At 70.5% G+C, this 57,671-nt stretch carries 44 protein-coding genes (2 of these 44 only partly in view); 30 read left to right on the plus strand and 14 right to left on the minus strand.

Annotation, left to right across the window (positions count from 1 at the left end):
• Positions 1 to 888 carry the end of a beta-L-arabinofuranosidase domain-containing protein gene (locus tag AB0M48_RS02865; protein ID WP_363835580.1) on the plus strand. 1,425 nt of this gene lie to the left of the window's left edge, so only the last 888 of its 2,313 coding nucleotides appear in the window; the start codon falls outside the window, past its left edge; the stop codon is at positions 886 to 888.
• Between the two features lie 54 nt (positions 889 to 942).
• Here the strand turns inward: AB0M48_RS02865 and AB0M48_RS02870 are convergent, their stop codons facing one another.
• On the minus strand, positions 943 to 1,605 hold the full coding sequence (locus AB0M48_RS02870; protein WP_363835581.1) for a lytic polysaccharide monooxygenase: 663 nt from the start codon (positions 1,603 to 1,605) through the stop codon (positions 943 to 945).
• Between the two features lie 188 nt (positions 1,606 to 1,793).
• Here AB0M48_RS02870 and AB0M48_RS02875 point away from each other — a divergent pair, with 188 nt between their 5' ends.
• Positions 1,794 to 3,119 (plus strand): TIGR01777 family oxidoreductase, encoded by a 1,326-nt coding sequence (locus tag AB0M48_RS02875; RefSeq protein ID WP_363835582.1) that lies wholly within the window; start codon positions 1,794 to 1,796, stop codon positions 3,117 to 3,119.
• Between the two features lie 6 nt (positions 3,120 to 3,125).
• On the opposite strand, the gene AB0M48_RS02880 is transcribed toward AB0M48_RS02875, so the two are convergent.
• Together AB0M48_RS02880 and AB0M48_RS02885 are read right to left on the minus strand one after the other, a co-directional pair.
• Complete coding sequence (locus AB0M48_RS02880; RefSeq protein WP_363835583.1) at positions 3,126 to 3,506, minus strand: NAD(P)-binding protein; 381 nt, start codon at positions 3,504 to 3,506, stop codon at positions 3,126 to 3,128.
• Positions 3,503 to 3,829: a DUF3099 domain-containing protein gene (locus tag AB0M48_RS02885; RefSeq protein ID WP_363835584.1), complete on the minus strand. Its 327-nt coding sequence runs from the start codon at positions 3,827 to 3,829 to the stop codon at positions 3,503 to 3,505. Before AB0M48_RS02885 ends, AB0M48_RS02880 begins: the two co-directional genes overlap by 4 nt.
• Positions 3,830 to 3,910: 81 nt before the next feature.
• Here AB0M48_RS02885 and AB0M48_RS02890 point away from each other — a divergent pair, with 81 nt between their 5' ends.
• From AB0M48_RS02890 to AB0M48_RS02950, 13 genes are all read left to right on the plus strand, one after another.
• A complete protein-coding gene (locus tag AB0M48_RS02890) occupies positions 3,911 to 4,780 on the plus strand; it encodes an alpha/beta hydrolase (protein ID WP_363835585.1) in 870 nt (289 codons plus the stop codon).
• A gap of 36 nt (positions 4,781 to 4,816) precedes the next feature.
• Complete coding sequence (locus tag AB0M48_RS02895; protein WP_363835586.1) at positions 4,817 to 5,203, plus strand: hypothetical protein; 387 nt, start codon at positions 4,817 to 4,819, stop codon at positions 5,201 to 5,203.
• Between the two features lie 13 nt (positions 5,204 to 5,216).
• Positions 5,217 to 5,417 (plus strand): hypothetical protein, encoded by a 201-nt coding sequence (locus AB0M48_RS02900; RefSeq protein ID WP_363835587.1) that lies wholly within the window; start codon positions 5,217 to 5,219, stop codon positions 5,415 to 5,417.
• Between the two features lie 5 nt (positions 5,418 to 5,422).
• Positions 5,423 to 5,635: a hypothetical protein gene (locus AB0M48_RS02905; protein WP_363835588.1), complete on the plus strand. Its 213-nt coding sequence runs from the start codon at positions 5,423 to 5,425 to the stop codon at positions 5,633 to 5,635.
• A 41-nt stretch (positions 5,636 to 5,676) separates the two neighbouring features.
• Positions 5,677 to 6,732, plus strand: a complete 1,056-nt coding sequence (locus AB0M48_RS02910) for an iron ABC transporter permease (protein WP_363835902.1) — start codon at positions 5,677 to 5,679, stop codon at positions 6,730 to 6,732.
• A complete protein-coding gene (locus AB0M48_RS02915; RefSeq protein WP_363835589.1) occupies positions 6,729 to 7,793 on the plus strand; it encodes an iron chelate uptake ABC transporter family permease subunit in 1,065 nt (354 codons plus the stop codon). The genes AB0M48_RS02910 and AB0M48_RS02915 overlap by 4 nt, the downstream gene beginning before the upstream one ends.
• A 29-nt stretch (positions 7,794 to 7,822) precedes the next feature.
• The gene (locus tag AB0M48_RS02920) at positions 7,823 to 8,656 is read left to right on the plus strand and encodes an ABC transporter ATP-binding protein (RefSeq protein WP_363835590.1); all 834 of its coding nucleotides are present in this window, start codon (positions 7,823 to 7,825) and stop codon (positions 8,654 to 8,656) included.
• A 93-nt stretch (positions 8,657 to 8,749) separates the two neighbouring features.
• Positions 8,750 to 9,778 carry an iron-siderophore ABC transporter substrate-binding protein gene (locus tag AB0M48_RS02925; protein WP_363835591.1) on the plus strand — a complete coding sequence of 343 codons (1,029 nt, stop codon included), beginning with the start codon at positions 8,750 to 8,752 and terminating at the stop codon, positions 9,776 to 9,778.
• Between the two features lie 33 nt (positions 9,779 to 9,811).
• Positions 9,812 to 11,605, plus strand: a complete 1,794-nt coding sequence (locus tag AB0M48_RS02930; RefSeq protein ID WP_363835592.1) for an ABC transporter ATP-binding protein — start codon at positions 9,812 to 9,814, stop codon at positions 11,603 to 11,605.
• A gap of 29 nt (positions 11,606 to 11,634) precedes the next feature.
• Positions 11,635 to 22,449, plus strand: a complete 10,815-nt coding sequence (locus AB0M48_RS02935; RefSeq protein WP_363835593.1) for an amino acid adenylation domain-containing protein — start codon at positions 11,635 to 11,637, stop codon at positions 22,447 to 22,449.
• Positions 22,436 to 24,130: an ABC transporter ATP-binding protein gene (locus tag AB0M48_RS02940; protein ID WP_363835594.1), complete on the plus strand. Its 1,695-nt coding sequence runs from the start codon at positions 22,436 to 22,438 to the stop codon at positions 24,128 to 24,130. Before AB0M48_RS02935 ends, AB0M48_RS02940 begins: the two co-directional genes overlap by 14 nt.
• Positions 24,127 to 25,083, plus strand: a complete 957-nt coding sequence (locus AB0M48_RS02945) for an alpha/beta hydrolase-fold protein (protein ID WP_363835595.1) — start codon at positions 24,127 to 24,129, stop codon at positions 25,081 to 25,083. Before AB0M48_RS02940 ends, AB0M48_RS02945 begins: the two co-directional genes overlap by 4 nt.
• A gap of 51 nt (positions 25,084 to 25,134) precedes the next feature.
• Entirely contained in the window at positions 25,135 to 25,422 is a 288-nt protein-coding gene (locus AB0M48_RS02950; RefSeq protein ID WP_363835596.1) for a hypothetical protein, read from the plus strand.
• Positions 25,423 to 25,501: 79 nt separating this feature from the next.
• Here the strand turns inward: AB0M48_RS02950 and AB0M48_RS02955 are convergent, their stop codons facing one another.
• Entirely contained in the window at positions 25,502 to 25,639 is a 138-nt protein-coding gene (locus tag AB0M48_RS02955; protein ID WP_363835597.1) for a hypothetical protein, read from the minus strand.
• Between the two features lie 97 nt (positions 25,640 to 25,736).
• On the opposite strand from AB0M48_RS02955, the gene AB0M48_RS02960 reads away from it, so the two are divergent.
• The 13 genes from AB0M48_RS02960 to AB0M48_RS03020 all read left to right on the plus strand — a co-directional run bounded on the left by AB0M48_RS02960 (position 25,737) and on the right by AB0M48_RS03020 (position 44,522).
• Positions 25,737 to 26,810, plus strand: coding sequence for a hypothetical protein (locus tag AB0M48_RS02960; protein WP_363835598.1), 1,074 nt, complete (start codon positions 25,737 to 25,739; stop codon positions 26,808 to 26,810).
• A 1-nt stretch (position 26,811) separates the two neighbouring features.
• Positions 26,812 to 27,948, plus strand: a complete 1,137-nt coding sequence (locus AB0M48_RS02965; protein ID WP_363835599.1) for a toxic anion resistance protein — start codon at positions 26,812 to 26,814, stop codon at positions 27,946 to 27,948.
• Between the two features lie 50 nt (positions 27,949 to 27,998).
• A complete protein-coding gene (locus AB0M48_RS02970; protein ID WP_363835600.1) occupies positions 27,999 to 29,600 on the plus strand; it encodes a VWA domain-containing protein in 1,602 nt (533 codons plus the stop codon).
• Positions 29,587 to 30,153, plus strand: a complete 567-nt coding sequence (locus AB0M48_RS02975) for a hypothetical protein (RefSeq protein ID WP_363835601.1) — start codon at positions 29,587 to 29,589, stop codon at positions 30,151 to 30,153. Before AB0M48_RS02970 ends, AB0M48_RS02975 begins: the two co-directional genes overlap by 14 nt.
• A 121-nt stretch (positions 30,154 to 30,274) precedes the next feature.
• Complete coding sequence (locus tag AB0M48_RS02980) at positions 30,275 to 32,602, plus strand: glycoside hydrolase family 3 C-terminal domain-containing protein (protein ID WP_363835602.1); 2,328 nt, start codon at positions 30,275 to 30,277, stop codon at positions 32,600 to 32,602.
• Positions 32,603 to 32,611: 9 nt separating this feature from the next.
• The gene (locus tag AB0M48_RS02985; RefSeq protein ID WP_363835603.1) at positions 32,612 to 33,235 is read left to right on the plus strand and encodes a TetR/AcrR family transcriptional regulator; all 624 of its coding nucleotides are present in this window, start codon (positions 32,612 to 32,614) and stop codon (positions 33,233 to 33,235) included.
• Between the two features lie 308 nt (positions 33,236 to 33,543).
• Positions 33,544 to 36,228 (plus strand): BTAD domain-containing putative transcriptional regulator, encoded by a 2,685-nt coding sequence (locus tag AB0M48_RS02990; protein WP_363835604.1) that lies wholly within the window; start codon positions 33,544 to 33,546, stop codon positions 36,226 to 36,228.
• Positions 36,229 to 36,333: 105 nt separating this feature from the next.
• Positions 36,334 to 36,513 carry a thiazolylpeptide-type bacteriocin gene (locus tag AB0M48_RS02995; protein ID WP_266040363.1) on the plus strand — a complete coding sequence of 60 codons (180 nt, stop codon included), beginning with the start codon at positions 36,334 to 36,336 and terminating at the stop codon, positions 36,511 to 36,513.
• A complete protein-coding gene (locus tag AB0M48_RS03000) occupies positions 36,510 to 38,927 on the plus strand; it encodes a lantibiotic dehydratase (RefSeq protein ID WP_363835605.1) in 2,418 nt (805 codons plus the stop codon). The genes AB0M48_RS02995 and AB0M48_RS03000 overlap by 4 nt, the downstream gene beginning before the upstream one ends.
• On the plus strand, positions 38,924 to 40,003 hold the full coding sequence (locus AB0M48_RS03005) for a hypothetical protein (protein ID WP_363835606.1): 1,080 nt from the start codon (positions 38,924 to 38,926) through the stop codon (positions 40,001 to 40,003). The genes AB0M48_RS03000 and AB0M48_RS03005 overlap by 4 nt, the downstream gene beginning before the upstream one ends.
• 5 nt (positions 40,004 to 40,008) lie before the next feature.
• Entirely contained in the window at positions 40,009 to 41,493 is a 1,485-nt protein-coding gene (locus AB0M48_RS03010) for a hypothetical protein (protein ID WP_363835607.1), read from the plus strand.
• Positions 41,490 to 43,004 carry a YcaO-like family protein gene (locus AB0M48_RS03015; protein ID WP_363835608.1) on the plus strand — a complete coding sequence of 505 codons (1,515 nt, stop codon included), beginning with the start codon at positions 41,490 to 41,492 and terminating at the stop codon, positions 43,002 to 43,004. The genes AB0M48_RS03010 and AB0M48_RS03015 overlap by 4 nt, the downstream gene beginning before the upstream one ends.
• Positions 43,005 to 43,022: 18 nt before the next feature.
• The gene (locus AB0M48_RS03020) at positions 43,023 to 44,522 is read left to right on the plus strand and encodes a thiopeptide-type bacteriocin biosynthesis protein (RefSeq protein ID WP_363835609.1); all 1,500 of its coding nucleotides are present in this window, start codon (positions 43,023 to 43,025) and stop codon (positions 44,520 to 44,522) included.
• On the opposite strand, the gene AB0M48_RS03025 is transcribed toward AB0M48_RS03020, so the two are convergent.
• The 7 genes from AB0M48_RS03025 to AB0M48_RS03055 all read right to left on the minus strand — a co-directional run bounded on the left by AB0M48_RS03025 (position 44,508) and on the right by AB0M48_RS03055 (position 53,718).
• On the minus strand, positions 44,508 to 45,494 hold the full coding sequence (locus AB0M48_RS03025) for an acyl-CoA dehydrogenase family protein (protein ID WP_363835610.1): 987 nt from the start codon (positions 45,492 to 45,494) through the stop codon (positions 44,508 to 44,510). The genes AB0M48_RS03020 and AB0M48_RS03025 overlap by 15 nt on opposite strands.
• Positions 45,491 to 47,032, minus strand: a complete 1,542-nt coding sequence (locus tag AB0M48_RS03030) for an aldehyde dehydrogenase family protein (protein ID WP_363835611.1) — start codon at positions 47,030 to 47,032, stop codon at positions 45,491 to 45,493. The genes AB0M48_RS03025 and AB0M48_RS03030 overlap by 4 nt, the downstream gene beginning before the upstream one ends.
• A gap of 24 nt (positions 47,033 to 47,056) precedes the next feature.
• Positions 47,057 to 47,977 (minus strand): 2Fe-2S iron-sulfur cluster-binding protein, encoded by a 921-nt coding sequence (locus tag AB0M48_RS03035; RefSeq protein ID WP_363835612.1) that lies wholly within the window; start codon positions 47,975 to 47,977, stop codon positions 47,057 to 47,059.
• Complete coding sequence (locus AB0M48_RS03040) at positions 47,974 to 49,743, minus strand: NAD(P)H-dependent oxidoreductase subunit E (RefSeq protein ID WP_363835613.1); 1,770 nt, start codon at positions 49,741 to 49,743, stop codon at positions 47,974 to 47,976. Before AB0M48_RS03040 ends, AB0M48_RS03035 begins: the two co-directional genes overlap by 4 nt.
• Positions 49,744 to 51,669, minus strand: coding sequence for a molybdopterin-dependent oxidoreductase (locus AB0M48_RS03045; protein WP_363835614.1), 1,926 nt, complete (start codon positions 51,667 to 51,669; stop codon positions 49,744 to 49,746).
• A gap of 152 nt (positions 51,670 to 51,821) precedes the next feature.
• Entirely contained in the window at positions 51,822 to 52,739 is a 918-nt protein-coding gene (locus AB0M48_RS03050; protein ID WP_363835615.1) for a LysR substrate-binding domain-containing protein, read from the minus strand.
• A 1-nt stretch (position 52,740) separates the two neighbouring features.
• Positions 52,741 to 53,718, minus strand: a complete 978-nt coding sequence (locus tag AB0M48_RS03055; RefSeq protein WP_363835616.1) for a 2-dehydropantoate 2-reductase — start codon at positions 53,716 to 53,718, stop codon at positions 52,741 to 52,743.
• Between the two features lie 98 nt (positions 53,719 to 53,816).
• On the opposite strand from AB0M48_RS03055, the gene AB0M48_RS03060 reads away from it, so the two are divergent.
• Positions 53,817 to 54,542 carry a GntR family transcriptional regulator gene (locus tag AB0M48_RS03060; RefSeq protein WP_363835617.1) on the plus strand — a complete coding sequence of 242 codons (726 nt, stop codon included), beginning with the start codon at positions 53,817 to 53,819 and terminating at the stop codon, positions 54,540 to 54,542.
• A 266-nt stretch (positions 54,543 to 54,808) separates the two neighbouring features.
• On the plus strand, positions 54,809 to 54,994 hold the full coding sequence (locus tag AB0M48_RS03065) for a hypothetical protein (protein ID WP_363835618.1): 186 nt from the start codon (positions 54,809 to 54,811) through the stop codon (positions 54,992 to 54,994).
• Here AB0M48_RS03065 and AB0M48_RS03070 read toward each other — a convergent pair.
• The 3 genes in view from AB0M48_RS03070 to AB0M48_RS03080 are tightly spaced (at most 24 nt apart) and all read right to left on the minus strand, a layout consistent with a single transcriptional unit that may run on beyond the window.
• Positions 54,985 to 56,001 (minus strand): TerC family protein, encoded by a 1,017-nt coding sequence (locus AB0M48_RS03070; protein ID WP_363835903.1) that lies wholly within the window; start codon positions 55,999 to 56,001, stop codon positions 54,985 to 54,987. The genes AB0M48_RS03065 and AB0M48_RS03070 overlap by 10 nt on opposite strands.
• A gap of 24 nt (positions 56,002 to 56,025) precedes the next feature.
• On the minus strand, positions 56,026 to 56,472 hold the full coding sequence (locus tag AB0M48_RS03075; RefSeq protein ID WP_363835619.1) for a hypothetical protein: 447 nt from the start codon (positions 56,470 to 56,472) through the stop codon (positions 56,026 to 56,028).
• Between the two features lies 1 nt (position 56,473).
• Positions 56,474 to 57,671: the 3' portion of an Nramp family divalent metal transporter gene (locus AB0M48_RS03080; RefSeq protein WP_363835620.1), read on the minus strand. It continues 296 nt past the right edge of the window; 1,198 of the gene's 1,494 nt are visible here — the last part of the coding sequence; its start codon lies off the right edge, out of view; its stop codon occupies positions 56,474 to 56,476.

Consider the following 57,671-nt stretch of genomic DNA (forward strand, 5'->3'; position numbering starts at 1 on the left):
ACCACGAGCTACCCGGCGAGCGACACCACGACGCTCACCGTCACCGGCAACGCGGCCGGCTCGTGGACGATGCGGTTGCGCATCCCCGCCTGGACGACGGGCGCGACCATCAGCGTCAACGGGGTGGCGCAGAACGTCACCGCGACGCCCGGCACCTACGCGTCCCTGACGCGCTCGTGGACGTCCGGCGACGTGGTGGCGCTGCGGTTGCCGATGCGCGTGATCGCACAGCCCGCCAACGACAACGCCGGTGTCGTCGCGCTGACCTACGGCCCGGCGGTGCTCGCGGGCAACTACGGCAACACCACACCGTCCGGGTTGCCGTCGCTGGACGTCGGCTCCGTCACGCGCACCAGCACGACGTCCCTGGCGTTCACGGCGACGGCGAACGGGACGCGGGTGAACCTCGGGCCGTTCCACGACGCCCACGGCTTCAACTACAACGTCTACTGGAGCACCGGCGGCGCCACCTCGAGCCACCGGCTGGTCAACGCGGGCACCGGCATGGTGCTGGGCATCCAGAACATGTCCACCGCGGACGGTGGTCTGGCAGTGCAGTGGCACGACAGCGGAACGGCGGACCACAATTGGCAGATGATCACCGACGGGTCGGACGTGCGGCTGCGCAACGTCCACAGCGGCAAGGTCCTCGGCGTGGAGAACATGTCCACGGCCGACAACGCCCGCGTCCTGCAGTGGTCTGACAACGGGACCGCCGACCACAGGTGGACCCTCGTCGCCCAGGGCGACGGCACCTACAAGATCCGCAACGCGCACAGCGGAAAGCTGCTCGGCGTCCTCAACGGCTCCACCACCGCGGGTGCGCAAGTCGTGCAGGACTCGGACAACGGCAGCGCGGACAACCGCTGGCGCCTGGTCGCGAACTGAACGCGTGGTGCGTGTCCCCGGAGACCACCGGGGACACGCACCGCTCCGGCTGTGTCAGCCGAAGTTCACGTCACTGCACCACATGTACGTCTGGTCGAGGTGCGAGGCCTGCCAGATCGTGAACACCACGTGGTGACCGCGGTACGTGCCGTTGGTCTGGACGTTGAACCTGATGTCCTTGGCAGGAGCGAACCTGCCGGTCTGCGTGACGAGGTCCAGGTTGCCCCAACCCAGGCGCTGGGTGGTCGGGTCGAACCCGTTCTTGCTGACGTAGACGCGCAGGTAGTCAGCTCCGTGACTGGCCTGGTCGTGCAGGTGCATCGAGAAGGTGCTGCCCAGGCTGGTGGTCTTCCACCGGCCGGGCGTGTTCAGGGAGTTGTTGCGCGTCAGGGCGTTGCTGCAGAGCTGTCCGTCCGGAGTGGACCCCTGGAAGTTCCCGCGGAGGCCGTCCCGCAGCGCGCTCATCCAGTTCCACATGGTGTCGGGATTGGCCTGGAAGGCTTGGTAGCACATGGGGTCCTGTTGCTGCATGGCCGGATTCGTGTGCTGGCTTCCCCACGTCTGCCAGCACTGGTAGGCGCGGGTGGCCGGGCCGACGATCGTGCCGTGTGCCGACGCCGTGGGGGTCCACAGGAACGTGCAGACCAGCGCGCTGACGACGAGTGCGATGAAGCCCCGCCGTCTGGTGAGCGACCCGTAGGTGCTGCGCTTGCGCATGAATGAGCCTCCGATCTCCGATGATCGATGTTCAAACAGCAGCGGCGGATTGGGAGCGCTCCCAGAACATCAACCCTACAGATGACTCTCAGAGATCACAAGAGCACGTGGAGTGATCACGACATCCGCCCGAACCGCCCCGCGATCCATCAAGCGAACGCCCGCAGGCGCACCTAGCGTTTTGAGGCATGTCCCTGATCTTCTCCAGCGTTGTCAACGCTCCCCTCGACGAGGTGTTCGCCTGGCACGCACGGCCGGGGGCCATCCACCGGCTGTCGCCGCCGTGGCAGCCGGTGGGCGTCGTGAGCGAGGCGAGCACCCTCGACGGTGGTCGCGCGGTGCTGGGGTTGCCGCTCGGACTGCGCTGGGGTGCCCGGCACACCGGCTTCGAGCCGCCCCACCGGTTCGTCGACGAGCTGGACTCCGTGCCGCTGAGCTGGGCGCTGAAGTGGCGGCACACCCACGAGTTCGCGGCGGAGGGCGACCGGACGCGGATGACCGACCGCGTGGAGACGCCGGTTCCCGGTGCGCTGCTGCGGTCGATGTTCGCCTACCGGCACCGCCAGCTCTCCGCCGACCTGGCGGCCCAGGCCTCCGCGCGGAAGGCCGGCGACCGGCCGATCACGGTGGCGATCACCGGGAGCAGCGGGTTCGTGGGCACCGCGCTGTGGTCGTTCCTCAGCACCGCGGGCCACCGGGTGGTGAAGCTGGTCCGCCGCTCCCCCGCCGCCCCGGACGAGCGGCGCTGGGATCCCGAACGCCCGGCGCCCGACCTGCTGTCCGATGTGGACGCCGTGGTGCACCTGGCGGGCGCGTCGATCGCGGGCAGGTTCACCGACGCGCACCGGCGGGCGATCCGGTCGTCCAGGATCGGCCCCACCAGGGCACTCGCCGATCTGGCCGCCGCCACCGGTGTGCCGGTGTTCGTCAGCGCGTCCGCGATCGGTTTCTACGGCGCCGACCGCGGCGACGAGGAGCTCACCGAGGACAGCGAACGAGGTGAGGGCTTCCTCGCGGACGTCGTCGCCGACTGGGAGGCCGCCACCGCACCCGCCGCGGCGGCCGGCGTGCGGGTGGTGAACGTCCGCACCGGGCTGGTCCAGTCCCCGAACGGCGGCACGCTGCGGCTCTTCCACCCGCTGTTCGCCGCCGGACTGGGCGGGAGGCTCGGCGACGGGCGGATGTGGCAGTCGTGGATCGGCCTGGACGACCTGGTCGACGTCTACCACCGCGCGCTCTACGACACCGGCCTCAGCGGACCGGTCAACGCCGTCGCCCCCGACGCCGTGCGCAACAGCACCTACGCCGTCACGCTCGCGAAGGTGCTGCACCGCCCCGCGCTGCTGCCGGTGCCGTCGTTCGGGCCGCGGCTCCTGCTGGGCGAGCAGGGCGCGCGTGAACTCGCCGAGGCGAGCCAGCTGGTCCGGCCCGCCGCGCTGGCCAAGGCCGGACACAGGTTCCGGTACCCGGACCTCGAACCGGCACTGCGGCACCTGCTGGGCCGAACGAAGTAACACGAACTAGGCGGATCGGGCGCGCACGAAGACCTCGTCCGCGCCCAGCCTGGTGAACAACTCCTGGTTGGCCGAGTCGCGGACCGCCGCGACGATGACCGCGGCCTGGTTGAGGCCGCGCACGGCCATGGTGATCTGCAGGCCGTCCCTGTCGTCGGGAACGGCGACGACCACCCGTGCCGCGAACTGCGCCTGCGCCTGCCGCAGCGCGCAGACGTCCCGCCCGTCACCCCGCACGGCCCTGGCGCCGTTGGCCAGCGCACCGGTCAACGCGATCGGATCGGGGTCGACCACCACGACCTCCGGGTTCTCGACGTGCAACGGGAGGTGTCTCAGCACGTCCAGTGCCGCGTCCCCGTACCCGACCACCACCGTGAGGCCGATCACCGCGACTCCTCGATCGCCCGTCGCGACCGCTGCAGGTTCTGGGGCTTCTCGGCCTTGCGCGGCGGCCGGTCGTTCGCGATGAGGACGGCCATCCACGGCAGCGGGACGGACAGCAGGATGAGGGCGAGCGCGAGCCACCAGATCTTCGCGAACAGCACGGCCAGCACGATGCACGGGATGCGCAGGCTCATCATCAGGGCGTACCTGCGGCGCCGTGCGGCGAGCTGTTCCTGGTAGGACGGGGCGGCCGAGGTGATCAGCACGGGGTCTTCTCGCCTGGACGAGTTCACAGCAACACCTCCGTATCTCCTAGAGGTTCGCATCGGAGGCCGATCGGGTTCGTGTCTCCTGCGTCACGGCGGCTGGTTGACTCGACGTACCGAACACGGCAGGGGGATGCCCAAGTGCGACTGAGCCTGAACGACTTCATGGATCCGGAGTTGGCACGGTATGTCGAGGAGGTCCGCACCGAGAACGCCCGCAGGGGAATCAGAAGAGGTCCGGACAACCTGAGCGAGCTTCGGGAGATGAGGCCCGCGACGCTCGGCGGTTCGACGACGGTCGAGGCGAACGGCCGGCGGGTGCCCGTCAGGATCCACGAGCCGCAGGGCCGTCCGAACGGCGTCTACCTCCACTTCCACGGCGGCGGCTTCTACCTGGGTGTCACGGCGCAGGACGACGAACGCGACCGGCGGCTCGCGGACGCGCTCGGCGTCGTGGTCGTCGGTGTCGAGTACCGGCTCGCTCCGGAGCACCCGTGGCCGGCCGCGCCCGACGACGCCGAGACCGCGGCGCGCTGGCTGATCGACCACGCCGAGGAACTCTTCGGCACCCGCCGGATGGTCATCGGCGGCTTCTCGGCGGGCGCCACCCTCGCCGTGACGACGCTGCTCCGGCTGCGCGACCACCCGTTCGCGGGCGCCGTCCTCCAGTTCGGCACGTACGACCTGAGCGGCCTGACCCCCGCCGGCCGGCGGATCGCGGACGAGTACTTCATCGAGGCCTACGCGGGACAGGCGCCCGACCGCACCGTCCCGGACATCTCACCGGTCTACGGCGACCTGCGCGGTCTGCCGCCCCTCTTGATGGTCGTCGGCGCCCTGGACGTCGTGCTGGAGGACAACCTGGCCATGGCGGCACGGGTGGCGGCGGTGAGCGAGGTCGACCTGAGGGTCTACCCGGAGTCGTTGCACGGCTTCACCAACCGCGACACCGAGATGGCGCGGGCGGCACGCGGAGACATCGAGCGGTGGCTCGCCGCCCGTCTCTCCTAGACTTCGCGAAACCGAGATCGACACGAGGTGGCGGGTATGAAGCTGGGCGATGTCACGCGGACCACTCTGGCCTGCGTCCGGATCTTCAACGGTGCCCTCGGCCTGGTCGCCGCGGACCGGATGGCGAAGAGCCTCGGCGACGAGCTGGGCGACGACAGGAGGTTCGTCTACCCGGCCCGCATGTTCGGCATCCGCACCCTCGTCCTGGGCGTCGACCTGCTGATGCTCAAGAGCGACGACCCCCACGCCCGCCGGGTTCTGCGGCAGGCCGTGCTGATCCACGCCACGGACACCGCCGCCGCCGTCTACGCCGGCAGGCGCGGCGAGCTGCCGGCCAAGGCGGCGAAGCTGACCACGATCATCTCCGCGGTCAACACGGGTCTGGCCGTCGTGTCGCTCCTCTCCGCCGGCAAGGACAGCTGACCGGAGGGCGGCCGTGACGGTCGAGATCGCCCTGCTCGGTGAGGTGGGCGCCCGCGGCGACGGCGTCCCGGTCGATCTCGGGCACGCGCGGCAGCGGTGCGTGCTGGCGGCGCTGGCGATCGACGTCACCAAGGTCGTGACCGTGGCGCAGCTGACCGGACGCGTCCGGGGCACCGCCCCGCCGCGGCGGTCGCGCGCCGCCCTGCACAGCTGACCACCGTGGACTCCAACGTGTGGGGCGGGCGGTCCGGCCACACCTACACGTTCACGAGGCAGGCCGGCGGAACGACGCTCGTGCACGCCGAAGTGGTGCGGGAAGGCAAGAACCTGAAGGGGAAGCTGCTCGGTCTCTCGCTCGGGCTGCTCGGCCGGAAGGTGCTCGGCGGGGCTCTGGAGAAGACCGTGCGGGCGATCGAAGTTAGGGTGCCCTGACCGGACGGGCCGGGCGGGAGCTAACGTAGCCCGTCGTGAGCATGGTCGTGGAGCAACGCGGGCCCGAGGCCGCACCGCCCGGGCAGAACCCGCACCGGCGGCGGCTGGGGCTGGCGGGCCTGCTGGTGCTGCTGGCCGCGATGGCGGTGCTGTCGCTGGTGATCGGCGCGCGGTCGCTCACCCCGGCCGAGGTGTGGCAGGGGTTGTTCGGCGATCCCGGCGACGACCAGCGGCTCGTCGAGATCACGCTGATCGTGCAGACCCTGCGCGTGCCGCGGACGGTGCTCGCGATCGTGGCGGGCATCGGGCTCGGCGTCGCGGGCGCGTTGATCCAGGGCCACACCCGCAACCCCATCGCGGACACCGGTCTGCTCGGCGTCAACTCCGGGGCGTCGTTCGCCGTGGTGCTCTCGGTCTACCTGTTCGGCCTGCAGAACCCGGTCCAGTACATGTGGTTCGCGTTCCTCGGCGCCGCCGTCGCGGGTGTGGTGGTGTTCGGGCTGTCGAGCCTCGGACGCGGCGCGGGCAACCCCCTCACACTCGCGCTGGCCGGGCAGGGCGTCACGGTGTTCCTGGCCGCGATGACGACCGCGGTCGCGCTGGGAGACAAGCAGACGCTCGACGTGCTGCGGTTCTGGAACGCGGGTTCGGTGCAGGGCGTCGGGTTCGACGTGATCACGGTCGCGGCGGTCTTCACCGGTGTCGGCCTCGTGCTGGCGCTGATCAACCTGCCGGTGATCAACCTGCTCAACCTCGGTGACGACGTCGCGCGCGGCCTCGGCGTGAACATCGCGGCCGGCCGCACCGTCGGTGTCCTGGCCGTCACGCTGCTCGCGGGCGCGGCCACGGCGGCGTGCGGGCCGATCGCGTTCCTCGGCCTGATGGTCGCTCACATCGCCCGTTGGTTCACCGGACCGGACTACCGCTGGCTGGTGCCGTACGCGGGGCTGCTCGGCGCCGCCGTGCTGCTGATCAGCGACATCGCGGGCAGGCTCGTCGTGCGTCCCGCCGAACTGCAGGCCGGCATCGTCATCGCACTCATCGGCGCCCCGTTCTTCGCGGTGCTGGTCTGGCTCGGGAAGTTCAGGCAGGCATGATCACCGCACCGGAAGCACCCGAACTGCACCGCGGCGTCCGCATCGGCGGCTGGTCCTGGGTCTGGCGGCCGTGGACCGTGCTCGTCACGGTCGTGCTGGCGGCGCTGACGTTCCTGATCTTCTGCGTGTCGATCGCGGTCGGCGACTTCACCATCGAACTGCCCGCCGTGTTCCGGACGCTCGTCGGGCAGGGCGAGCGGGTCGACGAGTTCGTGATCATGGACCTGCGGATGCCGCGCGCCCTGGTCGGTCTCATCGCCGGCGTCGCGCTCGGCATCTCCGGCGCGCTGACCCAGTCGATCGCGCGCAACGCGCTGGCCAGCCCGGACGTCCTCGGCATCACCGGTGGCGCCAGCGCCACGGCGGTCTTCATCGTGACAGCCGGTGGTGGCACGGCGATCGGCAGCGCCATCGGGCTGTCCGCGGCCGCGCTCACCGGTGGACTGCTGACCGGCCTGCTCGTCTACTTCATGGCGTGGAAGAAGGGCATCGACGGGTTCCGGCTGATCCTCATCGGCGTCTCGGTCAACTCGGTCATGCAGGCGCTCACGACGTGGCTGCTGACGCTCGGCGACATCCGCGACGTGACGCGCGCGCAGAGGTGGCTCGTCGGGTCGCTCGACTCGCGGTCGTGGGCCGAGGTGTGGGCGTCGCTCTGGATCATGGCCGCGCTGATCGTCGTCGTGCTGGTCGTCGTGTTCCAGATGCAGCCCATGCACTTCGGTGACGACGTCGCCGCGGGTCTCGGTGTGCGCTACTCGGCCGTGCGCGCGGTGCTCCTGCTCTGCGCGGTGCTGCTGGCCGGTGTCGCGGTCTCCGCCGCGGGTCCGGTGCCGTTCGTGGCGCTGGTCGGGCCGCAGATCACCATGCGGCTGCTGCGCTCCCCCGTGCCGCCGGTGATCGCGTCCGGGCTGTTCGGCGCGCTGCTGCTGATCGGGTCGGACCTGATCGCGCGGACCGTCCTGCCCAACGACCTGCCGGTCGGCATCGTCACGGCGATCATCGGCGGTCCGTTCCTCGTCTACCTGCTGGTGCGGGCGAACCTCAGGCGCGCGGCCTGAGGTAAGGCTGCGTTAAGTAAGGTTGGCCTATGACCGCGCTGCGCAACGATGCCGCCCGACTGGGTGCCGAGGGCGTCACGGTCGGGTACGCCGACCGAGTCGTGCTCGACAACCTGGACGTCGCCATCCCGACCGGGGTGATCACCACGGTCATCGGACCCAACGGCTGCGGCAAGTCGACGCTGCTGCGGACGCTGTCCCGGCTGCTCAAACCGCGCCAGGGCACGGTGCTGCTCGACGGCGGCGACATCGCGCGGCTCAAGACCAAGGACATCGCGAAGAGGATGGGCCTGCTCCCGCAGACCCCGATCGCGCCAGAGGGACTCACGGTCGCCGACCTGGTCGCCCGCGGCCGGCACCCGCACCAGAGCTGGGTGCGCCAGTGGTCGAGCGACGACGCGGACGTCGTGGCCAAGGCGCTGCACATGACCGGCGTCGCCGATCTCGCCCACCGCCCGGTCGACTCGCTCTCCGGCGGCCAGCGGCAGCGCGTCTGGATCTCCATGACGCTCGCCCAGGGCACGGACCTGTTGCTGCTGGACGAACCGACGACCTACCTCGACCTCGCGCACGCGATCGACGTGATCGACCTCGTCGACGACCTGCACGAGGGCGGCTGCACGATCGTCATGGTCCTGCACGACCTGAACCTGGCCGTGCGCTACAGCGACAACCTGATCGTGATGAAGTCGGGGTCGATCGTCGCGCAGGGGCACCCGAGCGAGGTGATCACGAGCGAGCTGCTGCTGGACACGTTCGGCCTGCAGGCGAAGGTCATCGACGACCCGGTCAGCGAGCGCCCGCTGATCGTCCCGATCGGACGGACCCACGTGGTATCGAAGAGTGACCAAGACCTTGGTTAGCCTGCCCTAACCGGGTGATAAGGTTCGGCTGTCCTAATTTCCCCCGCCGCGTGGGCAGCGAAGAAGAGGTGCCGAATGGGCCAGAGAACGACCATGACCTGGAAGCGACTGACCGCTGTGGCAGCAGCCGTGGTGGTCGGTGCCAGCGTCCTCGCCGGGTGCGGTTCCTCCACGCCTGCCACGACTCCGGACGCGAACAACGCCTCCGGTGGCACGTTCCCGACCAAGGTCGAGCACTTCTTCGGCACGACGGAGATCAAGGAGGCGCCCAAGCGCGTCCTCTCCCTCGGCTACACCGACGACCAGACGCTGCTCGCGCTCGGCGTCGTCCCGGTCGGCATGGTCGACCAGTACCCGAACCCCGAGGGCACCAAGCCCGACATCAACACCCAGTGGGCCTGGGTGAAGGACAAGTGGGGTTCGACCACGCCCGAGGTCGTCATGAAGAACGGCGACACCGAGCCGAACTACGAGAAGATCGCGCAGCTGCGCCCCGACCTGATCGTCGCGGTGTACTCCGAGGCCGACCAGGCCTGGTACGACAAGCTGACCAAGATCGCACCGGTGGTCGGCCGCACCAAGGAGGAGAAGGAGCCCTTCAGCGCGAAGTGGCAGGACAACGTGCTGCAGATCGCGAAGGCGGTCGGCAAGGGTGACGAGGGCGCGAAGCTGATCAAGGGCCTCGACGACAAGCTCGCCGAGACCAAGAAGGCCAACCCGGACTTCGCGAACCAGACCGCCACCGTCGTGACCTGGTACAAGGACGCGATCGTGCCGTTCACCACCACCGACGTGCGCGGCCAGCTCGTGACCGGCATCGGCTTCAAGGGCAACACGAAGGTCGACGAGATCGCGGGCGGCAGCTTCTCCGCCAAGCTCTCGCCGGAGAAGATCGACCTGATCAACACCGACCGCATCTTCGTGATCGCCGACAAGGCGGACGCGGACGCGCTGAAGAACTTCCAGCTGTTCGCGAACCTGCCCGCGGTCAAGGCCGGCAAGGTCCACTGGATCCTCGACAGCGAGGGCCCCGCGGTCGGTGCCGCCATCTCGCAGGCCACCCTCGCGTCCCTGCCGTACGCGATCGACGAACTGGCGAAGGCCGCCAAGTCCGGCGCCTGATCCACGCACGACACCAGCGAAAGGCCTCCTCTCGTGACCACGAGCGTCTCCGGCGCGCCGTCGAAGATCCTGCGCACGGCGTCCGGGCGGGAGGCCTCCCGCTGGTTGCTCGACCACTGCCGCTCCGCCCCCGCCACCGTCGCCACCGTGGTGGCGACGGTGGCGGGGGCGTTGCTCCAGATCGTCCCGGTGTTCCTGCTCGGCACCGTGGTGGACGGGATCGTGCAGGGACGCGACGCGTCGATCCTCTGGTCGATCGGCATCGCGACCGTCGTCTCGGCACTGGCCGGGGCGGTCATGACCGCGGTCTCGACCTACCTCGTCGGCCGCGTCGGCGCGGAAATGCTGGCGCGCCTGCGGGAAGGCGCGGTCCGCGCGGTGCTCGGGATGCCCAGCGCGCGCATCGAGGAAGTCGGCCGCGGTGACGTGCTCTCCCGCGTGGGCGACGACGTGGCCGTCATCTCCAAGGGTTTCCGAACCGCGATCCCGACGATCTTCTCGGCGGTCGTCCTGGTCGTCATCGCCACCGCCGGCATGTTCGGCCTCGACTGGCGGCTCGGTCTCGCCGGCGCCTGCGCGCTGCCCGCCTACTGGCTCGCGCTGCGGTGGTACCTGCCGCGGTCGCAGCCGCTCTACCGCGCCCGTTCCGAGGCCCAGGCCGATCGCGCGCAGGCGTTGATCAGCGGCCTCGACGGCATCGCGACGGTGCGCGCCTACCGCCTGGAGAACGCGTTCCGGGACAAGGTGACCGCGGAGTCGTGGCGGGTGCGCAACATCGGCATCGACGTCTTCCGGTTCTTCGGCCGGTTCATCGGCCGGGAGAACCGCGCCGAGTTCATCGGTCTCGGCCTGATCATCGTCGTCGGCTACTTCCTGGTGACGAACGGGCAGTCGTCGCTGGGCCAGGTCTCCGTCGCCGCGTTGTTGTTCCACAAGTTGTTCGTACCGCTCGGCCTGATCATGGCCTTCTTCGACGAGGCTCAAAAGTCCGGCGCCGGGCTGACGCGGCTGGTCGGCGTGCTCACCGAGTCCGACGGCGACGAGCTCGTGCGCAGCGCGGTGGCCGTGGACCCCGGTGCACGGCCTCTTCCGGTGTCGGTGCGCGGGCTTTCCTTCCGCTACCCCGAATCCGAGCACGACGTGCTGCGGGACGTCGACCTGGAGATCCCGGCGGGAACGTCGCTGGCGCTCGTCGGCGCGACCGGCGCGGGCAAGACGACACTGGCGGCGCTGGTCGCCGGGACCGGCACGCCGCTGACCGGATCGGTGCACATCGGCGAGTCCGACCTCGCGAGCCTGGACGAGGCGGGGGCCCGCGCGCTCGTGAGCATCCTGACCCAGGAAGCGCACGTGTTCGCCGGCCCACTGGCGGAGGATCTCCGTTTGGCCGCACCGGATGCGACCGACGACGAACTGATGGACGCGTTGCGGACCATCGGCGCGGACTCCTGGGTCCAGGCGCTGCCGCAGGGCCTGCAGACCGATGTCGGCGAGGGCGGCGAACGGCTCGACGTGACCAAGGTCGCCCAGATCGCGCTGGCCCGCCTGGTGCTCGGCCGCTCCCCCGTCGTCGTGCTGGACGAGTCGACGGCCGAGGCCGGTAGCCAGGGTGCCGCCGCGCTGGAACGAGCCGCGCTCGCGGCCTGCCGGGGCCGCACCACACTCCTGGTCGCGCACCGCCTGACCCAGGCCATCGCCGCGGACCGGATCGCCGTTCTGGACGCGGGTCGCGTGCTGGAACAGGGAACGCACGAAGAACTTGTCGCGCGTGACGGGCGTTACGCGGCACTTTGGGCCGCTTGGCGATTCGGAACCGCAAATACTTAGGTTAGGCTACCTTCACCGATCGTGAAGGGATGGCTGAGTCGTCGATGGAACAGATGGCCGAGCACGACGTACTTCTTTCGACCGCCCGGATCGACTCCGTCCGGCGCCGTGCCGGTGAGTACCCCCAGCGGACCGTCGCCGTCGCGAGTGCCGTCGCCCTGCACCACTGGGCCACCCCCGGTTTCGCGGTCGACGGGTTCGAGCTCACCCCCTCGACGTTGTTCAGCGACGTGCTCGTGTGGGCCGACAAGGGTCAGAACGTCGATGTCACCGAACGGCCCGGCGGCTGGGCGATCCCCGTGCCGGACGGCGTCGACCTGGCTGCGGCGCAACGGGTGCTGGACGACCTGGCCGAGTTCCCCAACCGCGCCATCGGCACGCTGACCTCCCAGACGATCGAGGACCGGCTCGCGGACCTGGCCCGCTGGAACGACAACGAGTTCCCGCGCGACCGGCCCAGCATCGTCGAGCTGTTCCGGGCGCAGGCCCGGCAGCGCCCGGACGCCGTCGCGATCAACGACGGCGACCGCGCGGTCACCTACGGCGAGGCGCTGGCCCGGTCCAACCAGCTCGCCCGCCACCTGATCGCCCGCGGCGTCACCACCGAACAGGTCGTCGCGATCTCGCTGCCCCGCTCGGCCGAGATGGTGGTCAGCCTGCTCGCCGTGCTGCAGGCGGGGGCCGCGTTCGTGCCGCTCGACCCGCAGTGGCCGGCGTCCCGCCGCGAGTCCGTGATCACCGACGCGCAGGTCGTCCTGCTCCTGGGCGCCGGTCAGGAGAACGAGCCCGAGGCCGTCGCGGTCGACCTGGACGACTGGGGGTTCGGCGAGCACTCCGCCGAGCCCACCGACGTCACGATCCGCGGCGCCCAGCTGGCGTACGTGATGTTCACGTCCGGCTCGACCGGCCGCCCCAAGGGCGCGATGATCCGGCACGAGGCGATCAGCGAACGCCTGCTGTGGCAGGTCGACCAGATCCTCCACTTCGGACACTCCGACGCGTCGCTGTTCAAGGCGCCGCTGTCGTTCGACATCTCCGTCAACGAGATCTTCCTGCCGCTGGTGTGCGGCGGCCGGACCGTCGTCGTGCGGTCCGGTGGCGAACGCGACCCGCACCACCTGCTGGCGACCATCGCCCGGCACCGCGTGACGTTCGTGTACCTGGTGTCGTCGATGCTGGACGTGCTGCTGAACATCGCGGGCGACGGCGAGCTCGCCAGCCTGCGGCACGTGTGGTGCGGCGGCGAGGTGCTCACTCCCGAGCTGTACGAGCGGTTCCGCACGCAGCTCGACATCCCGATGTACCACGGCTACGGCCCGGCCGAGGCCACGATCGGCGTCTCGCACGTGATCTACCGCGGCGAGGCCGAGCGGCTGTCGACGTCGATCGGCAAGGCCAACCCCAACACCGACCTGTACGTGCTGGACGACGAGCTGCGGCCGTGCCCGGTCGGCGTCGGCGGTGAGCTGTACATCGGCGGATTCCTGCTGGGGCGCGGCTATGTGAACGCTCCGGCCCTCACGGCGTCGCGGTTCGTCGCGAACCCGTTCGCCACCGACGGTTCGCGCCTCTACCGGACCGGTGACCTGGCGCGGTTCGCACCCGACGGGTCGCTCGACTTCCTCGGCCGCGTCGACAACCAGGTCAAGATCCGCGGCATGCGGCTGGAGCTGGAGGACGTCGAGGTCGCGCTGGCCGAGCACCCCGGGGTCCGCCACACCTGTGTCGTGGTGCGCAAGAACTCCGCCGGCGGCAACTACCTCGTCGGGTACGTCGTGCCGTCGGACGAGAACCTGACCTCGGACGCCGTCAAGCAGTGGGCGACCGAGCACCTCGTCGAGTACATGGTGCCAGCGCACGTCGTGGTGATGAGCGAGTTCCCGTTGACCGCCAACGGGAAGCTCGACCGCCGCGCGCTGCCCGAGCCCGTGGTGGAGACCGGTCCGGTGACCGCCGCCGCCAACGACGACGAGGCCGTGATCTGCGCGGCCGTCGCCTCGGTGCTGCGGGTCGAGCAGGTCGGCGCGGACCAGGACTTCTTCGAGCTGGGCGGCGACAGCATCCTCGCGATCTCGTTGCTCAGCGCGTTGCGGGCGGAGGGCGTGTTCGTCACCGCCACCCAGATCTTCGTCAACCGCACCCCCCGCGCGCTCGCCGCCGTCGCGTCCCGTGACGGCGCTTCGGCGGTCGACCACGACGACGTGCCGACCGGCCCGGTGGCGGGTCTGCCGATCGTGCAGTGGCTCGGCGAGACCACGGACGCGATCGACGGGTTCGTGCAGTCGGTCGTGCTCAACACCCCGGCGGAGCTGACCGCCGACGCGCTGACCCGGATCCTCGACGCGGTGGTCGCGCGGCACGACATGTTGCGCGCCAAGCTCGTCCGGGGTGAGCGCTGGTCGTTCGACATCCCCGCCGAGGGGACTGCGCACTGGGAGCAGAGCGACGCACCGCTGGAGGAGTGCGTCGCGGCGGCCACCGAGGCGCTGGACCCGGACGCGGGCGTCATGCTGCGCGCGGTGTGGCGGCCGCGGGCGCGGCAGCTCGTGCTCGTGATCCACCACGTGGTGATCGACGGTGTCTCGTGGCGCATCCTGTTCGACGACCTCGCGCTGGCGTGGCAGCAGATCTCCGCCGGTGCGGCCGTGGAGCTCCGCCCCGTCGGCACGTCGTTCCGGCGCTGGACCCAGTTGCTGGAGCAGGCCTCGTTCTCGGCCGACCGCGCGTACTACGAGCGCGCGCTGCCGGGCGTGGACCAGTTGCTCGGCCGGCGTGAGCTGACCGGCGACGACGTCGTCGCGAGTGAGCAGGTCCGCACCGTGACGGTCGGTTCCCGGGCCACCGCGGCGTTGCTCAGCGACGTGCCCGCGTTGTTCCACGCAGGAGTCAACGACGTGCTGCTGACCGGTCTCGCGGTCGCGCTGGCCCGGTGGCGGCGCGACAACGGCCAGGACCAGACGTTCGCGCACGTCGAGCTGGAGGGCCACGGCCGCGAAGGCCGGTTCGTGCCGCGCGACCCCGACCTGTCGCGCACGGTCGGCTGGTTCACGACGTTGTTCCCGGTGACGGTCGACCCGGTCGACGTCGACGACCTCGGCGCGGCTCTCAAGCGCGTCAAGGAGGACCTCGCTCGGGTACCGAGCAACGGCGTCTCCTACGGCGCTCTGAAGTACCTGGGCGGCGAACGGTTCGACGCGTCGCGCCCGCAGGTGCTGTTCAACTACCTCGGCCGGTTCGCCGGTGGCGCGAACGGGGACTGGCAGCTCGCGGAGAACGCCGGTCAGCTCGGCGAGAAGCGCGACCCGGCGATGCGGCTGCCGCGCGCCCTGGAGTTCAACGCCTCCGCCGAACCCGGTGCCGACGGCGAACTGGAACTGGTCACCGTCCTCTCGTGGCCGTCGGGGGTCTTCACCGACGCCGACATCGCCAGGATCGGCGAGTACTTCGTCGCCGCGCTGGAAGGCCTGGCGCAGCTCACCTCCGGTGGCCACTCCCCCAGCGACTTCCCGCTGCTGCCGCTCACCCAGGCCGACGTCGACGCCCTGGACTCCCCGGCGTTGCGCGAGATCCTGCCGCTGACGCCGTTGCAGGAGGGCCTGTACTTCCACTCCGTCTTCGACGACGACTCCGCGCACCGGTACGTCGAGCAGCAGTTGCTGACGCTGACCGGCGCCGTCGACGCCAAGCGGCTCGAAGAGGCGGCGGCTCGCGTGTTCGAGCTGTTCCCGAACCTGGCCGCGCGGTTCGCGAGCCTCGCCGACGGCAGGGTCGTGTCGGTGCTGGAGTCGGGTGTGCGGCCGGCGTTCACCACGGTGAACGGCCAGGGCATGTCGGACGAGGAGATCGCCGAGCTCGCCGAACGCGACCGCGTCGCCGGGTTCGACCTCGCCACCGGTCCGCTGATGCGCTTCACGCTGGTGCTCACCGCGCCGCAGCGGTACGTCCTGATCCAGACCGTGCACCACATCATCGCGGACGGCTGGTCGGTGCCGCCGATGCTGCGCGCGCTGCTGGCCGAGTACGACGCGCCGGGGTCGGTGCACGTGCGCGGCGGCTACTCCGACTACGTGCGGTGGCTCGTCGAGAGCGATCCCGACGAGAGCGACCGCGTCTGGGCGCGCGAACTGGAAGGCCTGTCCGGTCCGTCGATCACCGTGCCGGACCACACGCCGTCCGAGCGGTTCGCCGACATGCACCTGGAAGCGCCGTCCGATGTCGACGAGCGGGTGCGGGCGGCCGGGACGTCGCTCAGCGTCGCCGTGCACAGCGCGTGGGCCGTGACGCTCGGCGGGATCCTGGGCCGCCAGGACGTCGTGTTCGGCTCGACGGTGTCGGGTCGCGACGCCGACGTGCCCGGCATCGACGAACTCGTCGGCCTGTTCATCAACACCATTCCCGTGCGCGCCAAGTGGTCCGGCGACACGACCGCCCGCGAGCTGCTCGACGCGATGCGCGAGCACCAGACCGCCGTGCTGCCGCACCAGCACGTGTCGCTGACCAGGATCGGCCGGCTCGCCGGCGCCGGTTCGCTCTTCGACACGCTCGTGGTGTTCGACGTCGCGACCGACGTGACCTCGTTGCGCAGCGACTCGTTCGGCATCGCGGACGTCGTCAACGAGGGCGCGCCGCACTACCCGCTGACCCTGGTGGTCGAACGGCGGCACGACGGCTCGCTGCGGTTCAACCTGGTGCACGACAGCACGGTCATCCGCCCGGCGGGCGCCCGCCGGATCGTGCAGGCCTTCGCCGACGCCCTCACCGCCCTGCTGGCCGGCGAGAGCATTCCGGTGCCGCGCAGTGCCGAACCCGCCGTGGTCGAGCCGGCCACGCTGGCCGAGTTGTTCGACGCCGCCGCCGACCGCGCGCCCGGATCTCGGGCCGTGACGCTGTGCCGCCTGGACGGCAGCTCGGAAAGCCTGACCTACGGCGAACTGGCCGAGGCGAAGAACCAGCTGGCGCGCACGCTCGCGAACGCCGGCGTCGGGCCGCACCAGCGCGTCGCCGTCGCCGTGCCCCGTTCGCTCGAGCAGGTCGTCTCGCTCCTCGCGGCCATGTCCGCCGGTGGCGCGTACGTGCCGCTGGACGCGGCGTACCCGGACGACCGGCTCGAGTACCTGATCTCCGACACCGCGCCGCAGGTCGTGCTCATCGCCCCCGAGCAGCGCGACCGCTTCGCCGCGATCGTCGAGCGGACCGGCAGCGCCGCACGGGTGCTCGCGATCGGCGACGAGGTGCCCGGCACCGGCGTGATCACCCCGGCGACCTGGCGGCACCCGGCGTACGTGATCTACACGTCCGGGTCGACCGGCAAGCCCAAGGGCGTCGTGGTGTCGCACCGCAGCGCGGTGACGTTCATGGCGAACATCCAGCCGGACATGGGTTTCGGGCCGGACGACGTGGTCACGCAGTTCCACTCGTTCTCGTTCGACCCGTCGGTGCTGGAGCTGTGGGGCTCCCTGACCAACGGTGCCGAGCTGGTGGTGCCCGACCGCGCCCTGACCCGCTCGCCGGTCGACTTCCACCGGCTGGTGCGCGAGCGCGGCGTCACCTTCATGCTCAAGACGCCGTCGTCGTTCTACCAGTTGATCGAGGCGGACAGGCACAGCGAGCCGATCACGTCCGTGCGCCGGGTCATCATCGGCGGTGAGGTGCTGGAACCCGGCCGGATGCGCGACTGGATGGAGCGGTACGGCACCCGGCGACCGGCGCTGGTGAACTGCTACGGGCCGACCGAGTCCACTGTGTACACCACGCGGCACGTGCTCGACGACCACGACTACGAGCCCGGCCGCGCCGACGGCGCCCCGATCGGCGAGTCCGTGCCCGGCCAGGCCGCCTACGTGCTCGACGACCGGCTGCGGCCGGTCGGGCCGGGTGTCGTCGGCTCGCTCTACCTCTCCGGCCCGCAGCTCGCGGACGGCTACGCCCACCGGCCGGGACTGTCGGCGAGCCGGTTCGTCGCGGACCCGTTCGCGGGCGGCGGATCCCGGATGTACCACACCGGTGACCTGGCGAAGTGGAACCTCGACGGCGAGATCGAGTTCCTCGGCCGCGCCGACGGCCAGGTGCAGCTGCGCGGCTTCCGCATCGAGCTGGGCGAGATCGAGGCCGTCGTCCGCGAGGTCCCTGGCGTGGTCGACGTGGCCGTGACCGTGGCGGACACCGAGGACCACCTCGTCGCGCACGTCGTGGGCACGCCGCCCACCGACATCACGTCGGTGCTCGCCGCCAAGCTGCCGCAGCACATGGTGCCGCAGCGGGTCATCCCGCTGGAGAAGCTGCCGGTGACGGTCAACGGCAAGCTGGACCGCGCCGCGCTGGAGGAACGGGCCCGCCAGGACGAGGCACCGGCCGGTGCGCCGGTCGCCGCGGCGAACACCTCCGTGCTCGACGCGCTGGTCGGGATCTTCCGCGACGCCCTGCCGGAGTCCGATGTGGACGCCGACACCGACTACTTCGTGGCGGGCGGCGACAGCATCGTGGCGATCGGCGTGGTGAACCGGGCGCGGGCGCTGGGGGTGACGTTCTCGCCCCGCGACATGTTCCTGCACAAGACCCCGCGAGCACTCGCGGAGAAGTTCGGCGCGCAGCCCGTGGCGCGGCAGGCCCCGGTCGTGGAGGAACCCACCGACGGCCCGGTCGTGCCGACGCCGATCGTCTTGCGACTGCGGGAGCTCGGCGGGTCCCTCGACCTCTTCGCACAGGCCAGGCAGCTGGAGTGCGCGACGCTGGAGGACGCCCGGCGCGCGGCGAACGCCGTCGTGGCAACGCATGCCGCGTTGCGCCTGCGCCTGGACACGGACCAGGGCGTGTGGTCGCTGCGGACCGAACCGGCGGCCGAGGTCGACGTCGTGGTGTCGGCGGACGACCCGCAGGAGGCCGCCGAGGAGGCCGCGGGCAGGCTGGACCCCGAGGCCAGTGTCATGGCGGCGTTCACCTGGCTGGAGAACAGCCGCACGCTGGTCGTCGTGGTGCACCACCTCGCGGTGGACGCCGTGTCCTGGATGATCCTGCTCGAAGACCTCGCGGTCGCGATGCGCGGGAACGAGCCGGCGCCGGTGACGACGTCGTTCGCCTCGTACGCCGCGGCGTTGACGCTGAACGCCCAGTCCGGTGGGGACCTGCGCCGGTGGATCGAGGCGCTCGACGCCCCGGTGCTCACGCCGCAGCTCGGTGACCGGCGGGAGGTCACCGTCACGCTGGCCGCCGACATCACCGGCCACGTCGTGCGGACCGCGCCGACCGCGCTCGGCATCGGCCTGACCGAACTGCTGTGCGGCGCGCTGCGGACCGCGCTCACTGAGATCCAGAGCACGCCGACGGACCTGGTGATCGACCTCGAACGGCACGGCCGCGTCCCGGCCGCCGAGCACCACGACTACACCCGCACGGTCGGCTGGTTCACCGCGGTCGCGCCCGTGCGGCTCAGCCCCGCCACCGATCCGGTCGCGGCGGCGCGGGAGGTCGTCGAGCGGCAGCCGGACGAGGTCGCGCACGTCGGGTTCGGCCAGCTGCGCTACCTGAACCCGCAGACGGCACCCGTGCTGGCCGCGTTGCCCACACCCCAGGTGCTGTTCAACTACCTCGGCCGCGGCAGCGAGTCGCAGGCGCTGCACGTCGATCCCGAGAACCGGCCGAGCCCGTACGCGGTCGAGGTCAACTGCTGGGTCGACGCCACCGGCTCGCTGCGCGCCACCTTCGGGCTGACCGAGGACGTGTCCGACGAGATCGCGGCGCGGTGGCTGATGGCGCTGGAACGGATCGCGGACGCCTCGGTGAACGTGCGGCACACCGCCCCGGTCTCGCCGCTGCAGCGCGGCCTGTACTTCCAGGCGGAGCTGGCCGGGAAGTCCGGTCAGTACGTGGCGCAGAGCTTCTTCGAGTTCGATCGGCGCCTCGACCCCGACGCGCTCGGCAAGGCGCTCGCGCACGTCATCGCGAAGCACCCGGTCGTCGGCGCGGGCTTCGAGTCCGACGAGAACGGCACGCCGGTGCAGGTGCTCGGCGTCAGCGGCCCGGTGCCGGTGCGGACCGTCGACGTGCTGAACTCCGACGCCGTCGAGGCGTTGCGCGTCGAGGACCGCGCCACGGGCTTCGACCTGACGTCACCGCCGCTGGTGCGGCTGACCGTCCTGCGGCTGCCGAACGGTCGCGACACGCTGCTGTTCACCAACCACCTGCTGCTGTGGGACGGCTGGTCGCGCGCGATCGTGCTGGACGACCTGTTCGACGCCTACCGCGCGTTCCTGGCGGGCGAGCCCGTCGACCCGACGCCCGCGACGCCGAGCTTCGAGAGCTACACGCGTGCGCTGGCCGAGAAGGACGCCGAGGCGGCGCAACGGTTCTGGGCCGGCTACCTCGCCGGCCTCCCCGGCCCGACCCTCCTCGGCGGAGGGTCCACTTCGGACTCGCTGCCGGCGAAGATCGTGCGGACCCTGCCGGTCGAGGCGTCGAACCGGGTGCGGGAGACCGCCCGCCGGTACGGCGTGACGGTGAACTCGGTGGTCACCGGCGCGCTCGGGCTGGCGCTCGGCCGGGAGACCGGTCGCGGCGACGCGGTGTTCGGCGTGACGGTGTCCGGACGTGAGCAGGAGGGCACCGAGGGCATCGTCGGCGTCCTGCTGAACACCGTGCCGATGCGGGTGACCGCGCAGCCGCACGACACCGTGGGCGAGTTCCTGGCGTCCGTCCAGGCCTCGCGGGTCGCGACGATGGAGCACGAGCACTTCGGGCTCGGCGAGATCCAGCGCGCCAGCGGCCACGACGAGCTGTTCGACAGCCTGTTCGTGCTGCAGAACTTCCTGGACGACGACACGTTCACCGAGTTCAACGCCAAGAACGGGATCACCGCCCACGAGGCGGAGGACTCGACGCACTACCCGTTCACGTGGGTCGTGACGCCGGGCGAGGAGCTGACGGTCAAGGTCGAGTACCGGCCGGACGTCACCGATCCCACGTTCGCACAACGGTTGTTCGACGGATATCTGCGGGTGCTCGACGAGCTCACCCGCGCCGACGGCCTGCTCGGCGCGGTCGGCGGTTCGGTGGTCACGCCGGAGCTCAATCCCGCCACCGACTTCGGCACCCTCACCGTGGTCGACCTGTTCGACCAGGCGGCCGACCGCAACCCCGACCGCGTCGCACTCGTGGCTCACGGCAGGACGATGACGTTCGCGGAACTGCGCGACCGGAGCCGGCACCTGGCCGGGGTGCTGTCCGGCAAGGGGATCGGCGTCGAGACGTCGGTCGCCATCGCGGTGCCGCGCTCGCTGGACTGGGTCGTGGCGCTGTTCGGCATCCTGCGCTGCGGCGCGGCGTACGTGCCGCTGGAGCTGGACCACCCGGACGAGCGGATCGCCGCGATCATCGACGACGCGAGGCCGTCGTTGATCATCACGACGAGCGCGGTGGCGCCGAGGATCCAGGGCACGACGTTCAAGCTGGACGAGCCCTGGCCGGACGCGGAGCCGGTGGTCACGTTCGCGCCGGACGACCCCGATCGGCTCAAGCACGCGGCCTACACGATCTACACCTCCGGCTCGACCGGCAAGCCCAAGGGCGTCGTGACCGAGTACGCCGGCCTGACCAACATGCTGGTCAACCACCAGCGGCGGATCTTCGAGCCGGTGCTGGCCGAGCACGGGCACCGCACGTTCCGGATCGCGCACACCGTGTCGTTCGCCTTCGACATGTCGTGGGAGGAGCTGCTCTGGCTCGCCGACGGCCACGAGGTGCACATCTGCGACGAGGAGCTGCGCCGCGACGCGACGGGGCTGGTCGAGTACTGCCTGCGGCACGAGATCGACGTCATCAACGTGACGCCGACCTACGCGCAGCAGCTGGTGGCCGAAGGGCTGCTGGGCGCCGAGCACAAGCCGGCGCTGGTGCTGCTGGGCGGTGAGGCGGTCACGCCGACGTTGTGGCAGCAGCTCGCGGACACCCCGGGCACCATCGGCTACAACCTCTACGGGCCGACGGAGTACACGATCAACACGCTGGGCGTCGGCACGTTCGACTGCGTCGACCCGGTGGTCGGCGTGGCGATCGACAACACCGACGTCTACGTCCTGGACCCGTGGCTGCGGCACGTGCCGGACGGCGTCCCCGGTGAGCTCTACGTGTCGGGCGTGGGCATCGCGCGCGGCTACCTCGGGCAGCCGGGGCAGTCGGCCGAACGGTTCGTGGCGTGCCCGTGGGTGCCCGGTGAGCGGATGTACCGGACCGGTGACCTGGTGATCCGGCGCCCGGACGGCAACCTGCTCTACCTGGGCCGCACGGACAAGCAGGTCAAGATCCGCGGTCACCGCGTCGAACTGGGCGAGGTCGAGGCGCGGTTCGCGGCACATCCGGGCGTCCGGTTCGTCGCGGCCGTCGCGCAGGCCGACCCGCAGGTCGACGGCGCGTACCGGCTCGCGGCCTACCTGGTCCTGGCCGACGGCGCGGACATCCCGTCGATCGCGGCGGAGGTCGGGGCCGGCCTGCCGGACTACCTGCGGCCGTCGCACTACGCCGCCGTGGACGCGATCCCGCTCACGGTCAACGGCAAGGCGGACACGGCGGCCTTGCCCGAGGCCCGTCCGCTCGGCACGCTGATGACCAGGACCGAGGATCGGGAACTGACCGAGACCGAGACGCTCGTCCGCGAGATGTTCGCGGAGGCACTCGATCTCGACGAGGACGAGGTGGGCATGGCGAGCGGCTTCACCGACCTGGGCGGGCACTCGATGCTCGCGGTGCGGCTCATCGGACTGCTCCGCCGCGAGTTCGGTCCCGTCGTCACGATCCGCGACCTGCTGTCCCTCTCCACCCCCGAAGCGATTGCGCGCCACGTTGACGAACACTGAAGTACGCACCGGCAAGGAGATCCTGCGGATCGCCTTGCGCCGCAACCGAGGCGCCATGACGTCCGGGACCCTGCTGATGGGGTCCTACCAGGCCGCCGAGACCGCCGTGCCCATCCTGCTCGGCGTGATCGTCGAGTACGCGCTGCGCGGAGGGCGGCTCAGCTCCCTCGGGCTGGCGCTGCTCGCGCTCGGTCTCGTGATGGCCACGGTGTCGTACTCGTGGCGGTTCGGCATGCGGATCCTGCAGAAGGCCAACACGACCGAGGCACACCGGTGGCGGGTCGAGGTCGCGGACCGCGGCCTGCAGCCGGTGGCGCGCGAGGTCGACCTGAAGTCCGGCGAGGTGCTCACCATCGCCACCGAGGACGCGGACCAGACCGCGGACATCATCGAGGTGGTGCCGCTGCTGGTCAGCTCGCTGGTGTCGGTGGTCATCACGGGCGTCGTGCTGGTGGTGATCAGCGTGCCGCTGGGCGTGCTGGTCTTCGTCGGCACGGCGGCGATCCTGAGCGTGCTCAGCGTGATGTCGCGGCGGATCGGCAGCAACACCCAGGTGCAGCAGGCGAAGGTGGCGCGGGCCGGGGCGAAGGTGTCCGACCTGATCGCCGGACTGCGGCCGCTGCACGGGTTCGGCGGCAGCTACGCGGCCTTCCAGGCCTACCGCCGGGTGAGCACCGAGGCGAAGCAGCAGTCGATCGTCGTGGCGCGGGTCAACGGCGTCTACGCCGGGATGGCCCTGGCGCTGAACTCGTTGCTGGCGGCGGCGGTGACGTTGTGGGCGGGCCTGCTGACGTTCCAGGGCGAGATCACCATCGGCCAGCTGGTGATGGCGGTCGGCCTGGCGCAGTTCCTGATCGAGCCGCTGAAGCTGTTCTCGGAGATGCCCAAGTACGTGATGATGGCGCGGGCCTCGGCCGAACGGATGGCGCTGGTCCTGGCCGCACCCGCCCGGATGACCCCCGGTGTCGAGGAGGTCGTCGTTTCGGAGACCGGGCTCGATGTCTCCGGTGTCACGCACGGAACGTTGCGAGACTTGACGTTCTCCGTGCAGCCGGGTGAGTTCGTGGCCATCGCCGCGTACCAGCCGCAGGCCGCCGCCGAACTGGCCGCCGTGCTCTCCGTCGAGGTGCCTCCGGCCTCGTACTCGGGCGTGGTCCGGGTGGGCAAGCAGGAGGTCGCGTCGCTGACGATCGAGAGCGTGCGCACCCACCTGCTGGTCAACCCCTCGCACCACGAGGTGTTCGCGGGAACGTTGCGGGAGAACGTCGATCCGGCCGGCACCAGCACGCTGGTGGACGAGGCGGTGTCTGCCGCGATGCTGACCGACGTCGTGGCCCTGCACTCCGACGGCCTCGACTACGCCGTGCGCGACCGGGGCGCGAACCTGTCCGGCGGGCAGCGGCAACGGTTGTCGCTGGCACGTGCTTTGGCCGCGAACCCGGAGATCCTGGTGCTGCACGACCCGACGACGGCGGTCGACGCGGTGACCGAGCAGCTCATCGCCCGCAACCTGACCGAGCTGCGCCGCGGCCGGACGACGATCGTGATCACGAGCAGCCCGGCGCTGCTCGACGTGGCCGACCGGGTGATCGTGCTGGACGGCGGCACGGTCGCGTCCGAGGGCACGCACCGCGAACTGCTCGGCCGCGACTCCTCCTACCAGCTGGCGGTGGCCCGATGACGAGGTTCGAGTGGCGTGGAGGCCCGGCCTCCGTGCGGTTCGAGAGCGTGCTGGACCCGGTCGAGCTGACGCACGAGGGAGGCGACCTCTGGGCCGCCGAGGTCGAGATGCCGGCCAAGCTGCGCGTGACCTACCACTTCTTCTCGGAGGGCGAGGAGCACGCCGACCCGGCGAATCCCGCCGGCGCGGGCCCGAACCGGTCGCTCTTCACCACGCCGGACCTGGAGCCGCAGCCGCACTGGCCCGTCGTCGGACCGGACGAGGTGCTCGACGTGCCGTCGCTGCGCATCCGGTGGAACGGCGCGTTGGGGCGCAAGACGGTGCGCGTGCACCAGGGCGGTGAGCCGGTCGTGCTGCTGTTCGACGGCGACGACTGGATGTACGTGCACCCCGCCGTCGCGGCGTTCGAGTCAGCGGTGAAGAACGGCGAGATGCCACCCGCCACGCTGGTCTTCCTTCCCACGCCACGTGATCGCGATGCCGAGTACAACTCACCCGAGCTGTGGCAGGCGATCCGCGACGAGCTGCTGCCGTTGCTCGCCTCGAACGGCGTGGCCGTGGACCTGTCGCGGTTCGTGGTGGCCGGGCAGAGCCTGGGCGGGCTCAGCGCGTTCCGGGCGGCGCTGGACTTCCCCTCGCTGGTGACGAAGGTGGCGTGCCAGTCGGGGTCGTTCTGGTGGAAGCGCGACCTCCCGCGGCACGGCCTGTCGCTCGACGGCCCGGCCGGCGGTGAGATCGCGGAACGCCTCGGGGCGCTGCCGGATCTGTCCGGGCTGCGCGTCGCGTTCGACGTCGGCGAGCACGAGCCCCGGATGCACCGGCACTGCTCGGTGGTGGAAGAGCTTGCGGCGCAGGCGGGTGCGACCGTGCGGGTGGACCGCTCCCCCGCCGGGCATGACCGCGTGGGCTGGCGGCACGCTTTGGTGCGCGACGTCGCCTGGTTGCTGAGCTGACGCCACTAGATCGTCCAGCGATCCGGGAGCCGGCCCGGCAGGCTGGGCGGCATGCCGACACCCCCGCTCATCTCGGTGACGCTGATCGTTCCGGACGCCGACGCGGCCGTCGCCTGGTACCAGGCCTCGCTGGGCGCCACCCAGCGGTGGAACCTCGGCGGCGTGGCCGGTCTGGAGATCGGCGGCGCGCCGTTTCTCGTCCACCAGGTCAACCCCGCCAACCCCGCGGAGTCGGGTCCCGGGACGTCACCAGCGTCCGGGTCGAGCTGTTCACCGACGACCCCGACGGCGTCGTCGCGCGGGCTGTGGCCGCGGGAGCTTCTGGTTCCGCGGTCGTGAGTCACGAGATGCCGTGGGCACGCACCGGCAGGGCGGCTTCACGGACCCGTTCGGCCACAAGTGGTCCGTGGGTGACCAGTCACCCCTGGGCTGAGTGAAGCGGCCACACCTCGACGACTCCGTGTGCGACCGCGCACGGGGTCCCGGCCACCATGCGGACGGCCTCCTCCACCGAGTCGGCCTCGATGATCGCGAAACCCGCGATCGGCTCGTTCATCGACTGTTCACCTCACGATTGCGACGACCCACCCGGAAACGGCGTCGAAGTGACGAAAGATCTGTTCTCTGACAGGGCTTTTCCGTAGAGGTGGACAGTGAAGAGAACGCTCGGCATAGGTCTTGCGGTCGTGCTGCTGGTCGGCGTCGTGACGGCGATCGTCCTGGGGCAGGGCTCCGGCGAACAGGGCCGGCTCCAGACCGTCCGCGGTGTGATCGGCTCGGAGAAGCTCGCCTTCTTCGCCGACCAGCGGGTCAAGGACGTGTTCGCGAAGCACGGCCTGAAGGTCGAGGTGGATCCGGCCGGGTCGCGGCAGATCGCGACGGCCACGGAACTGAACTCGTACGACTTCGCGTTTCCCTCCTCGGCGCCCGCCGCCGAGAAGATCCAGCGCGACCGCAAGGCCGCGCGGACGTACGCGCCGTTCTCGTCACCGATGGTGGTCGCCACGTTCGGCCCGATCGTCGACCTGCTGACGAAGGCCGGTGTGGTCAAGGCCGGGCCGGGCTACCAGACGTTCGACGTGCAGGCGTACTTGGATCTCGCGGCCAAGGGCACGCGCTGGGACCAGCTGCCGGGCAACACGGCCTATCCCGCGCGCAAGAACCTGCTCGTCACGACGACCGATCCGCGTGACTCGAACTCGGCGGCGATGTACCTGGCGATCACGTCGTTCGTCGCCAACGGCGGCGTGGTGTCGTCCCAGGACGCCGAGGCGAAGGTGCTGCCGGCGGTGTCGAAGCTGTTCCTGGACCAGGGATACACGCAGAGCAGCACCGAGGGGCCGTTCGAGGACTACCTGTCCGCGGGGATGGGCAAGACGCCGCTGGTGCTGGCGTACGAGGCGCAGTTCGCGGACCGGGTGGTGCGGGGCGACTCGTCGGTCCGGCCGGACATGAAGCTGCTCTACCCGGCGCCGACCGTGCTGTCCAAGCACACGCTCGTGCCGTTGCGCGAGACCGGTGACCGGGTCGGGCAGTTGCTGCAGAGCGACGCCGAACTGGGCAGGCTCGCCGCGACGTTCGGGTTCCGCACGGCTGATCCCAAGCACTTCAACGACGTCGTCGAGGAGAAGAACCTGACCGTGCCGCAGACGATCGTGGACGTGGTGGAACCGCCCGCGCACGAGACCCTGGAGCGGATGCTCGAGGCGATCGCGAAGCAGTACTGACGTGACCGACTTCGTCCTGACACCACCGGATCCCGTCGAGCCCGTGCCGGTCGGCCGCGCGGCCGGGCTCATCCCCGTCGGCGACAAAACCGAGCTGTCGTCACGCGCCGAGGCCTTCGTGTCGGCCCTGGGTGCCGTCGACCCGCAGTCGCCGGACTTCGGCCGGATCGCCGGCGAGGCACTGGTGCTCGGCGAGGCGGAGATGCGGCTGGCGGCGCAGATCGCGGGCCGTCTGCTCGACCGCACGCTCGCGTCCGTCTCGTCACCGCACGGCGCGCAGGTCTCGACGAGCCTGACCGAGCTGCGGCGCTCCGTGCGCGAGCTCGACCCGCAGGACCTGAGCAAGCTGACCGGCCGCAAGATCCTCGGCTTCCTCCAGGGCGGCAACTCGGCCCGCGGCCTGCTGGCACGGCTGCGCGCGGCCGACGAGCCGCTCAACCGCATCGTGCTCAGGCTGAGGTCTGGCCAGGACGCGCTGAAGCGCGACAACGCCGCCATCAAGGGTGAGCGGCAGCGGCTGTGGGACCTGATGACCAAGCTGTCGCAGGACGCCGCGCTGGCCGCCGAGATGGACGAGGCCGTCGAACGGCAGGTCGCGATCCTGGACCTCGCCGAGCCCGCACGCGCCCAGGCGTTGCGTGCCGACGTGCTGTTCGGCCTGCGGCAACGGCATCAGGACCTGCTGACCCAGCTGGCCGTGTGCGCGCAGGGCTACATGGCGCTGGACGTGGTGCGCCGCAACAACGACGAGCTGATCAAGGGCATCGAACGGGCGGTCAGCACGACCGTCACCGCGTTGCGGATCGGCGTGGCGGTCGCGGCGGCGCTGGCCGGCCAGCGCGAGGTGATCGACCAGGTGGACGCCGTGCGCGCGCTGACCGACTCGATCCTGCGCTCGAACGCGACGCTGATGTCCTTGCAGGGCGAGGAGATCCAGCGCATCGCCTCGACCCCGGCCGTCGGCATCGAGGCGGTGCGGACCTCGTTCGACCAGATCTACGCGGCGATCGACGCGATCGACACGTTCAAGGCCCGCGCGGCCGACTCCATGTCCAGCACGGTCTCCGCGCTGGACACCGAGATCCGGCGCGCCCACGACCACCTGAGCCGGGTGCGCGAGACCGGGGACCGACCGTGACCGGACGCCGCACCACCCACGAGCCATCAGCGCGACTCCCAGGAGCCAGCATGATCCGCCGCCTCGTTCCCGCGGTCGCCGTCGTGGCGCTGCTGGCGGGATGTTCCGACTCGACCGATCCGGACAGACCGGTCGGCGACGCCGCCCCCGGCACCCTGCGCGTCCTCGCGGGCAGCGAGCTGGCAGACCTCCAGCCGATCCTCGACGAGGCCGCCAAAGCCACCGGCATCAGCGTGAAGTTCAGCTTCACCGGCACCATCGAAGGTGCCGAGAAGGTCGCGAGCGGCGCGGCCGAGCAGGGCTTCGACGCGGTCTGGTTCTCCTCCAACCGCTACCTCGAACTCGTGCCGGAGGCCCAGAAGCGGCTCGGCACGCCGACCAAGGTGATGTCGTCGCCCGTCGTGCTCGGCCTGCCCGCCGAGAAGGTGAAGGAACTGGGCTGGGACGGCAAGCGCGTCGGCTGGGCGGAGATCGCCGAGGCCGCGGGCGCGCAGAAGTTCACCTACGGCATGACCGATCCGTCCGCCTCCAACTCCGGGTTCTCCGCGCTGGTCGGCGTCGCGGCGGCGTTGTCGGGTTCGGGCTCGGCGCTCGACGCGGCACGGATCGACGCGGTCGCACCACAGCTCAAGCAGTTCTTCTCGGCCCAGAAGCTGTCGGCGGGTTCGTCCGGCTGGCTGTCCGAGGCCTACGTCCGGCGTGCCAGGGGCGAGGATCCCGGCACCAAGGTGGACGGTCTGATCAACTACGAGTCGGTGCTGCTGTCGATGCCGCAGCCGTTGACGCTGGTCTACCCGAGCGACGGCGTGGTGACGGCCGACTACCCGCTCACGCTGCTCACGTCGGCGTCGTCGGAAGCCCGTGAGGCGCACCAGAAACTCTCCGACCACCTCAGGGGCGCCGACGTCCAGCGCAAGATCATGGAGACCACGCACCGCAGGCCCGCGGTGCCGCAGGTTCCACTGGACGGCCGGTTCGCCACCAAGGACCTCGTGGAACTCCCGTTCCCCGGCAGTCAGTCCGCTGTGGACGGTCTGATCACCACGTACTTCGACCAGCTGCGCCGCCCGTCCCGCACGCTCTACGTGCTCGACACGTCCGGTTCGATGCAGGGCGACCGGATCGAGGGCCTGCGCCAGGCCCTCACCGGGCTGACCGGTGCCGACGAGTCGCTCGCCGGCAAGTTCAGCCGGTTCCACGGCCGCGAGCAGGTGACGTTGCTGCCGTTCAGCAGCGGGGCCCGGCCGGCGTTGAGGTACGAGGTTCCGCAGAACGACCCGCGCCCGGTGCTCGACCAGATCCGCACCACCGCCACGGGCCTCGAGGCGTCCGGCGGCACGGCGATCTACAGCAGCCTCCGCGGCGGGTACGACGTGCTGCGCCAGCAGATCGACGCCGACCCGGACCGGTTCACGTCGATCGTGCTGATGACCGACGGCGAGAACACCGGCAGCGAGGGCATCACCGACTTCCAGCTGTTCCACCAGAGCCTGCCGCCGGACCTCAAGGGCATCCCGATCTTCCCCGTGCTGTTCGGCGAGAGCGCCACGACCGAGATGGAGCAGGTGGCGAAGATGAGCGGCGGCAAGGTGTTCGACGCTCGCAGCCGTTCGCTCTCGGCCGCTTTCAAGGAGATCCGTGGCTATCAGTAGGTACCTGGCCTCCTGGAAGAACCTGGCCGGTTGCGCGGGCGGGCTGATCGGCCTCGGCCTGCACTTCGCCGGGCTCGCCGGGTCGTACTGGATCGTGGTCGTCATCGGCCTCTACGGCGTCGGCGCACTGGCCGCGCCACCCGAGCGGATCACCCTGGTGACCGACCCGGAGGAGGAAGCGGGCGCGCTGCGCTCCGAACTGGACGCGCTGGTCGAGCGGGTGCGCGCGTTCCGGGTGCCGGACGAGGTCGCGCCGAGGATCGCGGAGATCGCCGAGGTCCTGCGCGGCATGCTGGACCGCCCCCGCGCCCTGCGGGCCGACCCGGACGCCCTGCACGCCGTCACCAGGCTCGTCGGCACCGATCTGCCGCTGTCGGTGCAGACCTACCTGAACCTGCCCTGGTGGTACGCCGCCGCACGCGGTTCCGGCACGGAACTGGTGCGGCAGCTGGACCTGCTGCACGCCGACGCCGTCCGGACCGCGGAACGGTTCCACGCGGCCGACGCGCAACGACAGGCCGACCACACCCGCTACCTCGAGGACCGCGGGTAGCGATGTCCCCGCGTCAGGATCTCCGCAGGCGAGACGGGCACATCACGGCGAAGTAACCGGGTGATAACAGGACGGGATACCGACCGAGTACTCGGTCGGTATCTCTGGTCTGCTCGAACGCATGGACATCGAGAAGGCGGTCGCCGGGCTCGACCTGCCGCGGAAGGTCCGGCTGCTCACCGGTTCCGCGCTGTTCGCGCTGCACCCGGAGCCGGAGATCGGCCTGGCGCCGCTGAAGCTGTCCGATGGTCCGACGGGTGTCCGCGGCGCCGAGCTCAGGGGCGGCACGATCGCGTGCGTGCTGCCGAACGCGACGTTGCTCGCCCAGCACTGGGACGTGGCGCTGGCGCGCGAGGTCGGCGAGGTGCTCGCGGACGAGGCGGCGGCACAACAGGTCCACGTCGTGCTCGGCCCGACGATCAACCTGCACCGCACGGCGCTGGGCGGCCGGTTGTTCGAGGCCTACAGCGAGGATCCGCTGCTCACGGGCACCATCGCGGCCGCCTACGTGCGCGGCCTGCAGGACAAGGGCATCGCGGCGACGCCGAAGCACTACGTGGCCAACGAGTCCGAGACCGAACGGCGCACGGCGAGCATGGTGCTGGACGAGAAGACGTTGCGCGAGGTCTACCTGCTGCCGTTCGAGATCGTGGTCGAGGACTCCTCGCCGTGGGCGATCATGGCGGCCTACAACAACGTCAACGGCATCCCCGCGACCGAGCACACCGAACTCGTCGAGGGGGTGCTCAAGGGCGAGTGGGGGTTCGACGGCCTGGTCATGTCGGACTGGTTCGCCACGAAGTCGACCGCGGCGAGCGCGAACGGCGGCCTCGACCTCGTCATGCCCGGCCCGGGCGGTCCCTGGGAGGACGAGCTGGTCAAGGCCGTGCGGGCGGGCGAGGTCGCGGGGTCCGTCATCGACGACCACCTGCGCCGGTTGTTGCTGCTGGCGTCGCGGACCGGGGCGTTCGGCGAGCAGCGCTCGTGGCCTCAAGACCTGCCCGCGCCCGACAGCCCGCTTCGACGGGAGCAGCTGCGCAGGTTCGCGGCGGGCGGCATGACCGTGCTGAAGAACTCCGGCGTGCTGCCGTTGCAGGAGTCCCGCGTCGCGCTGATCGGCCGCCACGCGATCGACACCGTCGCGCAGGGCGGTGGCTCCGCCGGCGTGCGGCCGCCGCACGTGATCAGCATCGCGGACGGCCTGACCTCCCGGCTCGGCGACCGCGTGTCCGTTGTGGACGGTGTGGAGATCCGGGCCCGGTACGCCGCTCCCGCCGCCGGGGTGCTGAAGGACGTCCGTGCCACGACGTACGACGCGGACGGCGAGGTGCTGGCGACGCGCGACATGGAGATCGCGGAGCTGGCGGCGTTCGGCGGCTGGGCGCAGGGTGCCGCGTCGATCGAGGTGTCCGGTGAGGTCGTGCTGGACGAGCCGACCCGGATGCTGGTCGGGGTGCGCGGGTTCGGCGACTGGACGATCGACGTCGCCGGACGGCAGCACACCGCGCTGCTGGCCTGGGCGAACGGCATCGTCGAGGAGGCACTGCTGAAGCCGCCGCACTGGACGGCCGAGGTGCTGCTGTCGCCGGGTGACCGGATCACGGCCCGCGTCCGCGAGGCCAGCGCGCTGGTCGGCCTGATCACCCAGCCGGTCCCGCTCGCTCCCGCCGACGTGATCGGTGCCGCGGCGCGGGCCGCGCGCGAGGCGGACGTGGCGGTCGTGGTCGTCGGCCTCACCGAGGAGCAGGAGACCGAGGGCTTCGACAAGACCACGCTCGCGTTGCCCGGCGAGCAGGACGCACTGGTCGCGGCCGTCGCAGCCGCCGCGAAACACACCGTCGTCGTGGTCAACGCCGCCACGCCGGTGCTCATGCCGTGGCTCGCGCAGGTCGACGCGGTGCTGTGGGCCGGATTGCCGGGTCAGGAGGCCGGTGACGCCGTGGCGGCCGCGTTGCTCGGCGACATCGAACCGGCCGGACGCCTGGTCACGACGTTCCCCCGCTCCGACGCCGACGCCTTGCCGCTGATTCCGTCCGATGGCGAACTGGTGTACTCCGAAGGCACCGCGATCGGCTACCGGGGTGCGTCCGAGCCGTTGTTCTGGTTCGGCCACGGTCTCGGCTACACGACCTGGGAGTACGGTGACGCACAGGCGTCCACTGTGGACGATGTGCTCGTCTCGGTCTCGGTGGAGCTCACCAACACCGGTGGGCGGTCCGGCCGCGAGGTCGTGCAGGTCTACCTCCGCCCACGGGACGAGCCGGTCCGTCTCGTCGGCTTCGCGGTGGCGGACGTCGAGGCCGGGCGGACCGTGCGGGTCGAGGTGCCGTGCGACGCGCGGGTGCAGCGGGTCTGGTCGGACGGCTGGCACCCTCTGACCGGCGGCGAGGTGCTGATCGCCCGCGGGCTCGGCGACGTCCGCGTCACCCTGCCCGCTGAGCAGGAGTGAGGTGACGCGGTGTCGGTCCCGGACAGGTATCGGACCAGGTCGCGGGTCGACGTCTCCGGTGAGGAGTCCAGGGCCAAAGCGGTGGCCGTCGCGACGGAGCTGTTCGCTCTGACGGGCTTCAAGGGGACGTCGGTGGCGGCGGTGGCGGCGAAGACCGGGCTTTCGCAGTCCGGCCTGCTGCACCACTTTCCCAGCAAGGCCGCGCTGCTGACGGCCGTGCTGGAGGAACGCGACCGGCAGGACGGCGACTTCCTGACCGGGAGCGTCGGTCCGCCGCTGGGCTGGGCGGCGTTCGACGCGCTGGCCGCCCTGGTGGCGCGCAACGCGACCCGGCCGCACCTGGTCGGCCTGTTCGTGCGGCTGGCCGCCGAGGCGACCGAACCCGGTCATCCCGCGCACACGTGGGTGCGCCGGCACTACAGCGGACTGCGGCGATGGCTGACCGATGCCGTGCGCACAGGCCAGGAACGAGGGGAGATCGCGGCGGACGCCCCGGTCGACTCGGTGGTGCGCACGACGATCGCGGTGATCGACGGGTTGCAGCAGCAGTGGCTGCTCCAACCGGACGAGGTGTCGATGACGGCGGAGTTCGAGGAGTTCACCCGAACCCTGCGAGCCCGCTGGGCGGGCTGACGGTCTACCGCAAGGTGGTGGCCCGGTGCAGTCTGGGGGACCCGTCCGGGCCACCGGTCTTGCGGTAGGTGGCCGACGTGCGCGGTGACTTTTCACACGCCGGCCGGGTTCTGGGGGAACCGGATCCAGCAACTGCGCCGACCCCCACTCCCGGGAGTTCTCGGGCCCGGCGGCGCAGGTACCGGATCTGGACACAAAGATGCCAGGGGGCGTGCACAGATTTCGCCCAGGCCGTGCACAGACCGTCAGGAAGTGCGCGAGTATGGCTGTGCACCCCAACGCCTGGATCATCGAGGAGCGATCGACCTGTGGAGTTCCTGCTGCTCGGCTCGCTGGCGGTACGGCGGACGGGCACATCGCTGGAGCTGGGCGGCCCCCGGCAGCGCGCGGTGCTCACCATGCTGTTGCTGCACGCCAACGAAGCCGTCAGCGTCGCACAGCTGACGGAGGCGGTTTGGGATTCTCCGCCGGTGTCACCCGAATCGAACCTGCGCACGTACGTCGCCGGGTTGCGCAAGGTCCTCGGCGACCGGCTGAGGACCCGGGCCGGCCACGGCTACCAGCTGGTGGTCGAGCCCGGCGAACTGGACCTCGACTCGTTCGACCAGCTGGTGCGCGAAGGCGAGAACGCGCTTGCTGACGGCGACACGGAGGCCGCGGCCGACCTGTTCGGCCAGGCGCTGGCCCGGTGGCACGGCGTCCCGACCGCCGAGCTGAACGCGGGACCGTTGCTGCGCGCGGAGTTCACCCGGATCCAGGAACGCCGGCTCACGGCCGTGGAGAAGTTCGCCAAGGCGTCGATGGAACTCGGCCGGTTCGACGACGTGATCGACCGGTTGCGGCGGGAGACGGCGCTGCACCCGTTGCGCGAGGAGTTCTGGGCGCAGCTGATGCTCGCGCTGGACCGCTCCGGCCGCCGCAGCGAGGCGCTCGAGGCCTACGCGGCGGCCCGCAAGCACATGATCGAGCAGGTCGGCGTCGAACCCGGCTCGCGGTTGCGCCAGTTGCAGCAGGTGATCCTCGAAAGCCGGATGCCCTCGCCCGCGGCTTTGAACGCGCACCGGCAGCTGCCGATGGACATCGCGGAGTTCACCGGGCGCGAGTCCGAGCTGCGGCGGCTGTGCGAGCCGGGGCCGCAGACCACCGTCGTGATCTCCGCGATCGAGGGCATGGCCGGTGTCGGCAAGACGAAACTGGCCGTGCGCGCGGCCCACCGGCTCGTTCAGCGTTACCCGGACGTGCAACTGTGGGCCGACCTGCACGGCTTCGACGCCGACGAGCTGCCCGCCGACCCGTCCGCCGTGCTGGAGAGCTTCCTGCGGCTGCTGGGCGTGCCCGGCGGGCAGATCCCGGAGTCGCTGGAGGAACGGGCGGCGCTCTACCGCGACCGGCTGACGGGCAAGCGCGCGCTGGTGCTGCTCGACAACGCCGCGGGCGAGGACCAGGTGCGGCCGCTGCTGCTCGGCGGTTCCACCTGCATGGTGCTGATCACCAGCCGCCGCACGCTGCTGCGGCTGGACGGCGCGAGGTCGGTCTTCCTCGACGTCTTCACGCCCGCCGAGGCGCTCGCGCTGCTCGCCCGGATCGCCGGTGAGGACCGGGTGCGCGCCGATCACGAGGCCGCGGAACGGATCGCGGAACTGTGCGGGCACCTGCCGATCGCCGTCGCGCTCGCCGCGAAACGCCTGGCCCGTCGTCCACAGTGGACGCTGCGGGACCTGGTGGACCGGCTCGAACGGGGAGGAGGCCTCGGTACCCGGGGCGTGTTCGACCTCTCGTACCAGGCGTTGCCGGAGAACCAGAGGCGTCTGTTTCGGCTCCTCGGACTCCACCCCGGGGAAGACCTCACCGCCGACTCGGCCGCCGCACTCGCCGGGCTGACCGCGTACGAGGCGAGCGACCTGCTGGAGACGTTGCTCGACGAACACCTGCTGCAGCAGCACACCCCCGGCCGCTACAGCCTGCACGACCTGCTGCGCGCGTACGCCGTCGAGCAGGTCATGGCCGCCGTGCCACCGCCCGCCCGCGCGCTGGCACGGCGCCGGGTGCTCGACTGGTACGTGCACACGTCCTGGCACAGCGCGCAGCAGCTCAACCCCCAGCGCAGGCTGGAGATCGCTCCCGCGGACCCGGCCGTGCACCCGCGCACGTTCGCGGACCGCGACACGGCTCTGCTCTGGTGCGACACCGAGCGCGCGAACCTCGTCGCCGCGATCCGCGACGCCGCCCAGCACGAGTTGCCCGAGCAGTCCTGGAGCCTCGCTCAATGCCTGTGGGACTTCTTCAACCTGCGCAAGCACTGGGCGGGCTGGATCGAGACGCACGGTGTCGCGCTGGCCGCCGCCCGCTCGGTCGGCGACCGCAGCGCCGAGGGCCGGATGCTGATCACGCTGGGCATCGCGCTGCGCGAGGTCCGGCGGCACGACGAGTCCATCGAGTGCAACCGGCAGGCGCTCGCGATCTTCCGCGCGATCGGCGACAAGTCGCGCCAGGTGCCGACGCTCAACAACCTCGGCATCGTCCACATGGTGCAGGGCCGGCCCGAGGACGCGCTGGCGTGCTACGAGCAGTGCGCCGAGATCGCCCGTGAGCTGGGCGACCTGCACACGGAAGCGGTGACGCTGAACAACATCGCGCTGCTGCACGCCGACGCGGGCCGGTTCGACGTCGCGTTGTCGCGGTACCTGCGGGCGTTGGAGATCCGCAGGGACATCAAGGACCCGTACAGCGAGGCCATCCTGCTCAACAACATCGGCGAGGTGCACCGGGGACTGCTCGACTTCCCCAAGGCCGTGTCGTACGTCGAGCGGGCGCTGGAGACGTTCCGGGCGATCGGCGACCTCTACGGGCAGGCCGAGTCGCTGGACAACCTCGGGCTGGCGCTGGACGGGCTCGGTGATCGCCGTGGAGCGGAGAAGTGCTGGCTGGAGTCGGTGACGTTGTTCGAGGAGCTGGGCGAGCCCAGAGCCGACGAGGTCCGCTCACGCCTTTGAGCGGCCGATCAAGCAAAGTGCGATCCGTGCCGTATCGCGTTTCTTCAGCCTGATCCGATCAGCCCTCGGGCGAGTTCGTGGCAACTGAAGACGTGAGGACACGGCATGAAAGATCTCTCGTTCGACCCCGACGACCTGGAGCTCGGCGACCTCGCGGTCACCTCCCTGCGCGACTCGGTCGCGTTGCCGGAGTCCGGTGCGTCCGGTGGGGCGTCGTCGTGCTCGTGCGGCAGCTCGTCGTGCAGCAGCTGCACCCAGCCCCAGCTTCCCGCCCAGAACGCATGAGCGATCGCGTGCAGGGAGAAACAGCGCCATACGCACTCGTGCGCCTGGCGGCCCTGCCGCACCCGGACGGCGCTGCGGCGGCAGCGCCGTTCCGGCGGGCGGTGGAGGCGCTGGCGGCGGTGGAGGCCTCGCTGGTGTCGTTGGCCGGCCCGGTCTCGGACCTGTTGCACGACAGCGCCGGCACGCACTCCGACTCCTACCACCGCACCGTCGTGCTGCCGTTGCGCCGCGACGTCCACAACGGACGGTCGCCCCGCGCCTCTCTGCGCGGTGAGGCCGACGCACTGGTGTCGCGCTTTCCGCGGCTCGGCGAGTGGCTGGCCGCGATGGACCAGCGGGCCGCTCTGACCGAGGAGATCGAGCGACTCCTGCCGGACGCGCTCGCCGCCGAACGCGAGGTCCTCGCGTCGTTGTGCGGCACCGAATCCCTGCGCAAGGCGGCCGTCTTCAGCGGCCGCGACCTGTGGCAGGGACTCGCGCGCGCCGGCGCCGGTGACAAGCGCTCCCGCAAGGCCGAACCGGCCGTGCTGCGCTACGCCCTGCGCGCGACGTCGAAGACCAGTCCCCTGTCCTGGTACGCCGCCGTCGGCTGGGCCACCTGGTCCGCCGACGCGCCCACGCCCGACTGGGGCACGCCGGTCGCCGTCACGCGGGTCAACCAGGTGCTGCTGTCGCGGTTGACCGCCGCCCTGCTCGCCGACCGCGCGCACCTCTTCGACCACCCGCACCGCCTCGCCCCCGACGTGCACCTCGACGGCGGCCAGATGAAGTTCCGCCGCGACGTTCCCGCGCGAGGGCCGTTGCGCGCGTACGTCGGCATCCAGGAGGACGTGGAACTGGCGTCGAGCGCGCCGCTGCAGTTCCTCGTCGGCCTCACCGGCGCCAACCCCAAGGGCATCAGCCCCGCCGAGCTCGCCAGCGCCCTCGCGACCCGGCTGCCCGACGGCGAGTCCGAACGCGCGCAGCACTACGTCGCGTTGCTGCTCGACATCAAGCTGCTCGTACCGGTGCTGCCGGCGGACCCGCAGGATCCCGCCGCCTGCCCCGCGCTGGCCTCGTGGCTGCGCGACACCGGACGTCCCGAGCTCGCCGACCGGGTCATCTCGATCTACCGCGACACCCTGGCGTTCGCCGACGTCGACGCCGCGCAACGGCCTGCCGCGCTCGCCGCCCTCTTCGCGGCCTGGGACGAACTGGGTTCGGCCGTCGGGGCAGATCTCGGCGGCGTGACGCCGTTGAGCGAGGACGTCGTGCTGCCCCAGTCGTTCCGGCTCGGCCGTGCGCACGGCTACGACGGCGTGCGGTCGCTGGCCGGCCTCACCCCGTTGCTGATGCTGTTCGACCGGCACCTCGCGATCCGGCGGCACTCGCGCGACCTGTTCGTCGCGAAGTTCGGTCACGGCCGATCCGCTCGCCTCGCCGAGTGCGCACCGCTGATGCACGAGGCCATGTCCGGTGCGCCGACCGGTGGTCTCGGGGCGAGCCGCGCCCAGGTCGCCGATCTGGTGCGGGACGGCGTGATCACCGACGAGGTCGTCACCGCCGCCGCGGACCTGCTGCCCTCGTGGATGAACACCCGGCCGGTCTCGTACTCGTTCTTCGCCCAGCCGTCGCCGGACGGTTTGGTGGTGAACCACGTCTACGACGGGTTCGGCCGCTTTCCCGGCCGGTTCCTCGACCTGCTCCCGCCCGAGGCCTACGCGACCGTCCGGGCCACGCTGGACGGGGTGTTCCCGCGCGGGTTCGCGGAGTACCGGCCGGTGCAGGGCTTCAACCCGAACCTGCACCCGCTGCTCGGGCGCGCCGAGATCGGCGAGGACCCGCACTGGGCGGACCACACGCCGGACGCGCTGGAGATCTTCCACGACCAGCAGAACGACGAGCTGCGACTGCGGCGCCGGGACAACGGTGCGGTACTGGACGTGCTGTACCTCGGCTACCTCATGCCGATCTCGCTGCCCGACCGCGTCGCCGCCCTGCACGCCGACCTCTCGTGCGGCGCGGCCGACCTCTCGCCGTTGCAGCCCGTCGAGGTTCGCGGTGACGTGCGCGTCGCCGATCGGCTGCGCTACCGCGACGTCGTGCTCGGCCGGCGTTACTGGGACTTCCCCTCCGCCGCACTGGAAGAGGCGTTCTCGTCCGTGGCCGGTGCGACCGCGCTGCGCGCCCGGTACGGCATGCCGGCGCAGCTGTTCGCGGGCATGGGTGGCGTCATCACCTCCCGAGAGGACTTCGAGGCGCGCGTGAACGGCCCGAAACCGCAGTACGCCGACCTCACCAACGCACTGCACCTGCGCTGCCTGCCCCGCCTGACGCCCCGCTACGGCGACCACGTCCGGCTGACCGAGGCACTTCCGGTGCCGTCCGGACAGGTGCTGGAGGTCGTCGCGGAGACCTACCGGAGGGCCGGATGACCGACGTCGTCTGCTACTACCACGACCCGATCAAGGCACCGCTGCTGCGCGACGGCGTCCTGCCCGCTCTCGCCGCCACCGAAGCCGCCTTCTCCGACGTCACGGGCCACATAGAACGTCACTGGCTGCACGGCCCGCACGTGCGGGTCGTGCTGTCCGGCCCGTCCTCGCCGACGGCGGCGTTGCTGCTGGCCACCCTGCTCCGCTCGTACCTGGCCGCACATCCGTCCACTGTGGAACTCGACGGGGCTTCTCTGCTCGCCCACGCCGAGACCGCGGCCGTCGCCGAACTGATCCTGCCGCCGTTCACTCCGTTCCACCCCAACAACTCCGTGCGCATCGAACCGACCGACGACACGCGGCTGCGCTCACTCCTGTCAGAGGCGCACATCGCCGTGCGTGCAGAAGGACTCCGGCTCGGCATTCCGGCCTTGCGCCACTCCTTCTCCGTCCCGCGCGCAACCCTCGCGCTGACCGCGATGGCCGTCCACGCCAGCCGTTACCCGGCCGGCCTTCAGTACGGCTACCACTCGTTCGTCTCGCACGTGGAAGACTTCCTGCTGGCCAACGACGCCAGCGGCACCGTCCGGTCCAGACTCGACTCGATCTGGACCGCGAACGCCTCCGCCGCCCGCGCCCTGGTCGAACAGGTGGCGCTGGGCCACCCCACCACCCACCTGGAAGCGGCCTGGCAGACCTGGACCATCGCGCTGCGCCTGACCACCCAGGAACGCTACGACGCGGGCCTGCTCACCGCGGACCCCAACCCCCGCCACGGGGAACGCGCCTACGAGATCGGCGACGAGGACGCGATCCGCCGTTACAACTACGGCGAGCGAACGAAGTTCAGCGACTACCACACCGCGATGTGGACCGTGGACCTCTCCGACCCGGCGATCGCTCGCTCGATGGCCGTCTACCGCATCGGCACGAACGTCCTATACCAGCTGCTGGCGATCTGCGACGTCACGCCGATGGAGCGCTACGCCGCGGCCCACCTCCTCGCCAACGCGGCACAGCAGGTCCTGGGCACCACGTGGGCCGAACAGTTCGCGGCACTGCCGAAGGCCGGGTGACGCGCATGCTCGTACGGCTGCGCCCGGTCGTCCAGGCCACCCCGACCGCCGACGGCCTGCATCTGCGGGGCTGGGCCTCGAGTTGCACGCTCTCCGGCGGTTCCGGCCTGTGGAAGGTGTGGCAACGCCTGGCCCCGCAACTGCAGGCGGGGCTCCCGCGAGCCTCCCTGGAGGTGCCCGAAGGCACCGCTCCGGCCGTGCGGGCCGCGGTTTCGCTGATCCTGGAACAGTTGTGGGAGCACGACATGCTGGTCGAGATGCCGTCGTGGGGTGCCGACGCGCCTGCTCCGGAGGTGGCTGCCTGGCTGGAGTCGGCGGCCGCGGAACCGGTGGAGGCCTGGCGGCGGCTCCACGCGGTCGCACTGCTCGTGGCGGGCAGCGGGGTGCTGGCGGGTGCGGCCGTCCGGGCGGCGGAGGCGGTAGGACTGGCGGTGCAGCGGTCGGACGCGGCCGGCGACCGCGAACTCGTGGTGTCCGCGGGAGACCTCGTCGTCCTGGCGGATTGCGGATCCGATGTCGGCTACGTGCTCGCGCCCACGGCCGAACGCTTGATTTCGGTCAACACTGAAGTCACTACGAGTGTCGGCGCGCGGCTCGGAGTCACGGGCGGACCTCCCGAGATCTTGGCCGCCCTCATCGGATCCGCCGCCGTGCACCGCCTGGTCTGCGCCCTCGCCGGCCTGCCGGATCCCGCGGCCGAACTCGCCACGGGCACCTACCCGATGGTCCTGGTCGCCCGCGCCGACCCGCTCACCGCCACCTACCACCCACTCCTGCAGGGCCCTCCCCCGCCAGACCCGTGGCGAGCGCTCGAAGCCCTCACCGACCACGAACTCGGCCCGGTCGACACCCCGGCGTTCGGCTCCCTCCCCCAGGTCCCGGCCAGCCTCGCCACCTCCGGAGACGCGCTGGGCATCGGCACCACGGCCGGCAGCGCCCGTCTCAACGCCGCCCTCAACGCCCTCAAGACCGACGGCGTGATCGGCATCGACGATGCCCACGCCCGAGGTGCCGCCCTCCGCCTGGCCGCACGCCACCACCGGGGCGAGCCGGCCGACGCCCACGAGTGGACCAGCGACCCGACCGCGCACCGGTGGTGGAAGGCGCTGACCGCGAGGTTCGGCATCCCCGCGGTGGTCAGGACCGAGCGCCTCGCACCCGGCGTCCACAAGGCGGAGATCAGCAACGGGCAGCGCGTCCTCGCGTGGGCGGTCGAGGCGACGGCCGCGGACGCGGTGGCGTTCGCCTCCTTGGCCGCCACCGGGTACGCCCAGGCGGGCCGCGCCGGCACCGCGCACCTCAACGGCGCCGCTCCGCTCGAGCCCGCCGACCACCCCGGCTGGGTCACCCGGCAATGGCACTGGCCCGCCGACGTGCGGGACCGCGAAGAACGACTCCAGCAGGCGATCGCGATGCTGCCCGGCGTCAGGATCCGGCCGCTCCAGCTCGACCCCGAACTCCGCGCCGCCGGCCTCAGGGCGTACCGATGACCCGCGTGGACGGAGGCCTCACCCTCCTCGGCCCGACCACGGGCGTCTGCGTCGGCTGCGCGGAGACCGCACGGCTGGCAACGGCCAAGGCGCCCCGCGACGTGCGGCTGAGAGGTCTGACCGCACCGGCGTTCCTGCCCCTGGTGGCCGCACTCGAAAACCGGGAACACGACACCGTGATCGCCATCCGCACCGACCTGGGACTGGTGTCCACCCACCGCGTCACGCCCGGCGACTGCTGCTCCCCGACGCCCGAGCCCAACGAGGAGACCAAAACCCCCAACGGCGAACTCCGCACCCCGAACAGGAGCACCGGGGTGAAGGACGCCGTGGTCGACTTCCGGCACGGACCGGTCACCGCGCTGTTCCGCACGGGAGACCTGCCGCTCGCCACGGTCACCGCCGAGCTCGACTCCCACACCGCCGGTTACGGGCGCACCACGTCGTTCGAAGAGGCCGAACGCATCGCCGTCTTCGAGGCGATCGAACGCCGCAACGGCATGCGTCCGCGCCACCCGGACCCGAGGGAGGCCTCGTTCGCCGAACTGGGACCGGACCAGGCGCTCGACCCGCAACGCCTGGGCCTCAACGACTTCGGCAACGCCTACCACCCGGACCTGAGGATGCGCTGGGCCGAAGGCTGGTCGTACACCAGCGAAAGGCCGATCCTAATACCGGAACAGGTCGCGTACTGGGCGGCGAACACGCCGGCAGAACAGCGGTTCGTCCACGAGACGTCCAACGGCTGCGGGGTCGGCAACAGCCTGACCGAGGCGGTGCTGCACGGCCTGTTCGAGGTGGCCGAACGCGACGCGTTCCTGATGGCCTGGTACGCCCAGACGCCGCTGACCAGGATCAAGCTCCCACCCGACCCGCTGCTGCACCACCTCGCCGACCGGCTCGAAGAACTCGGCTACGAGCTGCTCTTCCTCAACGCCACCAATGACCTGGGCATCCCGGCCGTGCTGACCCTCGCCAGGACCACCAGAACTGGTCTGCCCCAGGCGTTCTTCGCCGCCGGCGCCAGCCCGGATCCCGCGAAGGCCCTGCGGTCGGCCGCCGTCGAGGTGGCCGTGGACGTCGAGGCGTTCGCCGACCGCGCCAGGGCAAGGCCCGGGAACTACCGCAGGGAACGCCTGCTGAACCTCCTGCACGACCCGGCGCAGGTCCGGAGCATGGACGACCACGTCGCCGTCAACACCCTGCCGGAGGCGAGGGAGCGGTACGCGAACCTGGTCAGCGACGAGCCACCGCAGGTCCTCCCCGACCGGCGAGACCACACCGACCTGCGCGATCTGCTCGACCGGTACACGGAAGACCTTCGCGGCAAAGGCCTGGAGCTGATCGCGGTCGACCAGTCCGACCCGCACACCACGAACACCCTGGGACTGCACTGCGCCAAGGTCGTCGTGCCGGGCGCGCTGCCCATGACGTTCGGCCACCTGCACCGCCGGACGACGGGCCTGCCCCGCCTCGGCACGACCGCCGGCCATCCCCACCCGTTCCCCTGAACCACCGTTGGAGCAGCTGTGACCTGGACCGGCCTGCACTGCAGGGTGAACTGGAACCGAGCGGACCTCGACGCGTTCATCGCCGACGCCCTGGCCCCCGCGTTGGCCGGCCAGGAGTGGTACTTCCTGCGCTACTGGGAGACCGGCCCGCACCTCCGGGTCAGGATCAGGAACGCGCAGAACGTGGACAAACTCGAGGTGCAACTGCGGGAACTCATCGCTGCGCAGGACTTCCAGCAGGAACCGGGCGAGCCGGACTGGCTCCCGCACGGCGACGTCCGCGAGGTCGAGTACGTCCCGGAGACCGAGCGGTACGGCGGCCGGCAGGCACTGCCGATCGCCGAAGAGGTGTTCTGCCACAGCACGGAGGTCGCTGTCGCCGTGCTCAAGGCGACCCGCACGGACAGTGCCCGCCTCACCGCCGCCATCGACCTCACGATCGCCACGGCGAAGGCGCTCGACCTGAACCTGCCACAGGCCGCGAGCTGGTTGCGCAGCCTCGGTTCCGGCTGGCGCAACGTCCGGGAACAGGCGCCCGTGCCCACCATCGGCTCCCAGCACGCCGCGAACCAGCTCATGGCCAAGCGCGGCCGCGACCTGGCCGCACGCTGGCACCGCGAGCCACGAGGCGCGGTCGCCCACTGGCGCACCACGATCAGCGAGGCCAAGCACCAACTCGACGTCTGGCTGCCGTACGTCTGGGCCTCACAGCTGCACATGCTGCTCAACCGCTTGGGCATCACGCCCAACGAAGAACGCATGATCTGCTGGACCACCGCGGCCGCCGCCATGTCCCCCCACGGCCTGACGGACTTCCACGACGACGGCGAGACCGCGCCGGACCGCCGCTACCTGGAGGCGAGCAAGTTCCTGCCCGGCTTCACCGACCAGCTCCCCCGCAAGACCGCGGCTCCCCGCCAGTCGTGGCCGTCCACCACCTCACTTCCTTCCACAGTGGACACCGACACGCTCAGAGCCCGCAGGACCAGCCGTGACCTCACCGGTGACCTGAACGCCGAACAGCTCGGCACCCTGCTGTGGAACGCCATGTCCCCCCAGGACGGCCGGTGGCCGTACCCGAGCGCGGGAGCCCAGTACTGCGCGAGGATCAGGCTCATCGCGCTGGACGTCGACGGCCTGGCCCGAGGTCGCTACGAGGTCAACGAGGTCGAGCGCGCCCTGACGTGGTTCGGCGAGGCGCCGTCGATCGACGACCTGGAAGCGACCTCGATGTGGTTCGGACCCGGCACCACCGAACTGGCCGGAACCCCGGCTGTTCTGGCCCTCTACATCAGGCTCGGCGCACTGCGGCAGACCTACGGCCTGCGAGCGCTCAGGTTCGCGTTCACCGAGGCCGGGCACCTCGCCCAGAACCTCACCGTCACGGCGGCGAACCTGGGCATCCGCACGGGACTGGTCGGCGGGTTCTACGACGACATCGCCCACGACGTCATCGGGCTCGACGGCGTGAACGACGCTCTCGTCTACTTCCTGCCGCTGGCCTCAAATCTCGACTGAGTCCAGCAGCTGGTCGACCGTCGGCTCGATCGCGGCCGCCGCCCGCGCGTCGCGGAACCGGCGCTCGATGCCGAGATCACGGCGGAAGGCCGCGTCCCCGCACACCTTCATCGCCAGGTCCGTCACCGCCACCGCGGCCTCGGTCGCGGTGACCGCCAGCAGCCGGACGCGGTCGCCCGACCGTTCCGGATGCCACGTCACCGCGGACAGGGTGTCGTTGTACAGCACCCTGACCGCGTCGGTGCGCAGCCGCATCCGGGCCAGGTCCGACCGGGTGCGCGGATCACCGCCACCGAGGTGCCCGATGGCCGCTGCCAGCGCACCTTCCATCAGTCCCAGGGACACCGCGGCCCCGAGCACCACGAACCACGGGAACGCGAGCTCCTCGGACCAGAGCCGGTTGGAGGCGGGTACTCGCACGGGATCGGCCTCCACGCAGGTGGCGACGGTCCCCCGCAGGCCCATCCCTGCGTGGTCGGCCGGCACCAGCAGCCCCGGCGCCTCGGCGGGGACGAGCCACAACGCCGGGCCGCACGACCAGACGTAGCTGTCCGCCTCGCCGGCCGCGATCACCCAGCTCTTGCGCGCCCGCACCTGCACGACATCGCCGTGCGTCGACATCTCTCCGGACGGACCGAAAGCCGCCAGCGTCGACAGGTGCCGGCCCGCCGCGATCTCGGACCGCAACCAGTGCGGGCCCGACCGGTCGAGCACGGCGGCCGCGGAGTAGTGCGAGCGCAGGACGGAAGCCGTTGCGCCGCAGACTCTTGCCACCTCCTCGACCACCCTGCCGGCCGACCGGACGTCCTGGCCTCCCCCGCCGACCGTGCGGGAGATCGTCATCCCGAGCAGGCCGCGGGCGCCCAGTGCGTTCACGGCGGCGCGCGGGAACCTGGAGTGCTGGTCGACGTCCGCGGCGTTCGGCGCCACCACGGCCTGCACGACGCGGAGCAGGTCCGCCCGGTACGTCACGTGGGCGGGTAGAGCGAGTAGGAGGGGAAGTTGCCGTACGGCCGTTCGTCGGGCGGACCCTCGGTGACGGCGTGGACCAGCAACGCGCCGCCTACGAACGCGCCGCGCCAGGAGGCGCCGCGGCCGCCGAACACCTCGTCCCGGTCACCCCTCGACCGGGGCTTGTTGATGCCGACCTTGAACGCCTGCAGGTCTGCGCTCAGCCGCCGCGCGGTCGCCTCGTCGTCGCAGGCCAGCGACGCGACCAGGGCACCGTTCGAGGCGTTCATCGCGGCCAGCAGCTCGGCCTCGGTGTCGACCAGGACGATCGTGTCGACCGGCCCGAACGGCTCGGCGTGGTGCAGCACCGACGAGCGCGGCGGGTCGAGGATCGCGACCGGCGCGAGGTACGCGGCGGTCTGCTGGCCCGGCAGGAACCGGCCGGAGTCCACCGATCCCCGGTACAGCGGCACGCCGCCGGCCCGGATCGCCTCGTCCACGACGTCGCCGAGCTCCTTGGCCTTCGCGTCGTTGATCAGCGGCCCGAAGTCCAGTTCCGGCAGCGCGTCGCCGGGTGTGGCGACGGCGAGCGGGTGCCCGAACTTCACGTCCCGCACCGCGGGCAGGTAGACGCTGAGGAACTTGTCGAACAGCGACCGCTGCACGACGTAGCGCGGGTAGGCGGTGCAGCGCTGCTTGGCGTAGTCGAAGGCCTTGCGGATCTGCGTGCCGAGCATGTCCCAGGAGTCGGTCTCCCAGACGCCCCAGCAGTTCAGGCCCTCCTGCTCCAGGACGTGCCGCCGGTTCGAGTCGACCAGGCGCGTCGCGATGGCGCTGCCGACGTCACGGCCACCTACGAAGGACACGCAGCCCAGGAACGACGACCCGACGAGCACCGGTGCGAGCTCGCTCCCGCTCCCGGACACGAGGGTCAACGGCAGTCCCGACCGGACGGCCAGCGCGGTCGCCAGCGTCAGGCAGCTGACACCGCCGTCCGTCGGCGCCTTGGCGATGACGGCGTTGCCCGCCAGCGCCTGCACCAGCATCGCGTGCATCAGCACGCTCATCGGGTAGTTCCACGAGGCGACGTTGCTGACCGGGCCGTTCAGCGGGGAACGGCCGGCCAGCATCGAGTCGATCTCGTCGACGTACCAGCGCACGCCCTCGATGCAGCGGTCGACGTCGGCCGTGGCGAGCCGCCACGGCTTGCCGATCTCCCACACCAGCAGCAACGACAGCAGGTCGCGGTGCTCGGTGAGTGCGTCCAAGGCCGCGGAGACGCGCGCTTTGCGTTCCGCGAGCGGCACGGTGCGCCACTCGATGTGCTGGTCGACGGCCGCGACGACCGCCCGGCCCGCGACCTCGAAGTCGAGGAACGGCGGGCCCGCGATGGTGGAACCGTCGACCGGGCTGGTGGCGGGCACCGGTTCGCCGGAACGGCTCCACTCGCCGCCGAAGTGGTTGAGCAGCCGATCGTCGTGGAACGCTTCGGGTGCGACCTTCACGCACTGCGAGTAGACGTCGTGCCACGACGTGCCGGGCTTGAGGATCAACGACATCGGAGCGCCCTCCCGGATGCTTGATCAGCGATTTTGCACGTGCTGCCAGCCGAAACGGCCCTTGATGCACAGGTTTCCGTGCGTGACCGTGCTTTCGTGCGGCGAGGTGACCTTCACGATCTCGTTGTCCTGCACGTGCAGGGTGAGGTTGCACCCGACACCGCAGAACGTGCAGATGGTCGTGGTCTGCGTCTGGGCCTCTTCGTCCCAGGTGCCGTCCTCGCGCTTGTCGTACTCGCGCTTGAAGCTCAGCGCCCCCGTCGGACAGACCTCGATGCAGTTGCCGCAGTAGACGCAGGCGCTGTCGGGCAGCGGAGTGGAGAACTCCGTGGAGATCCGCGAGTCGAAACCACGGCCCGCCACCGAGATCGCGAAGGTGTTCTGCCACTGGTCGCCGCACGCGTCGACGCACTTGTAACACATGATGCACTTGCCCAGGTCGCGGACGTAGAGCGGATTGTCCACTTTGGCCGGTTGCCGCACGGTGGCGGCCGTCTGGCCGTCGGGTTCCTCGTGCTCCCCCGGACGGCGGTCGTCCCGGTCGGCCGACGGCGGTGCCGGCGGGCCGAACCGGGAGGGGTCGGCACCGCACGCGGACATCCACCCGTCCACGTGCGGCGTGGTGGAGAGGTCCGTCGCGGACCCGAGAAGTTCCAGGACCAGCTTGCGGCTGTGCTGCGTGCGCTCGGACTCCGTGCGCACGACCATGCCCGGCTCGACCTTGCGCGAGCACGACGGCACCAGCGTGCGGGAGCCCTCGACCTCGACCATGCAGACGCGGCAGGCGTTCGCCGGTTTCAGGGTGTCGCCGTAGCAGAGCGTGGGGATCGACTTCCCCTTGGCCGTGCAGGCGTCCAGGATCGTCGCGCCTTCCGGCACGCGCACGGACTCGCCGTCCAGGGTCAGCTCGACCAGGCGCTTCGGGAGGCCGATTTCGACGATCATGATGCTGCCTCCTCTGCGTAACCCAGGCGGTCGAGGGCTGATTCGATGGCGTTCCAAGCTGTTTGGCCCAGACCGCAGATGGACGAGTCGCGCATGACCTGCCCGACCTCCCGCAGCAGCTGGAGATCCTCCGCGCTCGTGCTGAGCGGGCGCTTGCCCACCAGCCGGTGCATCGCTTCCTCCTGGCGCACGGTGCCGATCCGGCACGGCACGCACTGCCCGCACGACTCGTCGCGGAAGAACGCGGCGATGCGCAACAGGAAGCTGCCCAGGTCCGCCGTGTCGTCGAGCACCAGCACGACGCCGGAGCCGAGCGTGGCGTTCGCCGTCCGCGCGTCCTCCATGGTGAGCGGCAGGTCGAGCTCGTCCGGGCGGACGAACCCGCCTGCCGCCCCGCCGAGCAGTACCGCTCGCAGCTCCCGGCCTGGCGGCACGCCACCCGCCAGGGCGAGGAGTTCTCCGAGCGTGGTGCCGAACGGCACCTCGTACACGCCCGGACGACTGATGTTGCCCGACAGGCAGAAGAGCTTCGGGCCCGCCGAGCCGGAGGTGCCGATGCGGGTGTAGGCCTCGCACCCCTCCGTGAGGATGACCGGCACGTTGACCAGCGTCTCCACGTTGTTGACCACCGTCGGTTTGCCGAAGAGCCCCGACTCCACCGGGAACGGGGGCTTCGACCTCGGTTCACCGCGGAAGCCCTCGATGGAGTTGAAGATCGCCGTTTCCTCGCCGCAGATGTACGCGCCCGCGCCGCGGCGGATCTCGATGTCGAACGAGAACCCCTGGTGGCCCATGATGTTCTCGCCGAGGTAGTTGCGCTCACGAGCCCGCGCTATGGCGTTGCGCAGCAGGTGCAGCGCCCGCGGGTACTCGCCGCGCAGGTAGAGGTAGCCACGTGAGCAGCCGGCCGCGAACCCGGCGATCGTCATCGACTCGATCACCGCGTACGGGTCGCCCTCCATCAGCAGGCGGTCCTTGAACGTGCCGGGCTCGCTCTCGTCCGCGTTGCACACCAGGTAATGCGGGCGCACGGGCTGGCGGGCGGTCGCGTCCCACTTGCGTCCCGTCGGGAACGCCGCACCGCCGCGGCCCATCAGCTTGGCGTCGGTGACCTCGCGAATCACCCCGGACGGTCCCAGGAGGAGAGCCGTCCGCAACGCCGCGTAGCCGCCCGTCGCCCGGTAGTCGTCGAGCGACTCCGGATCGACGACGCCGACCCGCTTCAGCAGCCGCAGATCAGGACATCCCGCCTGCGGCACCTCCGCGCGCTCACCGTTCACAGGAGAGGGACCGGCGGCCGCCACCGCGATCACCTCGTCGGCGTCGGTGGGCGCCAGGAGCTGCTCCGTCGCCACCTCCCCCGCCTCGAACGCGAGCGCGACCGGAGCCTTCTCGCACACCCCGAGACACGGGCTGCGCAACCAGCCGCTCTTCGCCCCCGCCGGCCCGAGTTCGCCGGTCAGCCTGTCGCACAACGACTTCGCGCCGTTGACCTGGCAGGCCAGGTCGACGCAGACGTGCACGACCAACGCCTGCCGTTCGGTCAGCGAGAACAGCGAGTAGAAGCTCGCCACCCCGTACGCCTCGGCCGGCGGGACGTGCAGGACGCGGCAGATGTGGTTCAGCGCGCCCTGGCTGATCCAGCCCACCCGGTCGTTGACCGCGTGCAGGGCGGGCAACAGCTGGTCCCGGCCCATGCCGGTGAACAGGTCCACGACGACGCGTTCGGCCTCGGACGGCTCGACGTCGAGCAGTTTGAGATCCACTCAGCCCACCTTCACCGGAAGCTTCTCGATGCGGATTGCCGCGGCCTTGTACTCCGCCGTTCCCGCGATCGGGCAGGTCGCCTCGATCGTGAGCACGTTGACGTCGATCTCGTCCGGGAAGTGGAACGTCATGAACACCAGACCCGGCGTCAGTCCGTCGTCGATCCGCACCGGCGCCTGGATCTGCCCGCGCCTGCTCGTGATCGCCACCTCCTCGCCCGCGACGACCCCGAGCGTCTCGGCGTCCTGCGGGCACAGGTCGAGCGTCTCGCCCATGCGCAGCGGCGACTCGAACCCGTGCGACTGCACCCCGGTGTTGTAGGAGTCGAGCCGCCGCCCGGTGGTGAGCCGGAACGGGAAGTCCTCGGTCAGCTCGTCGACGGGCGGGCTGTGCCGCACCGGCGAGAACGTCGCGGGCATGCCGCGCTTGACCGGGTCCTCCTCCCACAACCGGCCGTGCAGGAAGCTCGGTTCGAGGGAGTCCTCGTCCGGGCACGGCCACTGGATGCCGCCGAGCTTCTCCAGCCGGTCGTAGGTCATGCCGGTGTGGATCGGCGACAGGCTGCGCAGCTCGTCCCACACGTCCTGGCCGGTCTTGTGCTGCCAGTCCGCGCCGAGCCGGGTCGCGATCTCGCCCATGATCTCGATGTCGTCGCGCGCACCCTCTGGTGGGGTGAGTGCTTTCCTGACTCGCTGAACCCGGCGCTCGCTGTTCGTGAACGTGCCGTCGGTCTCGCACCACGCCGCGGCGGCGGGCAGCACGACGTGCGCGAGCTGAGCGGTCTTGGTGAGGAAGATGTCCTGCACCACGACGTGGTCCAGGTTGGACAGCCGCTTGATCGTGTGCTCGCAGTCGGCCTCGGACTGCACCGGGTTCTCGCCGATGATGTACACGGTGGTCATGTCACCGCGTTCCATCGCCTCCAGCATCTGGGTGAGGTTCCACCCCTTGGAGGCCTTGAAGTTCGAACCCCAGGCGTCGTTGAACTTCTTGGCGACACCGGGATCGGTGATGTCCTGGAAGCCGGGCAGCCGGTCGGGAATGGCGCCCATGTCGCCGCCACCCTGCACGTTGTTCTGCCCGCGCAACGGGTTCAGCCCCGCCCCGTACCGCCCGACCTGACCGGTCAGCAGCGCCAGGTTGATGAGGCTCAGCACGTTGTCGGTGCCGTTGTGGTGCTCGGTGATCCCGAGCGTCCAGCTGAGCTGACCGCGATCAGCCTTGGCGTAGGCGTGCGCGAGCTCGCGAATGAGCCCGGCCGGCACACCGGTCTCCAGCTCGGCGACCGGCAACGTCCACGGCTCGACGGCCTTCACGAACTCCTGGAAGCCCTCGGTCGCCCGCTCGACGAACGACATGTTCGTGAGGTTCGACGCGATGATCTCCCGCGCGATCGCGTGCGCCAGCGGGATGTCCGTGCCGACCTTGAGCCGCAACCACCCGTGCGCCCACTTGCCGGTGCTGGTCAGCCGCGGGTCGACCACGTACAGCTTCGCGCCCTTGTTGACCGCCTTCAGCACGTGCTGGAAGAAGATCGGGTGCGCCTCTCGTGCGTTCGACCCCCAGAGCACGATCAGGTCGGCGTCCTCGATCTCCTGGTAGGAGGAGGTACCGCCACCACTGCCGAACACCTTGGCCAGCCCGGCCACGCTCGGGGCGTGACAGGTCCGGTTGCAGCTGTCGACGTTGTTCGTCCCGATCACGGCCCTGGTGAACTTCTGGGCCATGTAGTTCATCTCGTTGGTGGCCCGCGCACAGGAGAACATGCCGAACGCGTCCGGGCCGCCGCTGGCCACGTTCCTGCGGAAGCCCTCTGCTGCCTTGTCCAGCGCCTCGTCCCAGGTGGCCGGCCGCAGGACTCCCGCGTCGCGCACCAGTGGCTGGGTCAGCCGCACGTAGGGCTCGGTCTTCTTCCGCCTGCTCATCGTCTGCACCTCCTGTGCCCATACTGTATGCAATCTTCGGTATGCGCTAGCCCCCTGTTGCGGTTTCTTGACGCGGAGGGAGCCGAGGTGCGGTCGTCACGAGCGCGTTGACGGAGGCCTGGACCTCAGGCCGGGTCACCGAATCGGACCCGTCACAGGTCCCGGCGGTCGAGGTGCTTGTGCAGCAACCGATCCAGCTCCCCACGCACGTCCAGCCCGCGGGTGAGCCCCAGCATCGCCCGCGCCAGCATGGAGACCTGCTCCCCCACCACGAGCCCGATCCGCGGCACCCACCGGGGATCCTCGATGCGCACCACCCGCATCGCCTCCGGCGTGCCGAACATCTGCAGCCACGCGTGGGCGATGACGCTCGACCACTTCCGCGTCGCCACGTGCGCCCACAACGTCGCCACGGTGTCGGCCTCGATGACCGGCACGGGCTGCACGCCGGCGTCGGCGAAGACCCCGTCGAGGATCCGCCGGTTGCGCATCTTGGACGTCAGCAGGCACAACGGCAGCGCGGCCACGTCCGCCCAGCGCGCCATCGAACGGGAGGCGATCTCTTCGTCGGCGGGCGTCAGCAGGACGTAGCGCTCCTCGTACAACGGCATCGCGTGCACCGAGTCGTCGACGTACGTCATGGCGATGTCGAGCTCGAACTCGTCGAGGCCGCGCGTGATCTCCTGTGAGGACAACGATTCCAGCGTCACGCGCACGTGCGGGTAGCGCTCGCAGAACGGTGCCGTGAGCAGAGGTGCGACCGGGAGCGCTGTCGGGATGGCCCCGATTCGGAGCACCCCCGACAGCGACTTCCTCATGCGGGACAGGTCCTGCCGCAGCGCGTCGCGGTCGGCGAGCATGCGGTGCGCCCACAGCAGGACCCGTTCCCCCTCCGGCGTCAGCGCCTCGAACCGGCGGCCCCGGGACACGATCGGCACCCCGAGCTCGCGTTCCAGTTTGCTGATCGCCGCCGACAGCGACGGCTGGGACACGTGGCAGGCCTGCGCGGCGCGCGCGAAGTGGCGTTCACGGGCCAGGGCGACCAGGTACTCCAGCTGTCGCAGCAGCAACTCAGGACACCAGCGACGTGCGCGAGAGCAGGTCGATCGCCGCGTAGACGTGCCGCAACGTCGGCGCCGGCACGCGGGTGAGCTCGGCGATCTCCACCACGGCGGCGATGATCGCGTCGATCTCCAGCCGCTTCCCGGCTTCGAGGTCCTGCAGCATCGACGTCTTGTGGTGCCCGACGCGGCGGGCGCCGTCGATGCGCTTGTCGATGGAGATCCGCGGGTCGCAGCCCGCGGCCCGCGCGATGGTCAGGGTCTCCGCCATCATCTGGGCCACGAGGTCGCGGCTGTCGTCGTGGTCGCAGATCTCCACCATGGTCGCGCGGGTCAGCGCGCTCAGCGGGTTGAACGCCACGTTGCCCATGAGCTTGATCCAGATGTCCTCGCGGACGTCCTTCTCCACCGGGCACTTCAGCCCGCCCGCGATCATCGCCTCGCTGAGCGCGACGCACCGCGCGGAGATCGACCGGTCGGGCTCGCCGATCGAGAACCGCGTGCCCTCCAGGTGCCGGATCACACCGGGGGACTCGATCTCGGTCGAGCAGTAGACGACGCAGCCGATCGCCCGTTCCATGGGCAGCACGGCGGTGACGGACCCGCCGGGGTCCACGGCCTCGATCCGTCGTCCCTCCAGGGGATGTCCGGTCATGCCGTGGAAGTACCACCACGGGATCCCGTTCTGCGCCGCGATGACGGCGGTGTCCTGGCCCATCAGCGGCGCCAGCAGATCGCCTGACGACGCGTACGAGTACGCCTTCAGACCGAGGAAGACGTAGTCGACCTCGCCCACCTCGGCGGGATCCGAGGTCGCATGTGGACGCGCGGTGAAGTCACCGCGCGGGCTCAGCACCCGCACGCCGTGCTCGCGCATTGCGGCGAGATGGGCTCCACGCGCGATCAGATGGACTTCCACGCCCGCACGATGCAAAGCCGCACCGACGTAGGCACCGATCGCTCCGGCTCCGAGAACAGCGATCTTCATAGCACGCCCCGCTCGCTAAGATTGCATACAGTATACGGATAACACGCCCAAATCGCTAGAAGTGCTTTTTGTATGCGAAAAGCTGTATTCTGCCCGGCATGACCTCTTCGCCCAGTGGCCGCCGGGCGCCCCGCGGCTCACTCAGTGCCGCGGCGACCCGCCGGGTCGAACGGCCCGCACCGCTGCGACAAGCCGTCTACGACGCCCTGCTCGAGCTCATCGTCAACCGGACTCTCGCCCCCGGCCAGCACCTCGTCGAGGCGGAGCTGGCCGAGTACCTGGGCGTGAGCAGGCAGCCGGTGCGCGAGGCGCTGCAGCGTCTCCAGACCGACGGCTGGGTCGACCTGCGCCCCGCCCAGGGCGCCTTCGTGCACACCCCGACCGAGGAGGAGGCCGACCAGCTGCTCGCCGTGCGCAGCGTCCTGGAGACCTACTCGGCCAAGCTCGCCGCCGAGCACGCCACCGCGTCCGACGTGAAGCTTCTCAAAAAGCTGCAGAAGGCCGGCGAGGAGGCCCTGGTCACCGCGAACGTCGAGCGCCTGGTCAAGGCGAACGCCGACCTGCACGCGGCCGTCGCGGAGATCAGCCGCAACAAGGTGCTGGCCGAGATGATCGGCCTGGTCGACCGCCGGGTGCGCTGGTACTACACCCCGATCGCCCGCCCGCGCAGCCGCGACTCGTGGAACGAGCACGCCGAGCTGGTCACGGCCATCGCCGACGGCGACGCGGAACGAGCCGGTGAGGTCATGCACCGCCACGCGGAGCAGACCCGCCAGACCTACCACGACCGCAAGGCGCCCGAAGGCTCCACGGACAGCGGCTGAACCATCGTCGCCAGATCACCCAAATCGGTCATTCGGTACCGTACGGGTGATCCGCGACACGATGGCGGACGATTGCATACAAAACGCAGTATCCTGAATAGCGACGGGGACGGGGTCAACGGAGACCCGCAGGAGGTTTCCCACCGGGTATCCGCACGACGGACATCCGGTGGAGCAGACCCCGGCCGCAGCCCTGTTCCTCCCGTGCCGCAGTGCCTGTCAGGTCTCTGCGCGCCCCGGGAGCCACCATCGACAGGAGGAAGACCATGTCCCGCTTGAAGAACTTCGTCCGTTCCCTCACCGAGCCGCGCAACGGTGCTTCCGCCGACGGCCGTGCGCTGGGCCTCGGACTGTCCACCGCGCTGGCGGAACAGCGCAAGGACGCCGAGGCTCAGGCGGCCGTGGCCAAGACGCTCCGAAAGGACGCCGAAGGCCACACGATTCACGGCTGAGAGTCCTTCACAGGAGCGTCTTCCTCGCTCCTGCGCGCACTTTCGGCATCCTCCACGGCGGAGCGGGCAGCCCGCCGTGAGGTGCGCAGGCTCCAGACCGTCGTGACGGCGAGCGTCGCCACGATGACCCCGAGAGACACCACGATCGGGATCTCCGGAGCCCACGAGACACCGTGGTGGTGCATCGCCTCGAAGATGAGCTTGAACCCGATGAACGCGAGCACCACCGCGAGACCCTTGCTCAGGTGCACCAGGCGATCCAGGAGACCGCCCACCAGGAAGAAGAGCTGGCGCAGGCCCATCAGCGCGAACGCGTTGGCGGTCAGCACCAGGTACGGCTCCTTGGTGAGCCCGAAGATCGCCGGGATCGAGTCGACCGCGAACAGCAGGTCCGTGGTGCCCACGGCGACCATGACGATCAGCATCGGCGTCACGACCCGCTTGCCGTCGACGCGCGTCGTCAGTGCCGCACCGTGGTAGACCGTGGTCGCCGGCAGGAACTTCTTCACCGCGCGCAGGGCGGCGTTCTCCGGGACGTCGGCCTCCTCGGTCTCGTCCTGCTTCACCAGCTTCCACGCGGTGAAGATCAGGAAGGCACCGAAGAAGTAGAACAGCCAGTCGAACCGCGAGATCGCCTGCGCTCCCAGGGCGATGAACACGGTGCGCAGCAACAGGGCCAGGACGATGCCGACGATGATCACCTTCTGCCGGTACTCCCGCGGCACCGCGAACCTCGCCATGATGATCACGAACACGAACAGGTTGTCGACGCTCAGCGAGTACTCGGTGATCCAGCCGGCGAAGAACTCCCCGCCGTGGCCGGGCCCGGCGAACACCGTGACGCCGAGTCCGAACAGCACGGCCAGGCCGACGTAGAAGAGCACCCAGTACAACGACTCGCGGAACGACGGTTCGTGCGGTTTGCGCGCCACCAGGTAGAAGTCGAACGCGATGACGGCGGCGATACCGCCCATCGTCGCGATCCACACCCAGACAGGAAGATCCAACATCCTTGCTCCTTCGGCGGAAGGTCAGCGGGAGGCGGTGGCTCCCAGGAGATGTCGCATCCGCAAGCGCATCGCGATGCGCTCGTGCAGCCACAGGAAACCGATGGCCCAGCCGAGGCTCACGATCCCTTGGTAGGCGAGGAAACCGGTCAGGTCCGGGGGCAGCCGGACCTGACCGGCGAGCACGAGGCTCACAGTGATCTCGTGCACCAGCCGGGCCACGGGAAACGCGAGCAGCCAGTACAGGGCCACCGGAGCGAACCGGCCGGCCGGCAGCCGGCCCGCCGCCACCAGCAGGCTGAAGCCGCCGCCGAACGCGCCCAGCGGCAGGCCGAGCGCGACCGTCGTGACGAGTGCCCACCCGAGCGGCTGGCCGACGAGCGCGGCCAGCCCTCCCGCGATGAGCCCCGCGGCGAGACCGACGAACGCGCCGGGCACCGCCTCTTTCAGATAGCCTTCGCGGATCGCCATCTCAGCCCACCACCACTCCGAACTTGACGAGACTGAAGAACAGCATTCCCAGGTAGAACACCGCGCCGAAGCCGATGATGATGTTGGTGATCAACTTGGGGCGGATGGGTTTCGGCAGCATCCGGTTGTTCACCAGCAGGAGCACCACGCAGTAGGCGCCCATGGCGAACGTCGACAGGAACGCGAGCACGTCGAGGATCGCGCCCGGTCCGTCGGCCGGTCCGAACAGCAGGATCAGGATGCCGAAGGTGATGACACCCCAGAGGAATCCCGCGTAGAGGTGCGACATCCGGAACTTCTTCGCGCCCTTGACGAAGTGGTACGTCATGTCGGCCTGGCCGCGCGAGAACGAGTCGAACAGGCCCAGCGTGGCGTTCAGGCCGATCAACGCGATGAACCCGAGGAACACCGCGCCGAGCACCGGCCCACCCGCGGACGCGAAGGCGTCCGACATCGCGTTCAGAGCAGCCTCGCGCTCACCGGACTCGATGAGCGCCTTGACGTCCGGCGACGTGCGACTGGCCGACTGCGCGAGGACCGTGAAAGAAACCGTGACGAGCATGGTGATGCCCCAGAAGAGCAACAGCGCGTCGAACGTGACCCAGCGCCGCCAGCCCTTCCACTTCGCGAGCTCCGCCTTGTCCTCGGTGTCGAACATGAAGCCGCGGGCCGGCATCTTCTCCTCTTCGCCCGCGTGCCTCAGCCCGCGGACCTTCGGGATGTGCGCGCCCATGCCGGCGCCGCTGTCGCGCAGGTGCAGCGTGTACCACATCTGCTGCATGCCGGACGGGCCGGCGAACGCGATCGAGCCGACGATGATCGGGAACCACTCCGGCGACATGGCCTGCGCCGGGAAGTACCCGAACTGGAACATGCCGGAGACCGTGCTGGTCAGGTCTCCCCACGTGCCGACCATGGCCGCCACCACCGCGGTGCTGACGACGAGCAGTCCGATGAGGATGGACAGCAGGTTCTCGAGCAGGTTGTAGATGACCTTGGCGAGGCTGAACAGCACCCCGACCAGGATCAGGCCCACGCAGGCCGACACGGTCCAGGGTATGCCGGTGATCTTTTCCAGAGCCGCCGCTCCGGCCGACAGGTGACCAGGCCAGATGTAGACGAGCATCGCGACCACGAAGAAGAACCACATGATCGGTTTGAACACGCGTGCGGCGCCGAAGAAGATGCTCTCCCCCGTC

Origin of the sequence: Lentzea sp. NPDC051208, assembly GCF_040682435.1 — a bacterium.
GTDB classification, from domain to species: domain Bacteria; phylum Actinomycetota; class Actinomycetes; order Mycobacteriales; family Pseudonocardiaceae; genus Lentzea; species Lentzea kristufekii.

Bases quoted from the DNA above. Each gene is read 5' to 3' on its own strand.
- AB0M48_RS02995 (WP_266040363.1), top strand. From the start codon at position 36,334: ATGAAAGATCTCTCGTTCGACCCCGACGACCTGGAGCTCGGCGACCTC.
- AB0M48_RS02895 (WP_363835586.1), top strand. From the start codon at position 4,817: ATGAAGCTGGGCGATGTCACGCGGACCACTCTGGCCTGCGTCCGGATC.
- AB0M48_RS02875 (WP_363835582.1), top strand. From the start codon at position 1,794: ATGTCCCTGATCTTCTCCAGCGTTGTCAACGCTCCCCTCGACGAGGTG.
- AB0M48_RS02950 (WP_363835596.1), top strand. From the start codon at position 25,135: ATGCCGACACCCCCGCTCATCTCGGTGACGCTGATCGTTCCGGACGCC.
- AB0M48_RS02885 (WP_363835584.1), bottom strand. From the start codon at position 3,829: ATGCGAACCTCTAGGAGATACGGAGGTGTTGCTGTGAACTCGTCCAGG.
- AB0M48_RS03065 (WP_363835618.1), top strand. From the start codon at position 54,809: ATGTCCCGCTTGAAGAACTTCGTCCGTTCCCTCACCGAGCCGCGCAAC.
- AB0M48_RS03015 (WP_363835608.1), top strand. From the start codon at position 41,490: ATGACCCGCGTGGACGGAGGCCTCACCCTCCTCGGCCCGACCACGGGC.
- AB0M48_RS03005 (WP_363835606.1), top strand. From the start codon at position 38,924: ATGACCGACGTCGTCTGCTACTACCACGACCCGATCAAGGCACCGCTG.
- AB0M48_RS03000 (WP_363835605.1), top strand. From the start codon at position 36,510: ATGAGCGATCGCGTGCAGGGAGAAACAGCGCCATACGCACTCGTGCGC.
- AB0M48_RS02955 (WP_363835597.1), bottom strand. From the start codon at position 25,639: ATGAACGAGCCGATCGCGGGTTTCGCGATCATCGAGGCCGACTCGGTG.
- AB0M48_RS02980 (WP_363835602.1), top strand. From the start codon at position 30,275: ATGGACATCGAGAAGGCGGTCGCCGGGCTCGACCTGCCGCGGAAGGTC.
- AB0M48_RS02915 (WP_363835589.1), top strand. From the start codon at position 6,729: ATGATCACCGCACCGGAAGCACCCGAACTGCACCGCGGCGTCCGCATC.
- AB0M48_RS03030 (WP_363835611.1), bottom strand. From the start codon at position 47,032: ATGTCGTTGATCCTCAAGCCCGGCACGTCGTGGCACGACGTCTACTCG.
- AB0M48_RS03045 (WP_363835614.1), bottom strand. From the start codon at position 51,669: ATGAGCAGGCGGAAGAAGACCGAGCCCTACGTGCGGCTGACCCAGCCA.
- AB0M48_RS03010 (WP_363835607.1), top strand. From the start codon at position 40,009: ATGCTCGTACGGCTGCGCCCGGTCGTCCAGGCCACCCCGACCGCCGAC.
- AB0M48_RS02935 (WP_363835593.1), top strand. From the start codon at position 11,635: ATGGCTGAGTCGTCGATGGAACAGATGGCCGAGCACGACGTACTTCTT.
- AB0M48_RS02920 (WP_363835590.1), top strand. From the start codon at position 7,823: ATGACCGCGCTGCGCAACGATGCCGCCCGACTGGGTGCCGAGGGCGTC.
- AB0M48_RS03055 (WP_363835616.1), bottom strand. From the start codon at position 53,718: ATGAAGATCGCTGTTCTCGGAGCCGGAGCGATCGGTGCCTACGTCGGT.
- AB0M48_RS02925 (WP_363835591.1), top strand. From the start codon at position 8,750: ATGACCTGGAAGCGACTGACCGCTGTGGCAGCAGCCGTGGTGGTCGGT.
- AB0M48_RS02910 (WP_363835902.1), top strand. From the start codon at position 5,677: ATGGTCGTGGAGCAACGCGGGCCCGAGGCCGCACCGCCCGGGCAGAAC.
- AB0M48_RS02970 (WP_363835600.1), top strand. From the start codon at position 27,999: ATGATCCGCCGCCTCGTTCCCGCGGTCGCCGTCGTGGCGCTGCTGGCG.
- AB0M48_RS03060 (WP_363835617.1), top strand. From the start codon at position 53,817: ATGACCTCTTCGCCCAGTGGCCGCCGGGCGCCCCGCGGCTCACTCAGT.
- AB0M48_RS02945 (WP_363835595.1), top strand. From the start codon at position 24,127: ATGACGAGGTTCGAGTGGCGTGGAGGCCCGGCCTCCGTGCGGTTCGAG.
- AB0M48_RS03035 (WP_363835612.1), bottom strand. From the start codon at position 47,977: ATGATCGTCGAAATCGGCCTCCCGAAGCGCCTGGTCGAGCTGACCCTG.
- AB0M48_RS02870 (WP_363835581.1), bottom strand. From the start codon at position 1,605: ATGCGCAAGCGCAGCACCTACGGGTCGCTCACCAGACGGCGGGGCTTC.
- AB0M48_RS03075 (WP_363835619.1), bottom strand. From the start codon at position 56,472: ATGGCGATCCGCGAAGGCTATCTGAAAGAGGCGGTGCCCGGCGCGTTC.